Source organism: Pseudophaeobacter flagellatus, assembly GCF_021228235.1.
GTDB lineage: Bacteria > Pseudomonadota > Alphaproteobacteria > Rhodobacterales > Rhodobacteraceae > Pseudophaeobacter > Pseudophaeobacter flagellatus.
The window spans coordinates 1-57,671 of the sequence record NZ_JAJQRG010000014.1 but is presented as its reverse complement, the minus strand read 5'-3'; the positions used below and the strand labels follow the sequence as shown (position 1 = coordinate 57,671).

The 57,671-nt window shown below is 60.1% G+C and carries 42 protein-coding genes and 2 pseudogenes; 18 read left to right on the top strand and 26 right to left on the bottom strand.

Annotation, left to right across the window (positions count from 1 at the left end):
* The first annotated feature begins 99 nt into the window (after positions 1-99).
* A complete protein-coding gene (locus tag LRK71_RS19275) occupies positions 100-2,946 on the top strand; it encodes a DUF2339 domain-containing protein (RefSeq protein ID WP_232405590.1) in 2,847 nt (948 codons plus the stop codon).
* Positions 2,947-3,057: 111 nt separating this feature from the next.
* Here the strand turns inward: LRK71_RS19275 and LRK71_RS19270 are convergent, their stop codons facing one another.
* The 3 genes from LRK71_RS19270 to LRK71_RS19260 all read right to left on the bottom strand — a co-directional run bounded on the left by LRK71_RS19270 (position 3,058) and on the right by LRK71_RS19260 (position 7,343).
* Complete coding sequence (locus LRK71_RS19270) at positions 3,058-5,223, bottom strand: M10 family metallopeptidase (protein ID WP_232405589.1); 2,166 nt, start codon at positions 5,221-5,223, stop codon at positions 3,058-3,060.
* Positions 5,224-5,274: 51 nt separating this feature from the next.
* On the bottom strand, positions 5,275-5,694 hold the full coding sequence (locus tag LRK71_RS19265) for a hypothetical protein (protein WP_232405588.1): 420 nt from the start codon (positions 5,692-5,694) through the stop codon (positions 5,275-5,277).
* A 332-nt stretch (positions 5,695-6,026) separates the two neighbouring features.
* Positions 6,027-7,343 (bottom strand): alpha/beta hydrolase family protein, encoded by a 1,317-nt coding sequence (locus LRK71_RS19260; protein ID WP_232405587.1) that lies wholly within the window; start codon positions 7,341-7,343, stop codon positions 6,027-6,029.
* A gap of 402 nt (positions 7,344-7,745) precedes the next feature.
* On the opposite strand from LRK71_RS19260, the gene pdxR reads away from it, so the two are divergent.
* Entirely contained in the window at positions 7,746-9,167 is a 1,422-nt protein-coding gene (pdxR, locus tag LRK71_RS19255) for a MocR-like pyridoxine biosynthesis transcription factor PdxR (RefSeq protein ID WP_232405586.1), read from the top strand.
* Positions 9,168-9,359: 192 nt separating this feature from the next.
* Positions 9,360-11,267: a methyl-accepting chemotaxis protein gene (locus LRK71_RS19250; RefSeq protein WP_232405585.1), complete on the top strand. Its 1,908-nt coding sequence runs from the start codon at positions 9,360-9,362 to the stop codon at positions 11,265-11,267.
* Between the two features lie 133 nt (positions 11,268-11,400).
* Here the strand turns inward: LRK71_RS19250 and LRK71_RS19245 are convergent, their stop codons facing one another.
* From LRK71_RS19245 to LRK71_RS19225, 5 genes are all read right to left on the bottom strand, one after another.
* Positions 11,401-13,614: an NADP-dependent isocitrate dehydrogenase gene (locus LRK71_RS19245; RefSeq protein ID WP_232405584.1), complete on the bottom strand. Its 2,214-nt coding sequence runs from the start codon at positions 13,612-13,614 to the stop codon at positions 11,401-11,403.
* A 359-nt stretch (positions 13,615-13,973) separates the two neighbouring features.
* Positions 13,974-14,786: an ABC transporter permease gene (locus LRK71_RS19240; RefSeq protein ID WP_232405583.1), complete on the bottom strand. Its 813-nt coding sequence runs from the start codon at positions 14,784-14,786 to the stop codon at positions 13,974-13,976.
* Positions 14,779-15,546, bottom strand: coding sequence for an ABC transporter ATP-binding protein (locus LRK71_RS19235; RefSeq protein WP_232405582.1), 768 nt, complete (start codon positions 15,544-15,546; stop codon positions 14,779-14,781). Before LRK71_RS19235 ends, LRK71_RS19240 begins: the two co-directional genes overlap by 8 nt.
* A gap of 84 nt (positions 15,547-15,630) precedes the next feature.
* On the bottom strand, positions 15,631-16,650 hold the full coding sequence (locus LRK71_RS19230) for an ABC transporter substrate-binding protein (RefSeq protein ID WP_232405581.1): 1,020 nt from the start codon (positions 16,648-16,650) through the stop codon (positions 15,631-15,633).
* 43 nt (positions 16,651-16,693) lie between these two features.
* A complete protein-coding gene (locus LRK71_RS19225) occupies positions 16,694-17,359 on the bottom strand; it encodes a GntR family transcriptional regulator (protein WP_232405580.1) in 666 nt (221 codons plus the stop codon).
* Positions 17,360-17,533: 174 nt separating this feature from the next.
* Between LRK71_RS19225 and LRK71_RS19220 the strand changes: the two genes are divergently transcribed.
* The gene (locus LRK71_RS19220; RefSeq protein ID WP_232405579.1) at positions 17,534-18,682 is read left to right on the top strand and encodes a metallophosphoesterase family protein; all 1,149 of its coding nucleotides are present in this window, start codon (positions 17,534-17,536) and stop codon (positions 18,680-18,682) included.
* Entirely contained in the window at positions 18,679-21,303 is a 2,625-nt protein-coding gene (locus tag LRK71_RS19215; protein WP_232405578.1) for an AAA family ATPase, read from the top strand. The genes LRK71_RS19220 and LRK71_RS19215 overlap by 4 nt, the downstream gene beginning before the upstream one ends.
* 24 nt (positions 21,304-21,327) lie before the next feature.
* On the opposite strand, the gene LRK71_RS19210 is transcribed toward LRK71_RS19215, so the two are convergent.
* A complete protein-coding gene (locus LRK71_RS19210) occupies positions 21,328-21,840 on the bottom strand; it encodes an SH3 domain-containing protein (RefSeq protein WP_269751823.1) in 513 nt (170 codons plus the stop codon).
* A gap of 227 nt (positions 21,841-22,067) precedes the next feature.
* Between LRK71_RS19210 and LRK71_RS19205 the strand changes: the two genes are divergently transcribed.
* The 5 genes from LRK71_RS19205 (at position 22,068) to LRK71_RS19185 (ending at position 29,677) form a co-directional block, all read left to right on the top strand.
* Positions 22,068-23,054, top strand: coding sequence for a 2-hydroxyacid dehydrogenase (locus LRK71_RS19205; protein WP_232405576.1), 987 nt, complete (start codon positions 22,068-22,070; stop codon positions 23,052-23,054).
* A gap of 38 nt (positions 23,055-23,092) precedes the next feature.
* Positions 23,093-24,958, top strand: a complete 1,866-nt coding sequence (gene ggt / locus LRK71_RS19200) for a gamma-glutamyltransferase (protein ID WP_232405575.1) — start codon at positions 23,093-23,095, stop codon at positions 24,956-24,958.
* 172 nt (positions 24,959-25,130) lie between these two features.
* Complete coding sequence (locus tag LRK71_RS19195; protein WP_232405574.1) at positions 25,131-26,540, top strand: FAD-binding oxidoreductase; 1,410 nt, start codon at positions 25,131-25,133, stop codon at positions 26,538-26,540.
* A gap of 115 nt (positions 26,541-26,655) precedes the next feature.
* Positions 26,656-26,988, top strand: coding sequence for a hypothetical protein (locus LRK71_RS19190; protein ID WP_232405573.1), 333 nt, complete (start codon positions 26,656-26,658; stop codon positions 26,986-26,988).
* A 178-nt stretch (positions 26,989-27,166) separates the two neighbouring features.
* Positions 27,167-29,677, top strand: a complete 2,511-nt coding sequence (locus tag LRK71_RS19185) for a GcvT family protein (RefSeq protein ID WP_232405572.1) — start codon at positions 27,167-27,169, stop codon at positions 29,675-29,677.
* Between the two features lie 79 nt (positions 29,678-29,756).
* Here LRK71_RS19185 and LRK71_RS19180 read toward each other — a convergent pair whose 3' ends face one another.
* From LRK71_RS19180 to LRK71_RS19165, 4 genes are all read right to left on the bottom strand, one after another.
* Positions 29,757-30,095, bottom strand: a complete 339-nt coding sequence (locus LRK71_RS19180) for a carboxymuconolactone decarboxylase family protein (protein WP_232405571.1) — start codon at positions 30,093-30,095, stop codon at positions 29,757-29,759.
* A gap of 88 nt (positions 30,096-30,183) precedes the next feature.
* Positions 30,184-30,855 carry a DUF938 domain-containing protein gene (locus tag LRK71_RS19175; RefSeq protein ID WP_232405570.1) on the bottom strand — a complete coding sequence of 224 codons (672 nt, stop codon included), beginning with the start codon at positions 30,853-30,855 and terminating at the stop codon, positions 30,184-30,186.
* The gene (locus LRK71_RS19170) at positions 30,855-31,934 is read right to left on the bottom strand and encodes an NAD(P)/FAD-dependent oxidoreductase (protein ID WP_232405569.1); all 1,080 of its coding nucleotides are present in this window, start codon (positions 31,932-31,934) and stop codon (positions 30,855-30,857) included. The genes LRK71_RS19175 and LRK71_RS19170 overlap by 1 nt, the downstream gene beginning before the upstream one ends.
* Positions 31,931-32,881 (bottom strand): aldo/keto reductase, encoded by a 951-nt coding sequence (locus LRK71_RS19165; protein WP_232405568.1) that lies wholly within the window; start codon positions 32,879-32,881, stop codon positions 31,931-31,933. The genes LRK71_RS19170 and LRK71_RS19165 overlap by 4 nt, the downstream gene beginning before the upstream one ends.
* Between LRK71_RS19165 and LRK71_RS19160 the strand changes: the two genes are divergently transcribed.
* Both LRK71_RS19160 and LRK71_RS19155 read left to right on the top strand, forming a co-directional pair.
* Positions 32,880-33,413, top strand: a complete 534-nt coding sequence (locus LRK71_RS19160; RefSeq protein ID WP_232405567.1) for a hypothetical protein — start codon at positions 32,880-32,882, stop codon at positions 33,411-33,413. The genes LRK71_RS19165 and LRK71_RS19160 overlap by 2 nt on opposite strands.
* 4 nt (positions 33,414-33,417) lie before the next feature.
* Positions 33,418-34,653, top strand: coding sequence for an HlyD family secretion protein (locus LRK71_RS19155; RefSeq protein ID WP_232405566.1), 1,236 nt, complete (start codon positions 33,418-33,420; stop codon positions 34,651-34,653).
* A gap of 109 nt (positions 34,654-34,762) precedes the next feature.
* Here the strand turns inward: LRK71_RS19155 and LRK71_RS19150 are convergent, their stop codons facing one another.
* The 8 genes from LRK71_RS19150 to LRK71_RS19115 all read right to left on the bottom strand — a co-directional run bounded on the left by LRK71_RS19150 (position 34,763) and on the right by LRK71_RS19115 (position 44,635).
* A complete protein-coding gene (locus LRK71_RS19150; RefSeq protein WP_232405565.1) occupies positions 34,763-35,836 on the bottom strand; it encodes a BMP family ABC transporter substrate-binding protein in 1,074 nt (357 codons plus the stop codon).
* Positions 35,837-35,914: 78 nt separating this feature from the next.
* Positions 35,915-36,835 carry an ABC transporter permease gene (locus LRK71_RS19145; protein WP_232405564.1) on the bottom strand — a complete coding sequence of 307 codons (921 nt, stop codon included), beginning with the start codon at positions 36,833-36,835 and terminating at the stop codon, positions 35,915-35,917.
* The gene (locus LRK71_RS19140) at positions 36,835-37,917 is read right to left on the bottom strand and encodes an ABC transporter permease (protein WP_232405563.1); all 1,083 of its coding nucleotides are present in this window, start codon (positions 37,915-37,917) and stop codon (positions 36,835-36,837) included. Before LRK71_RS19140 ends, LRK71_RS19145 begins: the two co-directional genes overlap by 1 nt.
* Positions 37,918-37,983: 66 nt before the next feature.
* A complete protein-coding gene (locus tag LRK71_RS19135; protein WP_232405562.1) occupies positions 37,984-39,501 on the bottom strand; it encodes an ABC transporter ATP-binding protein in 1,518 nt (505 codons plus the stop codon).
* A complete protein-coding gene (gene xdhC, locus LRK71_RS19130; protein ID WP_232405561.1) occupies positions 39,498-40,454 on the bottom strand; it encodes a xanthine dehydrogenase accessory protein XdhC in 957 nt (318 codons plus the stop codon). The genes LRK71_RS19135 and xdhC overlap by 4 nt, the downstream gene beginning before the upstream one ends.
* Complete coding sequence (gene xdhB, locus LRK71_RS19125; protein ID WP_232405560.1) at positions 40,444-42,819, bottom strand: xanthine dehydrogenase molybdopterin binding subunit; 2,376 nt, start codon at positions 42,817-42,819, stop codon at positions 40,444-40,446. Before xdhB ends, xdhC begins: the two co-directional genes overlap by 11 nt.
* Positions 42,816-44,198: a xanthine dehydrogenase small subunit gene (gene xdhA / locus LRK71_RS19120; RefSeq protein ID WP_232405559.1), complete on the bottom strand. Its 1,383-nt coding sequence runs from the start codon at positions 44,196-44,198 to the stop codon at positions 42,816-42,818. Before xdhA ends, xdhB begins: the two co-directional genes overlap by 4 nt.
* 239 nt (positions 44,199-44,437) lie before the next feature.
* Positions 44,438-44,635 (bottom strand): hypothetical protein, encoded by a 198-nt coding sequence (locus LRK71_RS19115; RefSeq protein ID WP_232405558.1) that lies wholly within the window; start codon positions 44,633-44,635, stop codon positions 44,438-44,440.
* Here LRK71_RS19115 and dnaE point away from each other — a divergent pair.
* Positions 44,634-48,146 (top strand): DNA polymerase III subunit alpha, encoded by a 3,513-nt coding sequence (gene dnaE, locus LRK71_RS19110; protein ID WP_232405557.1) that lies wholly within the window; start codon positions 44,634-44,636, stop codon positions 48,144-48,146. The genes LRK71_RS19115 and dnaE overlap by 2 nt on opposite strands.
* Before the next feature lie 59 nt (positions 48,147-48,205).
* Here dnaE and LRK71_RS19105 read toward each other — a convergent pair whose 3' ends face one another.
* Positions 48,206-48,400 (bottom strand): SlyX family protein, encoded by a 195-nt coding sequence (locus LRK71_RS19105; RefSeq protein ID WP_232405556.1) that lies wholly within the window; start codon positions 48,398-48,400, stop codon positions 48,206-48,208.
* A 1-nt stretch (position 48,401) separates the two neighbouring features.
* On the opposite strand from LRK71_RS19105, the gene LRK71_RS19100 reads away from it, so the two are divergent.
* From LRK71_RS19100 to hisG, 4 genes are all read left to right on the top strand, one after another.
* Entirely contained in the window at positions 48,402-49,358 is a 957-nt protein-coding gene (locus tag LRK71_RS19100) for a crotonase/enoyl-CoA hydratase family protein (RefSeq protein ID WP_269751818.1), read from the top strand.
* A gap of 176 nt (positions 49,359-49,534) precedes the next feature.
* A complete protein-coding gene (gene hisS, locus LRK71_RS19095) occupies positions 49,535-51,034 on the top strand; it encodes a histidine--tRNA ligase (RefSeq protein ID WP_232405555.1) in 1,500 nt (499 codons plus the stop codon).
* A gap of 3 nt (positions 51,035-51,037) precedes the next feature.
* A complete protein-coding gene (locus LRK71_RS19090; protein ID WP_232405554.1) occupies positions 51,038-52,126 on the top strand; it encodes an ATP phosphoribosyltransferase regulatory subunit in 1,089 nt (362 codons plus the stop codon).
* Positions 52,123-52,815 (top strand): ATP phosphoribosyltransferase, encoded by a 693-nt coding sequence (gene hisG / locus LRK71_RS19085; RefSeq protein WP_232405553.1) that lies wholly within the window; start codon positions 52,123-52,125, stop codon positions 52,813-52,815. The genes LRK71_RS19090 and hisG overlap by 4 nt, the downstream gene beginning before the upstream one ends.
* 383 nt (positions 52,816-53,198) lie before the next feature.
* Here hisG and LRK71_RS19080 read toward each other — a convergent pair whose 3' ends face one another.
* Positions 53,199-53,630: a DUF1489 family protein gene (locus LRK71_RS19080; RefSeq protein WP_232405552.1), complete on the bottom strand. Its 432-nt coding sequence runs from the start codon at positions 53,628-53,630 to the stop codon at positions 53,199-53,201.
* Between the two features lie 190 nt (positions 53,631-53,820).
* On the opposite strand from LRK71_RS19080, the gene LRK71_RS19075 reads away from it, so the two are divergent.
* The gene (locus LRK71_RS19075) at positions 53,821-56,118 is read left to right on the top strand and encodes an adenosylcobalamin-dependent ribonucleoside-diphosphate reductase (RefSeq protein ID WP_232405551.1); all 2,298 of its coding nucleotides are present in this window, start codon (positions 53,821-53,823) and stop codon (positions 56,116-56,118) included.
* 441 nt (positions 56,119-56,559) lie between these two features.
* Here the strand turns inward: LRK71_RS19075 and LRK71_RS20615 are convergent.
* From LRK71_RS20615 to LRK71_RS20605, 3 genes and pseudogenes are all read right to left on the bottom strand, one after another.
* A pseudogene (locus LRK71_RS20615) lies at positions 56,560-56,709 on the bottom strand (HipA domain-containing protein); the annotation flags it as partial.
* Positions 56,710-56,740: 31 nt separating this feature from the next.
* Positions 56,741-57,031: pseudogene (locus LRK71_RS20610) on the bottom strand (HipA N-terminal domain-containing protein); the annotation flags it as partial.
* Positions 57,031-57,324, bottom strand: a complete 294-nt coding sequence (locus tag LRK71_RS20605; protein ID WP_408636023.1) for a helix-turn-helix domain-containing protein — start codon at positions 57,322-57,324, stop codon at positions 57,031-57,033. The gene LRK71_RS20605 and the pseudogene LRK71_RS20610, both read right to left, overlap by 1 nt.
* Between the last annotated feature and the right edge of the window lie 347 nt (positions 57,325-57,671).

Sequence of the window (57,671 nt, the reverse complement as noted above, 5' to 3'; positions counted from 1 at the left end):
GGCGGCCGGTTGGGCCGCAGAGAGCGATGGGCTTGCTTGCCTGTTCGTGGCCTTTCGCCTAGCTTGCGTGCAATTCTGTCTCATTGAAATGATCCTTAGATGTTAGATTTTGGTCTGGTTCTTTTGGGGTTGCTAAGCCTTATTTTTCTGCTTGGTGTGCCTTATCTGTTAATTTCGCATATGCGGCTAAAGGCGCAGGTGCGCGCCCTGGAGGCCAGGGTCGCAGCGCAAATCGCACCGCCGGGGGCTGTAAATACCGCACCGGATTCCCGGCCTGTTGCTCAGCCTGCTGTCCCACAGGCTGAGCCGGGCGATCAGGCCGCCATCAAAGCGGGACTGCCCTGGGGTGAGCGAAAGTCCATGCCAGAGGCGGACGCGCCAGAGAAACCGTTTGACACATCAAAGTCAGAGATACGACAACCGGATGGGCAGACCCCAGACGAAACAGTGCAGCAGGCGGTGCCGCCGCGGGCCTTTGTGTTGCGGCAGGATCGTCTGGCGCTGTTGGTGCAATGGGTGCGTGACAATTGGGTGCTGGTGGCGGGGGCCACCTCGCTTGCGCTGGCGGGTGTCTTTATGGTGCAATACGGTGTCGAGAACGGTCTGTTGACGCCGTTCTGGCGGGTAATGGCGGCGCTGGGCTTTGGTGTGGCGCTGGTGGTCGGCGGTGAAGTCATCCGGCGTCGCGTCGGGGACGAAACCGAAGGGGCAGCGCAGCATCTGGCCTCGGCCTTGGCTGGCGCGGGCCTAGTCACTCTGTTTGCCGGGGTGCTGTCGGCCCGCATTCTATACGGGTTGGTTGAGCCGGGAATGGGCTTTGCCGCCCTGTGCCTGGTGTCGGTGCTGGCGCTGGTGTTGGGCTGGTTCTACGGCGCGTTTTTGACCGCGCTGGGGATCCTTGGGGCCTGTCTGGCACCGTTTCTGGTGGGGGGGCAATCCGAGGCCCCCTGGATGCTCTACTATTATTTTGCGCTGATTTCCGTGGTCGGGCTTGGGGTGGATACCATTAAGCGATGGGCCTGGATTTCCGGGCTTGCCCTGCTTGCCCCGCTCAGCGCCGCTTGCCTACTGTATCTGGCGGGTGGCGAGGCGCCGCATTTCCTGGCGGGGCTGATGGTGATTGCCGCCGCCGGGGTCATTGTGCCAGAGCGCAGCCTATTTCCGCGTCATGCGGGGCGGGCTGTGGTGCAGATTTTCCAACCCGGTGCGGGTGCGCGGATTTATCCTGAATTTCCCACCCGGATTTCGGCCTGTGTGACTGGCGCGGTGAGCGGCGCGGCGCTTTTGGTGGCGGTTCAGGCGGGTCAAGCGGCAGAGGTGGTTTTTGCGCTGGGTATCTTGGTGCTGCTGCTGCTGGCAACACTGATCTGGATGCGCCAGGCGGTGGCGCTATTTGATCATGCTCTGCTGCCGGGCCTGGCCATTCTGGCGTTGATCCTGAATGAGGGCCTCAATGCAGGCCCGTTGCTGCAAGAGTTTCACGCCGCCCTGCAGCGCCCGCCGGAAACAGCGCCACCGCAAACCATCTGGGTATTGATTGCAATTGGCGCGCTGGGCTCTGCCCTGGCCTATCTGCGGATGCAGTGGAGCCTGCGACCCGAGGGGGAGGCAGAGGTCGACCGGGCGATCTATTGGGCCGTTTGCGCGGCGGTTTTTGCGCCGGCCCTGATGTTGGTGGTGGAATTCACCTGGGCCCCGGTACTGATCCATGGCACCTATACCTGGGCGCTTGCGGCGCTGCTGCTTGCGGCGGGAATGACCTTTGGCGCAGAGCGTTGCGCACGGGGGCCGCAGGTGGCAAAGCCTGCACTGCGGGTGGCGCTGTTTGCTATCGCCGCGCTTACCCTTATCGCCTTTGCCCTGTTCCTTATCCTGTCAAAATCGGCGCTGACATTGGCGCTGGCGGTCATGGTGGTGCTGGTGGTTGTGATCGATCGAAAATACGACCTGCCGACCCTGGCGGTCTTTGTGCAGTTGGGGGTCGCGGTGATCACCTATCGGCTGGTGCTGGACCCCGGCGTGTTCTGGGCGCTTGACCGCGACTATATCGACCAGGACTGGCGCTATGTAACGCCTCTGTGGCAGATCTTGCTGGCCTATCTGGGCAGCCTTGGCCTATTGGGCCTTGGCTGGCGGCTGGCGGGGGGACGCCGGGAAAAGACCGCGCTGGTGCTGGAAAGCGCTGCTGTGACCCTTGCCGCAGTTTTCCTGAGCGTGCTGATCCTGCGTCTGCTGCCGGAAGAGATGCGACATGGCCATGCTGGCGTGGGGCTCTTGGCGACGGTCTGGACTGCCTGCCTGATGAACCAGATCTACCGGATCTCCTTGAGCAGTCGGGTGTCGGCAGTGCTGCGCGGACTATTGGCGCTAGGCTACGGACTGGCTGCCCTGGGCAGCATTCTGGCGCTGTTTGTCTTTGCCAATCCGCTGTTCTCTTATGCAGAGATCACCTCAGGCCCCTTGATCTTTGACAGCCTTGCAGCGGCTTATTTGCCGCTGGCTGCCGTCTTCGCCGGTGCTGCCCTGCGGTTGCCGACGAGGTGGAGCTGGCTGCGCCGGGCCTGCGCGGTTCTGGCCAGTGGCCTGGGTGCCTATTATATCAGCCTAGAGATCCGTCGGTTCTGGCAGGGCGACGACCTGAGCCTGCCGGGTGTCAGCGATCCAGAGCTGTATTCTTACACCGTCGCGCTGTTGCTGGCCTCGGCCGACGGGCTGATCCTGGCTTTCTGGCGGCGCTCTGATCTGCTGCGCAAGCTGGCCATGGCAGGTGTGGTGCTGACCATCGCCAAGGTGTTCCTGGTGGATATGAGCGGGCTGTCCGGGCTGACGCGAGTGTTTTCCTTCATGGGGCTTGGGCTGGCATTGGTGGGGCTTGCCTGGTTGAACCGGGTGATGAACGCCCAGTGGCAAAAGGGAATGAAAGGCAGCGCAGACCCTGACGATTAGGCTGGGGTATTCCTTGCAAAAGGCGGGCCATATTGGCCCGCCTTTTGTGTGTTCGGTGTAAAAAATGTCCGCCGATGGTGACGCCTTGGGTGGGGAAGAGCCCACTAGGGGCTAGAACAGGAAGTCATCGGCCGAGAGGTCGGCCATTCCGACACCAGTGAGCGTCACGCTATTGCCTGCTCCATCGCTGATGACCGCATCGCCGCCCACTTCACTGAGGTGATTGTTCACCAGGTCATCGTAGGTGCTGATGCTGTTGACGCCCGCCAATGAAATGATCTCGCCGGTTTCGGTGGTGTCAAAATCGGTGATGGTATCGGTGCCAAACCCTCCGGAAAAGACAAAGACATCGGCCCCACTGCCGCCGGTCAGCACCTCATTGCCACCATCGTCATTCAGGGTGTCGTTGCCCGCGCCGCCAATCAGCGTGTCATCGCCCCAGGCGCCGTTCAGCAGGTTGTTGCCGCTGTTGCCGGTGATCAGGTTTGCGCCGCCATTGCCGGTGCCATCAATGTCTGCACTGCCGGAAAGGGTCAGGCTTTCCAGGTTTTGGCTAAGGTCACGCAGTTCAATGCTGACCGACGAAATCACATGATCGCTGCCATTGCCCTTCGTTTCGACAATCTGGTCACCAAGGCTGTCGACATAGTAGGTATCGTTGCCGCTGCCGCCAACCATACGGTCCTGCCCGTGGTCATCCTGGAAGGTATCGTTGCCTGCGCCGCCAAGCAGCCTGTCGTTGCCCCAGGCACCGTTCAGCAGGTTGTTGCCGCTGTTGCCCGCGATCACGTTATTGCGGCCATTGCCGGTGCCGTCGATGTTGTTGGTGCCAGTCAGGGTCAGGTTCTCTACATGATTGCTAAGGTCGCGCAGTGCAACTGACATACCCGCCTTTATCAGATCGGTGCCTTCGCCTTGCTGTTCGCGCACCTGATCCAAGGCATGATCAACATAATAGGTGTCATTGCCGCTGCCGCCGATCATCCGGTCTTTGCCCGCGCCATCTTTGAAGGTGTCGTTGCCAGCGCCGCCAATCAGCGTGTCATTGCCCCAGGCGCCGTTCAGCAGGTTGTCGCCGCTATTGCCGGTAATGGTGTTCTTGCGCCCATTCCCGATGCCCGAAAAATCACCCGTCCCGGTCAGGGTCAGCGTTTCGATGTTGTTGCTGCTGTTGCGAAGCGCAAAGCTGGCAGAGGCTTCGACGTGATCCTGGCCTTCGCCACTGTTTTCTACAATCCGGTCCGTGCTGGCATCGACATAGTAGAGGTCATCGCCGCTGCCGCCCACCAGGGTATCACTGCCAGCGCCGCCGATCAGCGTATCGTTGCCGCTACCGCTTTGCAGATAGTTGTCTGCCGCATTGCCGGTGATGGTATCATTCCCAGACCCGGTGATGGCGTTTTCAATCACCGTGCCGCGGCCAATGGCAAAGTTTCCGACCTTGCCGTTCAGATCGGAAAAGCTGTCGACCACCAGGCTAAGGTTCTGGTTGTACCCGCGCGAGCCCAGATCAATGGTGTCGATGCCGCCGCTGTCAACAATGGTCGAGGCATAGGCGTGGTCCAGATCCATGATGCTGCGGCCAGTGGTATTGCCATCGCCATAGGTGGTATTGCCGGTTTCGACTGTGGTGGGCACGCCGTAGAGATCCTGAATGGCGGCAATATCCGCGATCTGCGGCGTGGCGACATAGGCAAAATCTGCATTGACCGCCGTGGCTTCGTCCTGGGCAAAATAGGACATGATGCTCATCTGCCAGCTGTCATTGGCAAAGGCGGCGTCGTACTCATAGGTGGCGTTGCCATTGTAATTTCCGGAATGGCCCAGCCCCAGCGCATGGCCAATTTCGTGAATGAAGGTCTGCAGGTAGTACTCGCCATAGACAGCCCAGGATGTGGGAATATTGATATCTGAGCTTAAGATGGTCGTGCCCGAGACAGATGAACTGGCATAGGCTCCGCGGGTATCGGCGTCGTCAAAGGTGATATCGGCGCTAAGGTTGGTTTCGACAATGTCGAGCCCGCTTACGGCCTCCCAGCTGTCCAGCGCGGTGCGGGCCACCTCGCGGGCGCTTGCGGTCAGCCCGGTCAGATTGACGCTGATTTCCCGCCCGACACCGGTGATGAAAGATCGGGTTGAACCGCCCCAGTATCCGGCCGTCAAAAAGTCTGCGATCTGGTCTACGGAATAGGTTGGCTTGGCGGCGTATTGAACACCCTCTGCCGCGGACCCGTCATCTGAAGCTGAATGGTCATGGGGCTGAATGCTGGCAGGCATGAAAAAAATCCTTGTGTACTTAGAACTAGGTGAGGGGCAGGCCGTCTGCCGCTACAATGGCAGATCGGAGGCTTTTATCAGGGCATGTGCATAGGGGGCCAGATTGGCGGTCTCAAGGTTGCGGTCCATCACGGTAAATTCCAGGACAGGCCCTTGCGTTTGCTGTCCTGTCTGGTCTTGCCAGACGAGATGCCCGGACAGCCGGGCGTCATCGCGGGTCTTTTCGAGATAGCGAATGGTCACCTGTCCTTTGGTCGGTGCCGCAAAGGGGGCTGTGGCTTCGACGTGCATCAACGCAAGGTTTGGTGATTTTTCCCGCAGGGCATCTGCCAATGCGGCGCAGATCACCGGTTGGTCTGAGGTGTCACACTGAAACAGGATGGAAGAGGGATTTTGGCTGGACACTTGGAACCCCGCGGTAAGGAAAAAGGCAATGGTGAGGGGGCGCAGAACAGGTTTCAATTGGAACATGTGAATTCACCCAAGCCTTGTCCCCATTCGGTCTTCGTTACATTACAAAGTGCTTATCAGATAGTTCAATCATTGGGCAGGAATACAGGGAAATTTCGGCAAGATTATGGCTTGGTCCAGACTTCTGCCCGCCAGGAATGCATAAATCGACCCATAGGCGCACATCCAGGGTTAAGACACGCGGCCATCAGCAACAGCCATGAAGCCTGGGCACTGGCACATCCCCTGCGACGGTGAATGTGCCAGCCCCATTTGTCTGCGCGCACTTGCCCCTGACAAACGCGCGCAGAGCCAGACCGCAAGCATTGCGCGGGGCGCAGGGTCCCTGCCAGTTATTCGCTGGCTGTCAGTGTTTCAAAGCGAAGACCAGCTGCCGTGCGCGGGGCAAAGCCCTTCCAATAGGTGTGATCCTCCTGCTCCTTGCCGGTGTCATCCTTGGAGACAACTCCGTCAGCGGCATTTGATACCAGCTCCAGATAGCTGGCCTTGTCGTCCTCTGCCTTGAGGTGCAGCCCCATGAAGGCGGTGGCAAAATGCTGGGTGATATTGTTCATCCGGTTGGTATCCCACACAGCATCGGCGTAGTGTTCGAAGGGGATAAAATCCAGATGGTCCACCGGTTCCCAGCTTTCGATCGGGGCAGGCATGGGGGCGGCGGCGTTGTGGTTTGCATTTTCAAAGGTCAGCAGATGGCGGCTGGTATTGACCGCGCCTTTAAAGATCTGGCGCATGGCCGCATAGACCGAAACATCGTCGACACTGCCGGCCATCATCAATAGCGGCTTGTTGATGCCAGCTAGGCCAGTGGCATCCCAAAATCCGGTGTTCATGCCCCAGGGGCCAATCGCAATCACGGCTTTCACCCGCGGATCAATCAGCGCCGCATGGCTGTCAGACCCAGCCTCGTGGCGGGCCAGCAATCCGGCGGGGGTGCCCCAGCTATACTGGGTTGAGGCTTCGGTCACACCAGCCCCTGCAAAGACCAGGGCGCCATAGCCGCCCATGGAATAGCCGATCACCCCGGTCTGGTCGGTATTGATAATGGCACCCAGCGGCCCCTCCAGTGCTGCCATCTGATCAATGACAAACCGTTGGTCCAGTGGACGGTTCAGCAGGGTAGAGCCAAAGGCAGCTTTATCCGAATAGGTGCTGTCGCGGTGATCAATCGAGACGGTGACATAGCCCTTGGTGGCAAGGTTTTCCCCCAGATGGGACAGCAGATAGCGATTGCCAGGATAGCCATGCGAAATCACCACCATGGGAAAGCTCTCTCCGCTTGCCGGGGTGGCATCTCGGGAGGCACGGCCTTTTAGCGTCACTTCGGTTTTTCCATCCCGCAGAATGGCCTGATAGCTGCCGCCTGCCTCGGTACCGGCTGCGGCAGGGTACCAGACTTCAACGGTGAGGTCGCGGTCATACAGCGGCTGCGCCTCGTCGGTGGTATTTAGGATGTCATGCTGCCCCGGATTGGTGAATTCCAGGGTCTGCACCCCGATGGGATAGGCGCCAAAGGCGGCCAGTTCAGGTGCATCGGGGCGAATACGGTCAATGCGGTTTTCCGCCAGTGCCAGGGATGGCAGGCAAGTTGCGGCCAGTGCACCCGTGGCCAGGGCCAGGCCAATTCCTGCGGCGCGGTTTTTGTTAGACATGTTTTTCTCCCAATTTTGTTTTTAGTCGAACACCCCAATGCGCTCCAGCTCACGGACCCGAGGGGGACAGGCGTCAGCAGTAGGGCCGCAATGTAACAGGTTCACCATTGGGGCGACGTATGACAGCCATGGTAGATGACGAGCCAGCAAGGGTTTGGGTCAAGAGTTCGCGGGCGTAGCTGCGGCAAAAACGCAGCGTCATTGCCGAGCGGTGTCTTTGGCCGCAAAGTCCGGGCAAAACAGGTGGAGAGGGGCTGGTGATGCCCCGTCTCTGGCTGGGGCAGTCCTGAAACCGACTGAGCCGGTCTCGGCGGCATCCGTGCCGATTACCCTTGTTTTGGGCGGGGCATGTTGGCAGAAATGACCTGATTTAAACCTACCAATCCTGAAGGCAGCCTGCTGATGACGCAAACACCCTGGCTGGGGTTCTCCATTGATCGGTCATCGGGCACGCCGGTGTTTGAACAGATCTGCAGTGCCATTCGCGCGCGCGCGGCCTCTGGTGCCATGGGGTTGGGTAGCAAATTACCTCCAACGCGGGTCTTCGCAACAGAGCTTGGGGTGTCGCGCTCTACCATTGTCACCGCCTATGAACAGCTGGTGGCCGAGGGCTATTTGAGCAGCCAGCAAGGGTCGGGCTATCGTCTGTGTGCGGTGGGCGAGGTGGAACTGCCCCAGCAAAACAGCGTCAGCGGTGGCCAGGACCTTGCCCCCCCGCAAGAGATGTCGACGCCGCGCCCGTTTCGTGCGGGCACACCGGATATGCGGCTGTTTCCCTATCGGCAATGGGGCAAGACGGTGGCGCGGATTTGCCGCGCAGATCCGCAGGCGATGTTTCATGGCACCGGTGGCTTTGGTGCCTGGCCGCTGCGGCAAGCGATTTGCGACCATGTTGCGGAATGGCGCGGGATTTCCGCCCGACCGGAACAGGTGATTGTCACCGCCGGCGCCACCGATGCCTTGTCGATCTGCCTGCATGCGCTGGCGGCGGCGGGCGACAGGGTGGCGTTGGAGGATCCCGGCTATCCGCCGTTGTCGCATTTTGTCACGGCCCAGAATCTGCAGGCAGACTATCTGCGGGTGGACGATAGCGGTGCGGTTTTGCCCAGTCGATCTGTTGCCGCGCGCCTGGCCATTCTGACTCCCTCGCATCAATTTCCGCTGGGCGGCGCGATGTCGCCTGCGCGCCGGGTGGAGTTCCTTCAATGGGCCCGCGAAACGGATGCCTGGATCATAGAGGATGACTACGACAGCGAGTTTCGCTATGCGGGCCGTCCCATCCCCGCGATGGCGGGGTTTGATCGGTTGCAGCGCAGCCTCTACATCGGCAGCTTTTCCAAGATATTTTCCAATGCGCTGCGCCTTGGCTATCTGATCCTGCCGGAATCGCTGGTGCAGATGTTTCAACACAGCATTCAGCGCTTTGGCCCCTTGGCCAGCAGTATGCCGCAGCAGCCGCTGGCAGATTTTATCGCCAACGGAGAGTTCTACCGCCACCTGCGCCGGGTGCGCCGGGTCTATGCAGAGCGCCGTCGCTATCTGTTGTCTCGGCTGGCGCAGGATTTTGGTGCCTATGGGTTTTGCCATGATCACCAGGCGGGCATGCAGGTGGTGTTCCATCTAACCTGCAACCGGCGCGATCAGGACATCTGTGCCGCCGCCGCCGCACAGGGGCTGACACTTGAGGCGCTCTCGGGATTTGCGCAGCGTCAGACCGAGGCATCGAAGGCCCATAACGGGCTTTTATTGGGGTTTTGCGGGTACAACGAAGCTGAGCTTGAGCAGGGGCTGCTGATCCTGCAACAGTTGTTTGATCGGGGTTAGCGGGGAGGCGCGCTTTGCCAGCAGCCGTTCACAGCCCAATGCAGAGGGCCCTCCAGCGTGGGTGAAGGTGTGCTTGGTATAATTTAATCTATTCGTGTCGCCGAGATGGTCTTTCAGAAAGTGGAAATAATGAAATCTTAGGAATCCGGGCATAAGCAGGACAGAAGTAAAAGATTTAGAGGACGTTCCAAAATGCCACAGATCCTGTTCCGACTGCCGACACGGATATACGCCTTGGCGGCCCTAGCCGTTAGCTTGGCCGCTGTTTTGACCTTTGTATTGCTGGCTCGCTCGGTAGAGCAAGCCTACGATATGCGCGAAAACGAGCTTGCCAGCGTGACTGATGCGATGATCAGCATTCTTGCGGATCTGGATGCGCAGGTTCAGGCGGGTGAGCTGACGCTTGACGAAGCCCAGGAACGGGGTAAGGCTCAGGTTGAACTGTTGCGGTTTGGCACGGCCGGATATTTTTTCGCCTTTGACGATAGCAACGTGATGCGTGCCCATGCGGTGGCAAAACAGCTGATCGGTGAAGACCAGAGCAATTTCGAAGATGTGAATGGGCTTTTGATTTTTCAAGAGTTCGCCAAGGTTGTCGAAGCCGATGGTGCAGGGTCGGTCATTTACCATTTCAACAAACCGAATTCCGAAATCCCAGAAGCAAAAATGGGCTATGTGAAGCTCTTTAGTCCCTGGGGTTGGATCATCGGAACCGGCGCCTACGTATCTGATATCGAAGCCGAACTGAGTGCCATGCGCTGGGCGGCGATGACCGCGTTGGCGATCAGCCTTGCGATCCTGGCGATTGGTGCCACCGTGATCACCCGCAGTGTGACAAAGCCGGTGAACGCCCTGAAAGAGCGGATGCATAGCATGGCGGATGGCGACACGGACACCGATATTCCTGGAACTGGCAACAAGAGCGAAATTGGCGATATGGCGCGCCGCCTGGAAGTGTTCCGGCAGTCTCTGATCCGTCAAAAAGAGCTGGAGCAGGAACGAACAGACCGCGAAGCAGAGCAGTCAGATGTTGTCTCAACTCTGAGCCGTAGCCTGGCTGCGTTGTCGCAGGGCGATCTGACGGTGAAAATCGGTCAGGCCTTCCCAGCGGATTATGCCCAGCTGCGCACCGACTTCAACCAGACAATCGAAACCCTGAGCGGCACAATGGCCAAAATGGTCGAGGCGACCAATTCCATTCGCAATGGCGCGACTGAAATTAGCCAGGCTTCGGATGATCTGTCGCATCGTACCGAAAGCCAGGCGGCCACGCTGGAAGAGACCGCCGCCGCGATGGACGAGCTGACCGCAAGCGTCAAATCCGCCGCCGAGGGGGCGCGCAGCGTCGAGGCGACGATGGAAGCGGCCAAGAAAGAGGCCGAGATCAGCGGCGAGGTGGTGCAGAGCGCGGTTTCGGCGATGACCGAGATTGAGCAAAGCTCGAACCACATCGGTCAGATCATCTCGGTGATTGACGATATTGCTTTCCAAACCAACCTCTTGGCACTGAACGCCGGGGTCGAGGCGGCCCGGGCTGGCGAGGCTGGCAAAGGCTTTGCGGTTGTGGCCTCCGAAGTGCGCGCCCTGGCGCAGCGGTCTTCGGATGCGGCGATGGAAATCAAGACGTTGATCGGTGACAGCTCGAAACAGGTGGCGCGTGGCGTTGATCTGGTGGGCAAGGCGGGCGAAGCGCTGGAAAGCATCGTTGGCCAGGTCAGCCATATTTCGAAACTGGTGTCCGGCATCGCCGAGGGCGCGGTGGAGCAATCCACGGGCCTGAACGAGATCAACACCGGGGTGACCCAGCTGGATCAGGTGACCCAGCAAAACGCCGCCATGGTGGAACAGGCAACCGCCGCCGGGCATCTTTTGAATACAGATTCTTCCAAACTGGCTGAGCTGATCGCGATCTTCAAAGTGGATGGCAGTGCATCCGTTACCGCCATGCCGCGTCCGGCTGCCGCGGTTGCGCCAGCAGCCCCTGTGACACCATCGGCCCATGGCGATGATGACTGGGATCTGGAGGCTGCCCCCGCCCCAAGCATTGTCAACGTCAGTACAGATGGTAATGCGGCCAGGGATATGTGGCAGGATTTCTGACCCTTCGGTCACAGACCTGTCGTTGAATGATAAAAACGCCCGGCGAAACCGCCGGGCGTTTTTTGTTTTGTCTGTCTCAGCATCAATAGGCTGGTCTCTGCCCCGGCGGATTACGCGCCGGGGCGCCGGGGGGTCAGCCGATGATGGCGTTCAGCGTTGCGCTTGGGCGCATCACGGCAGCCTTTTGAGCCGCATTCGGATGGTAGTAGCCGCCGATATCGGCAGCAGGGCCCTGGGCGGCGGCCAGTTCGGTCAGGATCTGGGTTTCACCCTCTTGCAGGGCGGTCGCGATCAAGGCGAAATGTTCGGCGATTTCGGCATCGTCACTCTGGGCTGCCAGGGCTTCGGCCCAGTAGCGGGCAAACCAATAGTGACTATCGCGGTTGTCGGGTTCACCAACCTTGCGCGATGGCGACTTATTGTTGTCCAGAATGCCTTGGGTCGCTACTTCGGCGGCCGCGCCCAGCACACCGGCCTTGGCATTGCCTTTGCTATCCGCCAGGAAGTTCAGGCTTTCACCCAGGGCGCAGAATTCGCCCATCGAGTCCCAGCGTAGGTGGTTTTGTTCAACCAGCTGTTGCACGTGTTTGGGCGCAGAACCACCGGCACCGGTTTCAAACAATCCGCCACCTTTCATCAGTTTCACAATCGACAGCATCTTGGCCGAGGTGCCCAGTTCCAGGATCGGGAACAGATCGGTCAGGTAGTCGCGCAGCACGTTGCCGGTGATGGCGATGCTGTCCTTGCCTGCGGTGATGGTTTCCAGCGACTGGCGGGTTGCCTCGCGCGGGGCCATGATCTGGAACTTATCCGCCACGCCGGCCGCTTCCAGCGCGGGCTTGACGTATTTGATCAGCTCGGCGTCATGGGCGCGGTTTTCATCCAGCCAGAAGATCGACTCGGATCCGGTCAGACGCTGGCGATCCAGCGCCAGTTCGATCCAGTTTTCAATAGGCGCCTGTTTGGCGGTGCAGGCGCGCCAGATATCGCCAGCCTCTACGTCGTGACTGTGCAGTGTCTCACCATTGGCCAGAACCACCCGGATGGTGCCATCCGCAGGCGCCTCGAATGTGGTTGGGTGGCTGCCGTATTCCTCGGCCTTTTGCGCCATTAGGCCGACGTTGGCGACAGAACCTGCGGTGGTGACGTCAAGCGCGCCATTGGCTTTGAAGAAATTGATCGCCTCGTCATAGACGGTGGCATAGCAGCGATCGGGGATGACGCAGTTGGTGTCGCCCTTGTTGCCCGCCGCGTCCCAGCCTTTGCCGCCAGCGCGGATCACTGCGGGCATCGAGGCATCGATGATCACATCCGATGGCACATGCAGGTTGGTGATGCCTTTGTCGCTATCGACCATATACATGGCAGGGCGATCGGCAGTTGCGGTCTCGATTGCGGCCATGATGTCGGCGTTGCCGGACACGCGATCCAACAGATCACCGAGGCCGGAATTGGCATTCACCCCCAGCGCGTCCAGTTCAGCGCCGAATTTGTCAAACACGGGCGCCAGCCAGGCCTTGACCGCGTGGCCAAAGATGATCGGGTCAGAGACCTTCATCATGGTGGCCTTCAGGTGCAGCGAAAACATGGTGCCGTCTGCCTTGGTGTCGGCAATGGCATCCGCCAGGAAGGACCCTAGCGCAGCGGCAGACATAAAGGTGGCATCGGCAATGGTGCCTGCCTCCAGCGCCCAGCCGTCTTTCAGCACGGTGACCGCGCCATCCTTGGCGACAAACTTGATCTTGGCATTGCCAGCCTGGGCTGCGGTGATGGTGGCCGCTTTTTCATTGGCATAGAAATCATTGCCTGGCATCGACGACACCTTGGTCTTGCTGTCTGTGGACCAGGTCCCCATCGAATGCGGATTGTTTTGAGCGTAGTTCTTGACGGCGCGGGCGGCGCGACGGTCGGAATTGCCCTCGCGCAGAACCGGGTTTACAGCAGAACCTTTCAGCCCATCATAGCGGACGCGGGTTTCTTTTTCGGCGTCGCTCTTGGGGTCTTCGGGGTAGTTGGGGATGTCATAGCCTTGCGATTGCAGTTCTTCGATCGCGGCAAGCAGCTGCGGCACAGAGGCCGAGATATTGGGCAGCTTGATGACATTTGCACCGGGGGTTTTGACCAGTTCGCCCAGCTCGGCTAGGTCATCGGTCTGGCGCTGCTCGGCGGTCAAGCCTTCGGGGAAGGTGGCAATGATACGACCCGCCAGCGAAATATCCTTGGTGCCAACACTGACATCTGCGGCGGCCGCAAACTTGCGGATGATCGGCAAAAAGGACGCCGAGGCCAGCTCGGGGGCTTCGTCTACGATGGTATACAGAATGTCGGGGTTTGAATTTTCTGTCATGTTTCTCAACCTTTCAGCGATAGCGGAAGCTTTGTTGACTTAGCGTAGCAGCGCTACGTCTCTTGCATAAGAGAGAACGGACCCGGCGCCGATCTGGTGTTTGGGCAGAGGCCATTTAAGGCCCCATGTAGAGCAGGAAAGCGGTCGGTGCAATCACTAGGATGCGGATTTGCGCTGGCAGATTGACGCGGCGCAGCAGTTTTTACTGCTTGCCGGGGGCTGCGCAGCGAGGCAACGGCATTTTTCCCGGTCGCGGTGCTGACGCGCAGACAAGGCAAGGATGCGGAGGCACGGACGTTGGCTACTGGCGCGTCACCCTCGCGCGCCAGTAGCCTGTGCCTTTGGATTTATGTGCCGTGCTACTGGCGCCAGCTCAGCACCCGGCGTTCAATCTGGCCGATGATTGTGCTCATGGTGATGCCCAGCAGTGATAGGATGGTCACCCCTGCAAACAGCCGCTCCAGATCATAAAGCGACCCGGCCTCAAGGATATAGGCACCGATGCCATATTCCGCGCCCAGCATTTCGGCGGCGACCAGCAGGATGATGGCAATCGCGAGGCTGATACGCAGGCCGGACAGGATGCCGGGCATCGCACCGGGCAGCACGATTTTGCGCACGATGGAAAACCACGACAGGTTAAAGCTCTGGCCCATGCGGATCAGGCTGCGGTCGACATTATCCACCGCGCCATAGGTGGCCACCACCGTTGGGGTAAAGGTGCCAAAGGCGATCAGCGCGTATTTGGAGCCTTCGTCAATGCCAAACCAGATGACAAACAGCGGCAGCAGGGCGATCTTGGGGATCGGAAACAGCGCCGCTGTCAGCGGCACCAATCCTGCGCGCACATAGGAGAACAGCCCAATCAAAACGCCGGTGGCCACGCCCAGACTGGCCCCGAGGGCAGCACCAACCAAAAGGCGGGTCAGCGACACGCTGAGATGTGCCCACAACAGACCAGAGGCATAGAGTTCCTGGAAGGTGAGCAGCACATCGCTGGGGCGGGGCAGGGTCAGCGGTGAAATCCAGCCCTGACGGGTGCCCAGCTCGGCCAGGCTCAGCAGCACGACAAAAACTGCGACGCCAATCCAGCGCGGGCTGGACGGGGCAAAGCCGCCGCCGCGAAAGGTGACCTGCCGGGCGGCGGTGGAGGGAGAGTGTAAATCAGACATGGACCAGCTCCGCATCTGCGGCGCGGGCTTCTTCGCGCATCAGCTGCCATAGGTATTTTTGTTTTTCTTCCAGATCAGGGTCGCCATGCTGGCGCTGATCCAGCGGCTTATCCAGATGCACCACTTCGCGGATCTCTCCGGGGCGGCGTGACATTACCACTATGGAATGTCCCAGGCGCACGGCCTCTGCCAGGTTGTGGGTGACATAGACGGCGGTAAAGGGCGTGCGGGTCCAGAGGTTGACCAGATCATCCATAAGCAATTCGCGGGTCTGGCTGTCCAGCGCCGACAGGGGTTCATCCATCAGCATCACTGCCGGGTTCACCGCCAAGGCGCGGGCAATGGCCACCCGCTGCTTCATCCCGCCCGACAGCTGCTTGGGCAGGGCCTTGGCAAAATCGCTCAGCTTGGTGCGGGCCAGGACATCGGCAATGATACCATCTGCGCGGGCGCCGCGAATACCGTGGTCTTCCAGCACGAGTGAAATATTGCCTCGCACAGATCGCCAAGGCAGCAGGGCAAAGTCCTGAAAGATATAAGTCAGTGGGTTCAGGCAATCGCTGGGCGGCGCACCGATCTGCAGCACCTCGCCACGGCTGGGTTTTTCCAACCCGCCAAGAAACCGCAGCAGGGTGGATTTGCCACAGCCTGAAGGGCCGACGATGCAGACGATCCGTCCCGAGGGGATCTCGAGCGAGATATCGCGGAGCACCTCAAAGTTATCGTAGGAATGGCTGACGCCAGAGAGGCGAATATCCATGTGGGGCTCCAATGAATGTTGGGTTCAGGTGTGGAGAGGGGGCGCGGCCAAAGCCCCGCCCCCGATGGTGTGATGGTGGCTGGCTTAGCCCAGGGTCTGCACGTAGCTTGGGTCAATTACGGTTTCCAGGCTGATGCTCTTGTCCACCAGGCCCTCTGCCTGGAACCAGTTTAGCTGATCCTGCAGCGAGGCGGTGTTCATCGCTGCGCCCTCGTTCAGGCGCATGGTGCCATTGATGATGGATTTGGCGGCCTTTTCGCGTGGGCGATCCGCATAGACATACTTGTGGATCAAATCGACCAGCGCCTGCACGCCTTCGTCGCCCTGGGCCTTGTCGATCATGGTGGCGTTGTATTCGGCGACACCTTCGGAATAGCCGGCCAGGAAATCGCGGGTCATCTGCTGCTCTGCGCTGGCATTCTTGGCCGAGGTAAAGACAGTGGTGACCTGATAGTCGGGCAGGTAGTCAGACACATTGCCGATGATATGCACCTTGCCCGATCCCGCCAGCGGCTTGGCCAGATGTGGAACGATGGACCAGGCATCGATCTGGCCGGATTTCAGCGCGCCGATGATGGCCCCAACTTTTTGCAAGGGCTTGAATTTCAGGTCAATCCCTTCGGCGGCGGCCATCTTTGACCCCATGTAATGGAAAGAGGACCCGGCCGTGGTGATGCCATAGCTTTTGCCTGCCAGCTGTGCCGGGGTGGTGATGCCTGCCTGATAGGCTGCGTCCGAGACCAGATATTTCTGGCCGTCGATGCCTGCCTCCTCTGACAATGCGCCGCCGATTATCTTGACCGCGCCTTTGTCGGCCAGCGAGACCAGTCCGCCGGACATGGCGGTCACGGCATAATCGACATCGCCCGACGCAATCGCAACCGCCATCGGTGTTGCTGCCTGGAAGAACTTGAACTCGACATCCAGACCCGCATCGGCAAAATAGCCGCGTTCAAACCCGATGAAGCTGCCGGAGTGGCTGGTGAAACGCAGCGCGCCCACGGTGATTTTGCGCCCCGATGCCAGGGCTGGGCTTGCCAGTCCAACGGCGGCGGCGCTGCTGCCCAGTAGGGCCAATGCCTTGCGGCGGGTAAATTCAGTCATGGTCTTCCTCCCTAGTGTATGTCGTCTGTGTGGCGTTGCTGGCTCAGGCCTTCAACTCCGTTGTTATCACGGCCTCCAGTAGGCCAAGCGCGGTGCCTGTGTCGCGCGCCAAAGCCGCCTCTAGCAGGGCATGGTGCTGGGCCGCACGTTGGGCAAAATCCAGCCGTCCTTCGCGTAGTGCAGCCAGGCGAAAGCGGCGGGACTGGTCGTAGTATTTCTGCTGGGTGTCCAGCAGGCGCGGCGAGGCCGAGGCGTCGCACAGGCTGTAGAAAAAGCCGCGGCAGGCATTGTCCCATTCCAGGGCAGCCAGATCGCTCAGATCCTCTTGCACCAGGGTTTCGCGGTGACGCATGGCATGATGCGCGGCCAGAATGCGCCCCTCCCAGGCGACATCGCCCAGTCTCAGCGCCCTCTCCAGTGCCATCTTTTCGATCTGCACCCGCATGAACAGGATGTCCTGCTGGTCTTGCGGTGTGGCCGAGGTGACGCGAAAGCCGCGCTGGGCGGTCGCAGCCACCAGGCCTTCAGCGCTAAGCAGCCGCAGAGTTTCGCGCATCGAATGGTTCGAGCCGCCATAGCGCTGCCGCAGGGCGTTCAGCTTTAGCTTTTCATCTGGTCGGAGCAGGCCGAACGAGATGTCGCGACGCAGCGCGGAGGCCAGCATGGCCACCACCGTTTCATCCTCATCCTGTTTTGAACCAAAGAGCATTTGAACCCGATTTTGCAAAATGTTGGACATTTTTGGCGTAGAGCCTGTCCGCTGTCAATCATCCCTGCGGTTTTACCGCTCTGGGCAAAGTCACGTTGACCCCTGCCGACGCCTCTGCCACTCATACCACCCAAGGCGCGCGCCGTGCCGCTGTGATCATTTGTCGGAGCCTTGATGACCCCATTTCGCTTTCTCCACACCTCGGATCTGCACCTAGGTAAACGCTTTGGTCAAATGCCGGAAGAGACGCGGGCCGATCTGCAGCAGGCCCGCCAGCAAAGCGTTGTCGGGCTGGCCAGGGTGGCGCAGGCGCAGAGGGCCGGACATGTGCTGATCGCGGGCGATTTGTTTGATAGTGAAACCCCATCAGACCGGGTGCTGCGTCAGGCGCTTGCCGGCATGGCGGCAGCAACCGATTTGCAGTGGTGGATCATTCCCGGCAATCATGACAGTGCCGCTGCCGAAACGCTTTGGACGGCGATGGCAGAGCATGCGGGGGAGAATACCCATCTTTTGATGCAGCCTGACCCTGTGCAGATGGCGCCGGGGGTGCAGCTGCTGCCGGCGCCCTGCCGCCATCGCTTTGCCGGTCAGGACCTGACCGCCTGGATGGATGGGCAGGCCACGCCAGAAGGCGATTTGCGGATCGGTCTGGCCCATGGTGGGGTGCTTGAATTTGGCAGCGAAGAGGCGGGCGGCGAGGTGATCTCGGCGCAGCGGGCCAGCAGTGCCCGGTTGGACTACCTGGCGCTGGGGGATTGGCACGGTACCTTTACCCTGAACGCCCGCAGCCGGTACAGCGGCACCCCCGAAGCGGATCGCTTCAAACATGCAGGGGCCGGGCAGTGCCTGCTGGTAGAGCTGACGACGCCGGGCGCTGAACCAAAGGTCACGTTCATTGAAACCGGGACCTACCACTGGCAAGAACAGCCGCTGGTGCTGACCCCGGCGGCGGATATCGCGGCAGAGATGCGCGCGCTGCTGCCAGAGCCACGCGCAGACTGGCACCACCACCTGCTGCGGCTGCGGGCCGAAGGCTGGGTGACGCCGCCGCAACTCTTGGCGCTGCGCCGAGCGGTGGCAGAGGTGGCGCCGGAGTTCTGCTATTTCCAGCTGGACGAGGCCGGGCTGCGCAGTCAGCACCAGGTTTCTGATCTGGACCTGATTGCCAGCAATGGGGCTCTGCGCGCTGCCGCCGAAGAGCTGATGCAGGCGGCCCAGGACGGAACCCTGGCACAGGCCGAGCGAGACACTGCCTCGGCGGCGCTGAACCGGTTGTTTGCCTATACGCAGGACGCGGCCACGGCGGAGGACCCCCGATGATAATTCGTGCCATCCGGCTGGAAAACGTACGCCGTTTCACCGATCCGGTCGAAATTACCGGTATGGGGCCGGGGCTGAATGTCCTTGCTGCGCCGAATGAGCGGGGGAAGTCGACCATCTTTGACGCCCTGCATGCGGTGTTCTTCAAGGATGCAAAATCCTGGGACAAAGATATTCGTGCCCTTGCGCCGCGTGTTGGTGGCGAACCCTGGATCGAGGTGGAAATTGAACTGGAGGACCAGGTGTTTCGGCTGGCCAAACAGTTCCGCAAGGCCTCGGGCAAGGGCGCGCTGCGGATCTGGCAGGGCGATAGCCTGTACCTGCAATCGGACGCGGGTGAGGCCTGGCTGCAGGCGCTGATCAAATCGCCCAAGGATGGGGGGCCGGCCGGGCTGCTCTGGGTGCGTCAGGGGTTGACTGATTTTGCCGATGCCAAAGAAACCCTGGCGGCGCGGCAGGACTTGATGTCCTCTGTCGCGGGCGAGGTGGACAGTATCACTGGTGGGCAGCGCATGGATGCGATCCGCCGCGATGTGCGCCAGTCCCTGGATCGGCTGGTGACCCTGCGCGGGGCGAAAAAGGGCGGCGCGCTGGAACAGGCGATGACCGCTCTGGCCGATTATGAAACCCGCGAGCAGGCCTTGGCTGCCCAGGTGCAAGAACTGCGCCACCAGTTGGATCAGCGTCAGGACCTGCGCCGTGCGCTGGCTGATCTGCAAGACCCGCAGATGCAGCAAGAGCAGGAGACCCGCCTGCGACAAAGCCAGAAGGATCTTGCCGCAGCGCAGCAGCATCAGGAAAAGTTGCAGGTGGCGCGACAGGGGATGCAAAATGCTGAATTGCTGCTGGACAGTCACCTGCGCGCGCTGGCGCAGTTTCAGGCCCAGCAACAGGATTGCAGCGAGGCCGAAACAGCCTGTCAGACCGCGGCCGAGACACGCGCCCGCATTGCCGCAGATCTGGATCCGGTCCGGCAGCGGCTGGCGCAGGCAGAGGCGGCGCATCGTGAGGCCGAGCAGGCGTCCCGCGTGGCCGAAACCCGGCTGGCAGCGCTACAACGGGCCGAGAGGCACGCCCAGGCCGCAGGCCAGCGCCGGGCGCTGCAACAGACCCTGGCCCAGGCGCGTAGCGCCATGCAGCAGATTACCCGGCAAAATCATCTGGCGACGACAGGCCCGGATGCCGATGCTCTGGCCGAGATAGAGACCACCCGCGAGGCCTTGGCGCTGGCGCAACAGGCGCAGCAATTGGCGGCCCCGGCCATTACGGTAACCTATGAACAGGGGCTGGATGGTTTGCTGTTGCTGGAGGGCGCGCCACTGGTTGGCGGGCAGCGCCTGTCGCTGCCGACAGGCGGGCGTCTTACGGTGCCCGGTTTGGCGCAGATTGATCTGCACCCCGGCGCGGACGGCGGGCAGGTGCAACTGGATCAGGCAGAGCGCGCCCTGCGCGCGGCACTGGAACAGGCAGGCTGCTCGGATGTCGAACAGGCGCGCCAGGCCCATCGTGCCCGTCAAGAGGCCGCCATTCGCCTGCAAGAGGCCAAGCAGCAGCTTGCCGCGCTGGCCCCGGATGGCATTCTGGCCCTGATGCAGCAGCTGGATGCATTGCCGACGGTGGCAGAACCGGAGGCTGGCGAAACACCGCCTGTCCAAGGCTCTGCGCAAGAGATTGATACGGCAGAGGCGGATCTGCTCTCCTGTCGCGGCGCGTTGGAGCGCAGCGCGGCCGAGCGTGAGGCGGCGCGCAGCCAAGAGGGTGAGCTGCGCCGTGCGCTGGAAGGTGCCCAGGCGCATCATCAGGCCGCGCAGCAACGGTTGCAGCGCGCCGAGGCAGCCCTGGCAGGACAGGGCGATATGGCCCTGCGGCTGGTCAGTCTGCAGCAACACCAGGCAGAGCTGGAGCAGGGGCTGGCGACCCGCAAGGTGCAGTATCAGCTGCTGAAACAGCAAGCTCCGAATCTGGAGCAGGCGCAGGCCCGCGCCGCCCGCGCCAAATCCGAGCAGGCTTCAACCCGCGAAGCGGTGCAGAGCCATCTGCGAGATCTGGCAGTATTGGACAGCCGCATTGCCACCAGCGCCGGGGCAGCGGTGGAGGAAGATCTGGCAGAGCTGCGTGACCAGGTGATTGGGGCACGCAAACGGCTGGAGGGGATCGAGTTCGAAGTTGCGGTTCTGCGCCGCCTTGAACTGGCGCTGGAGCGCGCCCGCAGTGCCGCACAAGAGGCCTATATCGGGCCGGTGCTGAAAGAACTGCAGCCATTGCTGCGGCTGCTCTGGCCTGAAGCGCGCCTGGCGCTGGATGCGGGGCAGGTGCTGCCGGATCAATTGCAGCGTGCCGGGCAAGAGGAAGCCTTCGACAGTCTGTCTGGTGGCACCCGGGAACAGGTTGCCCTGCTGGTGCGTTTGGCCTTTGCTCGGCTATTGGCGCGGCGGGGACAGCCTGCGCCGATCATTCTGGATGATGCCATCGTCTATACCGATGACGCTCGTATCGAGAAAATATTTGATGCGCTGACGCTGCAGGCGAATGAGATGCAGATCCTGGTGTTCACCTGCCGCCAAAAGAGCTTTCGCGCCCTTGGTGGCACCCAGCTGAGCATTCGCCGGGTGACGCGTTAGGCCCTCAGGCAGTGCGGGGTGGTGTCACTCGCGGATTTCGTCCGGCATCACTCCCCAGAGTTTTTCCTTGGGGGCCCAGCCGTCAAAGCCGCCGGCAGAGATATTGCACCAGGTCAGGGAACAGTTGCCCAGGCGCGCCACCACCCCGTATTCAAGCGCGGCTGTCACCGCGGTGCGTTCATCTGGTTGTGCGTGCAGGGTCAGCATGTCTTCTTGTACCAGCACTGTGCGCACCCCTGACAGCAGGGCATAATGCACCCAGCCGCCTGCTCCATCCTGATCGCGCACCCGGCGCCAGTGGCCAAACTCGGCGGTGATCTGCAGTGGCATGCCACGTCGTTTGAACACCCAGTCGATGCGATGCGTCAGAGAGGGGCCGCGCCGAACATTGCCTTCAGAGGCCTTCATCGAGACATAGCGCGGCAGAGGCAGGTTGGTCACTGGCCCGCGCTCTTGGCTGGCTGGTTGGCTGCTGTCCTGGGCTGCGGCGATGGACCCTGCAGGCGTGACGCCAAAACCAACGCAGAGCGCCAGCATCAGACCGCGCCATCCTGTGGGAAATTTAATCACTGCCTGCTCACTTTTGCTTAGGGTTCAGCCTACCCAATATGTGTCGCAAAATCCTGCGGGCAATCTGACCTGGAAAAGAGGCAAAAAGCCGCGCCAACTGCTTTGGTTCTGGTGGATCGGTTCTTGTGCCCGGTTCCGTCCTGCGCCACCATGTCATGAAGGCAAGTGACTTGCAAAGCCAGGGGAGAGCAAAAGTGGCCAGAGAACGTCTGAGTGTTGTTGTTACGCGACGGTTGCCAGAGCCAGTCGAGACACGGTTGAGCGAGCTGTTCGATGTGCGTCTGCGCAGCGAAGACGCACCGATGAGCCGCCAGGAACTGGCTGCCGCAATGAAAGAGGCCGATGTGCTGGTGCCGACGGTAACCGATACCATTGATGCGGCGCTTTTGGGGCAGGCCGGGGAAAAGCTGAAACTGATCGCAAACTATGGCGCCGGGGTCGATCACATTGATGTGGCAACCGCCCGGCAACGCGGCATTCTGGTGTCCAATACGCCAGGGGTTCTGACCGATGATACCGCCGATATGGCGATGGCGTTGATCATGGCGGTGGTGCGCCGTATCCCCGAGGGGCTGGCCGTGATGCAGAAAGGTGACTGGCAGGGCTGGGCACCCACTGCGATGCTGGGCGGGCGATTGGCCGGGCGTCGCCTTGGGATCCTTGGCATGGGTCAGATTGGCCAGGCTGTGGCCCGCCGGGCTAGCGCCTTTGGCATGCAGATCCACTATCACAACCGACGCCGCCTGCGCCCCGAAATAGAGGCCACACTGGAGGCCACCTACTGGGAAAGCCTGGATCAGATGGTGGCGCGCATGGATGTGATCTCGGTCAATTGTCCCTCGACGCCCTCGACCTTTCATCTGCTGAATGCCCGGCGGCTGAAGCTGATGAAACCCTCGGCAGTGGTGGTCAATACCTCACGCGGCGAGGTGATCGACGAACTGGCCCTGACGCGGATGCTGCGCAGCGATGAAATTGCGGGGGCCGGCCTGGATGTCTATGAAAAGGGCACCGATATCAATCCAAGGTTGCGCCAATTGCCGAATGTGGTACTTCTTCCTCATATGGGGTCTGCAACCCTTGAGGGCCGGATCGAGATGGGTGAAAAAGTCCTGTTGAACATCAAGACCTTCGAGGATGGGCATCGGCCGCCTGATCAGGTGGTCCCAGCCATGTTGTAGCGCCCTGCCAGCATCTTTTGCGTATGTGAGGGCATTCCATGAAATCTGTTTTTCTGACCTGTTTGACTGTATCTGCACGGGCGATTCCGTCGCTGATGCAGCCGGTCTTTTCGCTGTCTGTCTTGACCTTGCCAATCCTGGTTCTGTCTGGAGGTGGCCTGCAGGCAAAGGAGGCCGCTGATGCGGTTGCGCCCGAAGGCGCTAGCCTGGGCGGCATTGCGGCAGTCTCCGATGCCTCTGCGGCGGCACTGGCAGCCAAGCAGGCCGGGCAGCCGGTAGAGGCGCAGGACTGGATGATCGCTGCCGCGAACCCACATGCGGTTGAGGCTGGCGCGGCGGTTCTGCGCCAAGGCGGCACGGCGGCAGACGCGATGATTGCGGCCCAGGTGGTGCTGGGGCTGGTAGAGCCACAGTCTTCGGGCCTGGGGGGGGGTGCCTTTCTGGTTTGGTATGACGCCAAGACAGGGGCTGTCACCACCCTGGATGCCCGTGAAACCGCGCCCCTGGCGGCGACGCCGCAGTTGTTTCAGGACGAAAGTGGCGCGCCGCTAAAGTTCTTTGACGCCGTTGTTGGCGGGCGCTCTGTCGGCACCCCTGGCACGCCTGCCTTGCTGGAGATGGCGCATCGCAAATGGGGGCAGGCCAACTGGGCCTCGTTGTTTGAGACCGGGATTTCCCTGGCACAGGATGGTTTTGAGGTCTCGCCGCGGATGGCCGGTGCGATTGCGCGCGATGCAGATCGTCTGGGCCGCTTCCCGGCAACTGCCCGCTATTTTCTGCCGGGTGGCACGCCGCTGGCCGCAGGCGATCGTCTGACCAATGTGGCCTATGCCGATGTCCTGCAGGTGCTGGCCGAACAGGGCGCCGAAGGGTTTTACACCGGGCCGATCGCCGCAGACATCGTGCACAATGTGCAGCAGGCCGAGGGCAACCCCGGTGTGCTGTCGATGATGGATCTCGCGCTTTATCGGGTGAAAGAGCGCGATGCGAGCTGCGCCAGCTATCGCGCCTTTGAGGTCTGCGGCATGGGGCCGCCTTCTTCCGGGGCGCTGACGGTGGGACAGATCCTGGGCATGCTGGGGGGCTACGATCTGGCGGCCCTGGGCGCGGAAAATCCCGAATCCTGGCGCTTGATTGGCGATGCCTCCCGGCTCGCCTTTGCCGACCGGGGCCGCTATATGGCCGATAGCGATTTTGTGCCGGTCCCGGCCAAGGGGCTGGTCGATCCTGATTATCTGGCCCAGCGTGGCCAGTTGCTGGCGGGGCCGGAAGCCCTGGCCGAGGTGGCACCGGGTCAGCCCGAGTTTGATCACGCCGCTCTGGCACCGCTCTGGGCCGATGATGTTTCGATTGAATTTCCGTCGACCTCGCATCTGACGATTGTCGACCAATATGGCAACGTCCTGTCGATGACGACGACCATTGAAAACGGCTTTGGCTCGCGGGTGATGAGCAATGGCTTTCTGCTCAATAATGAGCTGACCGATTTTTCCTTTCGCAGCCATCGCGATGGGGTGCCGATTGCCAACCGGATAGAGCCGGGCAAACGGCCGCGTTCCTCTATGGCGCCAACTATTGTGCTGCGTGACGGGGCACCGGTTCTGGCCATTGGCTCGCCTGGCGGTAGCCGGATCATCGGCTATGTGGCCACGGCGATTGTGGCCTGGGCAGACTGGGGGCTGGATGTACAACAGGCGCTGGCCTTGCCCCATGCGGTGAACCGCTTTGGCACCTATGATCTTGAGGCCGACACCGCCGCCACAGAGCTGGAAGCGCCGCTGGTCGAAATGGGCTATAAGGTCAATATCCGCGATCTCAATTCGGGGCTGCACGCGATTGAGATTGGCGAGACCCTGAAAGGCGGGGCGGATCCGCGCCGTGAGGGCATTGCGCTGGGCCAATAGTGGGATGTAACCTACCCCAAGGGCTGGGCCAATATGCAGAGAATAAGGGGTGCGGCAATGTCTTGTCTGTACCCCTTTTTTACATCATAAGAGGTGCGTGTGTTGTCATGACAACACGAGGGCGAGGACAGTGGCGGCATCACACCGCCGGGGATAGGAAGAGGGTCACACCATGGTGCAAGCAACAGCATTGCCACGTAATGAAGCCGGGATCGAGGCTGCCATCAGCGTCTTGAAACAGCAGTTCGGCGAGCAGCTGCAAACCGGCCAAGCGATCCGCGAGCAACATGGCCATACCACCACCTGGATCACCAATCAGGCCCCCGATGCGGTGGTCTTCCCGACTTCGACCGAAGAGGTCGCAAGCATTGTCAAAACCTGCGCCGAATATGGCGTGCCGGTGATCCCCTTTGGCACCGGCACCTCACTTGAGGGGCATGTGAATGCGCCGGCGGGTGGCGTTTGCATCGATATGATGCGGATGGACAAGATCCTTGCGGTGCATGCCGAAGATCTGGACGTTGTGGTACAGCCTGGCGTCACCCGTGAACAGCTGAATACCTTCCTGCGCGATCAGGGGCTGTTCTTTCCCATTGACCCCGGTGCCAATGCTTCGCTGGGTGGGATGGCGGCAACGCGCGCCTCGGGCACCAATGCGGTGCGCTATGGCACCATGAAAGACAACGTGATGGCGCTTGAGGTGGTGATGGCCGATGGAGAGGTGATCCGAACCGCGCAGCGGGCCAAAAAATCCTCGGCGGGTTATGACCTGACCCGCCTTATGGTCGGCTCTGAGGGGACGTTGGGTCTGATGACCGAACTCACCCTGCGTCTGCAGGGCATCCCCGAGGCCATCCGCTCGGCGCGCTGTTCGTTCCGTTCGGTGGATGATGCCTGCCGCGCGGTGATGATGACCATCCAATACGGTGTGCCTGTCGCCCGGATGGAGCTGCTGGACGAGATGAGCGTCGGCGCCGCCAATGCCTATTCCAAGCTGTCGTTGCCCCAGACGCCACTGCTGCTGCTGGAATTCCACGGCTCTGACGCCAGCGTGCTGGAGCAGAGCGAGACCTTTGCCGCCATTGCAGAAGAGTTTGGTGGCTTTGATTATGAGGCCACTTCAACCGCAGAAGAGCGCAACAAACTGTGGCAGGCACGGCATGATATGTATTGGGCCAGCCTGCAGATCCGCCCCGGTGCCAAGGGGATCTCTACCGATGTCTGCGTGCCGATCTCGCAGCTGGCTGCCTGCGTCGGTGCTGCCCGGCAAAAAGCCGAGGACATGGGGCTGATCGCGCCTATCGTGGGCCATGTGGGCGACGGGAATTTCCATGCGCTGCTGCTGATTGATATGGAGAGCAGCGAAGAACGGCAAAAGGCGGATGACTATATCGGCTGGCTCAACGATATGGCGATCTCGATGGATGGCACCTGCACCGGTGAACATGGCATCGGCCAGGGCAAGCGGCCATATCTGCTCAAGGAGCTGGGGGCTGCCACCCGCTATATGGCGGCGATCAAAATGGCGCTGGATCCTGACAATATCCTCAACCCTGGCAAGGTGCTTAGCGATAAGGACTGACGGGTGGGGCAGGGCGAATTGGTGACACTGATCCGGGGTCAGCCCTGCCATAATTTTGTACGGATTGCCCTGTACCCCTGTCTTGTGGCCATGGGGGCCGCGTGCAGGAGGTAGGATGAGCATCAAGAAAAGTCTTGGGATACTTGTGTTTTGCACCCAGGCCGTTGTTGTTGTGGACTATAACATGCAAAGCCAGGCTGCCGGGCTCGCCCCAGGGGAGCTGAGCATGAAAGACTATGCGGCCATCGTGCAAAAGCGATACGACAAGGTCCCGGCGCAGGCCGTTGCTGGTGGGGCTGGCAGGCCCGCGATCAGCCACGATGCAGACCGCGCGCCAGGTGATGCGCAACTGGCAGAGCTTGCGGCGGACAGGCAGGAGACCTCTGCCCAGGCTGACGCGCCAGCCGCTGTCTGCATTCGGCGCGGCACCACTGTAAGCTGCCAATAATCCTGTTGTGACGCCGCATTGAGGCGCGCCTTGGCAATCTGCGCTCGGCAAAGCAGTGCCGGAGGATGAAAAGGTCGGTTTTGACTTTTTTTGGGTCGGATGGATTTAGCCTGGTTTGATGCGCGTTGGGCATAAGCAATGCACAACCCCCGAGTCACTTGTTCCGGAGAACGGCCTCATGAAAACTCAAGTCAAAGCATTGGTCGTCGGCGGCGGCGCTGTTGGCACCTCAATTGCCTATCACCTCGCCAAAGCTGGCTGGGACGATGTTATGCTGGTAGAGCGTGACGAACTGACCTCGGGGTCGACCTGGCATGCTGCCGGGCTTCTGCCGCTGTTCAACATGTCCTATGCGACAACCCATATCCACAAATACTCGGTCGATTTTTATAAGTCGCTTGAGGCCGAAACCGGCCTGAACGCGGGCTTTGCCGTGGTTGGCAATTTGCGTATGGCGCAGACCGAAGAGCGCATGGATGAATATAAGCTCTATGCCTCGACCGCGGAAACCTGTGATGTGGACTATGAGTGGCTCACCCCTGACCAGATCAAGGAACGCTGGCCGCTGATCCGTACCGATGATCTGAAAGGCGCGATCTACCACACCGAAGACGGCTATATTAACCCCGCCGATGTGACCCAGGCGATGGCCAAGGGCGCGCGCCAGCGTGGGGTTGAGATCGTGCGCAAGATGCAGGCCGATTCCTTCCACTGGACTGGCACCCACTGGGAAGTCACCTGCACCAAAATGGTTGAACAGGGCGGCAATCTGGTGCCCTCGGATGAGCAGGTCGTCATCACCGCTGAACATGTTGTGACCGCATCGGGCAACCACGCACAGCGCACCGCCAAGATGCTGGGCATCAAGATGCCTGCCGTGCCCGTGGAACATACCTTCATCGTCATGGACAAAGACCCAGAGCTGGTCAAATGGCGCGAAGCGGGCAACCCTGAACACCCCGTTGTGCGGGACGCCGATTCTGAATCCTACGCTCGCGAGGAACGCGGTGGCTGGATCCTGGGGATCTATGAGCACGGTGCACCAGCGCGTTTTGAACACGGTGTGCCCGACAGCTTCCGCGCCGATCTGTTCCCGCTGGATCTGGATCGGATCGCCGAACAGTATATGGCGATGACGGAACGTGTGCCTTCCTGCGCTGAATCCGGTCTCAAGGATGATTTCAACGGCCCGATCTGCTATACTCCCGATGGCAACCCGCTGGTTGGCCCGGCCCCTGGCCTGCGCAACATGTGGCTGGCCGAAGGTTTCTCCTTCGGGATCACCGCCGCGGGCGGCACCGGCTACTATCTGGCTCAGATGATGGTCGATGGCGAAGCCGAAATCGACATGGCAAGCCTGGACCCCAAGCGCTATAGCCAGAACTGGATGACCACCGAATTTGCCGCGCGCAAAAACGAAGAATGCTACGAGCATGTCTACATCCTGCACCACCCTGATGAGGAACGCCCCGCCGCGCGTCCCTTGCGCACCTCTCCGGCGTTTGAGCGCCAGAAAGAACGAGGCGCGCAGTTTGGCTGGGTCAATGGCTGGGAACGGCCCAACTACTATGGCCCCAAAGATGCGCCCGAGAATTTTGACCACGACGCACGCTCTTTCCGCCGTGGCGGCTGGTGGCAATATGCCGTGGACGAAGCCAAGGCGATCCGCGAAGGCGTCGGTCTGGTCGATGCCACCGCCTTTACCAAGCATGTCGTCAAGGGCCCAGGTGCCACCCAGTTCCTGGATTGGTTCACCTGCAATAAACTGCCAAAAATTGGCCGCATCAACCTGACCTATGCGCTGACCTCGGCCGGAACCACCCGGACCGAATACACCATCGTGCGCAATGGCGAGAACAGTTACTATCTGGTCTCCGCCGGTGCGTTGACCGAATATGACGCCGACTTCCTGCGCAAGGCGGCCGAAGACAAGATGGAAGAGTTCGGCTATATCGAGATCCAGGATGTCACCACCCAGTGGGGCGTCTTTGCCATCGCCGGCCCCAAGTCGCGCGATGTGCTGAAAGAGATCATTGTCGACGGTGATCCTGACACTGCCCTGTCGAACAAGCGCTTCCCTTGGCTGTCGGCGCGTCAGATCGAACTGGGCATGTGCCCTGTCAATGCGATCCGTGTGGCCTACACCGGAGAGCTGGGCTGGGAATTGCATCACCCGATCGAGATGCAAAACTATCTGTTCGATCTGCTGGAAAAGGCGGGTGAAAAGCACGGTATGAAGCTGGTCGGTGCGCGCGCCCAGAACTGGCTGCGGATGGAGAAAAGCTATCGCGCCTTTGGCACCGAGCTAGGCCGCGATGCCACCCCAGCCGAGGCCGATCTGCCGCGCTTTATCGACCTGGAGAAAGAGTTCCACGGTAAAGAGGCCATGATTGAGACAGGCGTGCGGTTCAAGTGTTGCACCCTGCTGATTGACGGACCAGAAGATGCCGATCCCTGGGGCCGTGAGGCGCTGTATACCGAAGATGGAGGAACCCGTGTCGGGCGTCTGACTTCGGGCGGCTATTCAGTGGCATTCGAGAAGAGCATCGGCATGGGCTATGTGCCACCGGAACTGGCGGTGGAAGGCACCAAGCTGAAGGTGAAACTGCAGGATAAGCTTTGGGATGCAACTGTCACTTGTGACAGCCCCTACGATCCGACAAACGCCACCATTCGCCAGAACGGCTAGGTTCTTGTAGGGTATTAAGACACAAAAGCTCCGGTCATAGGACCGGAGCTTTTGGCATTTCTGGGCCGAATTTCAACGGTCAGCTGCTGGTCAATTCGTCAAAGCAGGTGAGCGCCTTGGCGGCATACATCATGGCAGGACCACCGCCCATCTGGATCGACATCGCCAAGACGTCAGAGACTTCTTCGCGGCTTGCGCCTGCCCGGACAAGGGTTTCCACATGCAGTCCGATGCAATCCTCACAGCGGACAGCAACCGCGATCCCGAGGGCGACAAACTCTTTTTGTTTGAAGTCCAGCACACCGCCCTGTTTGACGGATTTCCCAAGCGCACCAAAGGCCTGTGCCGTGTCGGGAATAGCCCTGTTCAGATTGCGCAGCCCCTGACGGGTTGTTTCCACCTTTGTGTTCCAGTCCATTGGATGTCCTTCAATTGATATTCCATTTATTGAAGGTGTATTCTGTGCCGAGACTGTGAACCTTGATCTAGGTCATGTCCTAAACGGTCTAGCCGTCAGGCTGCGATCCCTCCTTGCAAAAGACCAGCGCTAGATTATTGGCGGGCATCTCTACAACCTGGGTGGTGCGCAACCCGGCTGCCTCGCCCCAGTCTAGGACGTCAAAGTCATCCTTGTAACCGGTTTCGGGGTCATGCGCGGTCAGTGCGCTGTGAAATGACCTGTCGCCGGGGCTGGTCAATTCTCCACCGCGCGAGAATGGTCCATAGATCACCAGACGCCCCTGGGGGGCGAGCGCCACCGCCGCCTCTTGGATCAGGCACTGTGCTTCGGCGCTGCTGATCAGGTGCAACAGGTTTGACAGGACAATCAGATCCTGAGGGTGCTGTGCTGCGCCCCAGCCGGTTGCGGTGGCATCCAGCGGCATGGCGGGGCGGATGTTGGTCAGGTCTGTCGCGGCAATATAGGCGTTGATGCTGTCCAGCCGCGCCGGGTCTGCCTCGCTGGGTTGCCAGCTGAAATCGGGCAGGCGGCTGGCATAGCCAATCACATGCTGGCCGGTGCCACTTGCCAGTTCTAGCGCGCGGTGCCCCAGCGGTGGGGCGACCTGTTGCAGGAGATCACACAGTGGGGCGAGGTTGCGGGCTGCGGATTCGGCAAAAAGCTTGCCGTCTTTGGGGCTGGCAACCGATGCGAGGCTGGGAACAGAGCGCACAGCCATCAGCGCAGCCTTTCGGGCGAGAGTGCGGCGCGTATCGGCGCGTCGAGCTCGGAGGGGCGTCCGCCAACCAGATCGGCCAACAGGCGCGCGGCGGCAGGGGCGGTCTGAAAACCATAGCCCCCCTGGGCGGCACACCAGATGAAATCGGCCTTCGCCGGGTCTGGTCCCAGCACCAGCGACCCGTCTGGGGCAAAGCTGCGCAGCCCAGCCCAGTTGCTTTCGACCCGGGTGACCGGGGTGGTGACCCGTTCTTCATAGCGCGCCAGCCCCTCGGCCAGAATCATGTCGTCGGCATAGGCATCATGTGGCTGCACCAGATCTTCATCCGCCGGAGAAACCAGCAGCTTGCCAGCGTCGGGTTTGGCATACCAGGTTTCGCCAACCCCCATCAACATCGGCCACTGGGTCACGTCATGGCCACCCGGCGCCGGCAGTTGCGCCATGGAACGGCGGCGCGGCTGGATGCCGATCGGGGCAACCCCGGCCAGGGCGGCGATTTCATCCACCCAGGCACCTGCCGCATTGACCAGCTGCGCCCCCTGATAGGTTTGGCCGCCCGCCTCGACCCGCCAGCCGTGATCCGTGTGGTGGATGGCAGTGACGCGGGCGCGGGTCACAATGCTGCCACCGGCGGCGCGCGCGACCTTGGCAAAATCCTGAATCATCCGATCGGTATCCAGATCCTGCGCCAGCATATGCAGTCCTGCATGGGTCACGGTTTTGGGGTTCAGGATCGGCACCAGGTCCTGGGCTTCGCGAAAAGTGATCTCATCCAGCTGCAGTTCCTTGAGGTGGGTGACAAAATGCTGTTCCTGACCGGGTCCTGAAACCAGCATCAGCCCGCGCGGTGTCAGATAGCCGCCATTGGCGCTGTGATGGTGATCTGCACTAGCACGGTTCAAGGCAACTACAGAGGGTGGGCCATAGTTTTCTTCGAACATCGCTGCAGATCTGCCCGAGGCATGGTAGCCAAGGGCCTGTTCCATCTCCAGCAGCACCACGGTTCCCAGCTCTGACAGGTGGGCGGCAGCACTGGCACCGGCAATACCGCCGCCGATAATGATGAAATCAAAAGTCATCCGCCCGCCTCCTGCTCTTCAAGGCGGTCCGTCGCGGGGGCCGGGCGCGGGCTGAGCGCTGTAATCTGATTATAGAGCGCCGCATCCATCTGGAAATCCAGCGCTGCAAGCGAGGGGGCCACCTGTGCGGCGGTGCGGCCGGAAATGATGGGCATCGGTGCGGCAGCATGGGCCGCTACCCAGGCCACGGCGAGGGTGGCCGGTTCCACGCCCCGCTCTGCGGCCAGAAGGCTTAGCTGGCGGGCGGTCTCATGCATCCAGTCCTGGCCATAGCGGCTGTTGTAGCGGGCATCTTCGTTCAATCGCCCAGCGACATTGGTCGTGGTGTATTTGCCGGTCAGCAGCCCACCACCCAGGGGGGAGTAGGGCGCAATGGCGATGTTTTGGTCGCTGCACATGGGCAGGATTTCAACCTCGGCCTGGCGTTTCACCAGCGAATACATTGGTTGCAGAATATCCGTGGCAAGACCAAACTCGGCACCCAGCATCTGTGCCTTCATCACCTGCCATGCGGCAAAATTGGACAGACCCATATAGGAAATCTCGCCCGCGGCTTTGCGCGCGGCAAGCCACGCCAGGGTTTCGCGCAGATCTGTCTGTTCATCAAAGCGATGCAGGTAGAGGATATCAAGACTGTCGAGCCCAAGACGGCGGCGGCTGGTGTCAAACTGTGCTTGCATATTGGCAGCCCCGGCGCCGCCCGAATAGCCAACCTTGCTGGCAATGATCAGCTGTTCGCGCTCATCCTTGATGAGGTCACCTAGGATCTCTTCGCTCTGGCCATTGGTATAAACCCAGGCCGTATCAAAATGATTGACGCCGACCGCGCGGCAGGCGGCATAGATCTCGGCAGATTGTGCTGCATCAGCACGGCCGCCAAACTGCATGGTGCCAAAGGCAAAGCGGCTGGCAGGGGTTCCATCGGGGCTTTTGAGGGGCTGTGTCATGGGCAGAGAGTTGCACGGGTGTTGGCTGGGGAAAAGCGTGTTTTTTGCAAGGCGCAGGCAGGCGCGGTTGCAGACCTGTGCAGGTGCAGCGCTTCGAAACGCTTCCTGCGTTTGGCGGGCCCATGCTATGGTTGCGCAACAGTTTTGTTATAATATCTTTGGAGGAAAAATAGTGACCACCCCAAACATTCATGCACTCTCAAACGGTCATGTGCCGGGCTATATTACTGGCCCTGATGGCAGTGATCCCTTGTTCACGGGCATGGCCATCTTCACCATCGTTTTGATCATTGCCATTGGTGGGCTGTATTTCACGCTGCATGCCTTGCCGGAAAAGATGGCGCATTCAGATAATCACGCGCAGTTTCAGCTGATTAGCATTCTGGCTGTTCTGGCGCTTTTTACGCATAACAACATCTTTTGGGTGGCCGCCCTGATGCTTGCGGCCTTTCGGATGCCTGATTTCCTGTCGCCGCTGCAGTCAATCGCCAACTCTTTGGTCGAGCTGAGCCAACGTAAGAATAAGGAGTAAGCCTGTGCTGGAACTGTTTATCTGTTCTTTGTTGACGGTCTTTCCCGACTTTCTTTATCGCCGCTTTGTTCAAGGGAAAAGGCTGGGCCAGGAAATCAATTTCTTTTCTGTCTGGTATGAACTGCGCTGGGGGATCACGATGTGCATCGTGCTGACGGTCTCTCTCATTACGGTGATCTTTTATTTTCACCCGGCAACCCGCCAGGTTGGATCCTATTTTCGTACCATGACCATTCTCTCTGAAAGAGGCGGCAGGGTGGCCGAGGTGCATGTGAAAAACAACCAACACGTTGAAGCCGGGGATATCTTGTTCCGGTTGGATGACAGCAGTCAGAAAGCGGCGGTTGAAACCGCCCGGACCAAGGTGGCCGAAATCGAAGCCTCGCTCAGATTGGCAGCCGCAGACCTTAAGGCCGCCGAGGCAGGCATTGTTCAGGCTCAGGCTGTTTTGACCCAGGCGACTGAAGATCTGGATCGCAATCTGGAATTGCGGCGGCGCGGTTCTTCTGCGGTGCGTGAAACCGAAATTGAGCGGCTGGAAAATCTGGTGGCTCGTCGCCAGGGAGAGCTGGAAGCAGCCCAGGCACGCGAAAGTTCGGTTCGTGAAAACATCGCTGTTTATATCCCGGCGCAGCGCGCCAGTGCCGAAGCTGCCTTACATCAGGCAAAGGTGGAGCTTGCCAAAAGCACAGTGGTGGCAGGTGTCTCTGGGCGGGTTGAACAGTTCGGCCTGCAGGTGGGGGATATCGTCAATCCGATTCTGCGCCCTGCGGGCATTTTGGTGCCTGATACCTTTGTTGATCAAGAACGCTTTGTCGCGGGGTTTGGCCAGATCACCGCCAATGTCATCAAGCCGGGTATGTATGCCGAGATTGGCTGCCTCAGCAAACCCTTCACTATCATTCCGATGATTGTCGTTGAAGTGCAGGATGTCATCCCCGCGGGGCAGATCCGTCCCACCGACGTGCTGCGTGATCCGCAGGACAACGCCCGCCCTGGGACCCTGACCGTATTTCTGGAACCGCTGTATGAAGGGCAGGCCGATGACATCCCGCCGGGCAGCAGTTGCCTTGCCAATGCCTATACCAACAACCACGACCGTCTGTCTGATCCCGATCTGGGCCTTGGCACCTGGATTGCGCTGCATGTGGTGGATACGGTTGGCTTGGTGCATGCGCTGTTGCTGCGTTTGCAGATGTTGCTGATGCCAGTGCAGACCCTGGTCTTTACGGGGCACTAAAGCATCAGGCCAGTCGCCGCATGTGATCTAACGTGAAAAGGCCCGCCATCTGGCGGGCCTTTTCTATCCGATCTGCCCGGTGCCTTGGTACCGGTGCTGCAGGGGATGCTTACTGTGGGATATCGCCTTCAATGCCTTCAACATAGAAGTTCATGCCAGCCAGGGTGCCATCATCGGCGGTTTCGCCTTCGGCCAACCAGGCAGAGCCGTCCTGCTTGTTGAGCGGACCAGTGAAGGCGTGGTAGGAGCCATCCGCCAGCGCGGCCTTGATCGCCAGGGCGGCTTCTTTTACGTCGGCTGGAACCGCATCAGAGATTTCGCCGATGCCAACCATGCCTGCGCCGATACCATCCCAGGTGCTTTTGCTTTCCCAGGTGCCGTCCATAACCGCCTGGGTGCGGGCGATATAATAGGGCGCCCAGTTGTCGATGATCGAGGATACACGCGGTGCAGGGGCGTATTCCGCCATATCCGAAGCCTGACCAAAGGTGATCACGTTGCCTGCCGCCTGGGCTGCTGCCTGTGGCGCGGTGGAATCGGTGTGCTGCAGAATGACGTCAGCACCCTGTTCGATCAGAACCTTGGCCGCGTCTGCTTCCTTGGCGGGGTCAAACCAGGTGAAGGCCCAGACGATTTTGAATTCGACGTCGGGGTTTACTTTCTTGGCGTGAATATAGGCAGAATTGATGCCGCGGATCACTTCGGGGATTGGATAGGAACCGATGTAGCCCACCACGTTGCTCTTGGTCATGTGGCCAGCGATGGTGCCCTGAACGGCGCGGCCTTCATAGAAACGTGCTGAATAGGTCGAGACGTTGTCGGCGTTTTTATAGCCAGTGGCATGTTCGAATTTCACATCGGGGAATTTGGCCGCAACGTTGATGGTTGGGTCCATATAACCAAAAGAGGTGGTGAAGATCAGGTCCGCACCCTGCAGTGCCATCTGGGTGATTACACGCTCGGCATCGGGGCCTTCTGCAACGCTTTCGACATAGACGGTTTCAACCTTGTCGCCAAATTCTTCCACAACGGCCTTGCGGGCCTGGTCGTGTTCATAGGTCCAGCCGCCATCGCCTACGGGGCCAACGTAGACAAAGCCAACCTTGGTTGGGTCGTCAGCCAGAGCAGCGGTTGCAAGGCCCAGGGCCACAGCGGCGCTGGTCATGAGGTTTGTCAGTTTCATCAAAGGGATCCCCCGTTTTGATTTTGGTTGTGCCGAGGGCTAGGGCCCCCGAACAAGTTTTGTGCCATCTGCCGTAATTTAGCGGGCAGCGTGGAAGTTGCGGCCTAGGGCAGCAGGCGCGCTGCTTTTATCAGCCGATAGAATGACGAGCACCAGAATGGTGATCAGATAGGGCGACATTGCCAGATACTCTACCGGGATGGCAACGCCAGCTGCCTGAAGATTAAGCTGAACAACGGTCACACCGCCAAAAAGATAGGCGCCCAGCAGCACGCGCCAGGGTTTCCAGCTGGCAAAGACCACTAGCGCAAGGGCGATCCAGCCGATTCCCGCTGTCATGCCTTCGGTCCATTGTGGCACCCGGATCAGACTGATGTAGGCGCCACCAAGCCCTGCGCAGGCACCGCCAAACAGGATCGCCATGATGCGAATGCGCACCACCTTATATCCCAGCGCATGGGCCGCGTCGTGGTTTTCGCCCACCGCCCGCAGCACCAGACCAATGCGGGTAAACTTGATCACCGCCCAGACCGCTGCGATCACTGCGATTGCCACATAAAGCATCAGATCATGGCCAAACAGGATCGGGCCGACGACGGGCAGGTCGCTCAGGAGAGGCAGGTCGATTTTCAGCATCTGAGGCGGTTTTATCCCCACATAAGACTGCCCCAACAGCGCCGACATCCCAAGGCCAAACAGCGTTAGCGACAGACCCGAGGCCACCTGATTGGCCTGGGCATATTGCGTTAGGATCGCAAAGAGTACCGAGAGAGCAGCACCAGCCCCCGCAGCCGCCACAAAGCCCAACATTGGCGAGCCGGTTTCCACTGCCGTGGCAAAACCAGCCACAGCGCCAATGATCATCATCCCCTCAACGCCGAGGTTCAGCACCCCGGATTTTTCCACGACCAGTTCCCCAATGGCGGCAAACAACAGCGGCGTGGCCGCGACCATCAGCGAGGCAATGAGCAGGACGGGATTGATTGCAGAAAGATCCATCAGGAGACCTCCGGTTTGCCAAGCGAGATGCGGAAATTGGTCAGAAGGTCAAAGGCTAAGAGGAAGAACAAGAGCATCCCCTGGAAGACCTGAATCGCCGCCGAGGGCAGTTGTAGGTTCGACTGGGCAATATCGCCGCCAATGTAGGTCAGCGCCATCAAACCGCCTGCCAGCAGGATGCCAACCGGATGCAACCGGCCAAGAAAGGCGACGATAATGGCGGTGAACCCGTAGCCGACGTTAAAATCAATGCTGACCTGACCTGATGGCCCGGAAACCTCAAACATCCCGGCAAGACCTGCCAGCATGCCAGAGGTACCAAGGCAGAACAGGATCAGCCGGGTTGGATTGACGCCGGCAAACCGCGCCGCGCGCGGCGCCTCACCGGTCAGCCGGATGTGGTAGCCGACCATATGACGGTTCAGTAGCACATAGGCAAAGATCACCGCGATCAGGGCCGCAACTACGCCCCAGTGCATGCCACTGCCCGCAATCAGCTCAGCGTTATGGGCGCTGTCATATTGCTGCAGGTTGCGCGATCCGGGAAAGCCGCGGCCTTCTGGATTTTTTAGTAAACCCAGTGACATAGAGGCTAGAAACTGTTCGGCCACATAGACCAGCATAAGGGATACAAGAATTTCATTGGTGCCAAAACGCACCTTCAGAAAGGCGGGGATCATCGCCCAGATCCAGCCGCCAAAACCACCTGCGATGACCATCAGCGGAAAAATATACCAGGCCTCAAACGGGTAAAAGGCAAGACCAACCCCTGCGCCAAACAGCGCGCCCATGATATACTGCCCCTCGGCGCCGATGTTCCAGATCCCCGCCTTAAAGCCCAGCGACAGGCCAATGGCGATCAGTACCAAAGGCGCGCCTTTGACCAAAAGCTGCGGGCGGTAATAAAAGGAAAACTCGCCAAACAGCGGCTCCCAGAAAATGGTGCGAATGGCTTCAACCGGGTCTTTGCCAAGTGCGGCAAAGAGCAGCCCCCCTGCAATCATGGTGGCCAGCACCGCCAATAGTGGCGTGGCCAATGACCAGGCGCGCGACGGCTGCGGTCGTTTCTCTAGCCGGATCATTGAGCGGCTCCCTGTTTCATCTTTCCCCAAATCTTCTCGCCAAAGGCGAAATCACTGCGTGCGGCGTCAGACATGGGCAACCTCCATGCCGTGCGCACCACCCATCATCAGGCCGATCTCTTCTACTGTCAGGCCGACCGCAGGGCGCGGCGCTGACAGGCGGCCCTCATTCAGGGCGGCAAAGCTGTCAGAGATCTCCATCAGTTCATCCAGATCCTGGCTGATGCAGATCACCGCCGCACCGCCCGCAGCCAGATCCAGCAGCGATTGGCGAATGGCAGCCGCCGCCGAGGCATCAACCCCCCAGGTTGGCTGGTTCACCACCAGAACCTCGGGGCGTTGCAACACCTCGCGGCCAATGACAAATTTTTGCAGATTACCGCCAGACAGCGAGCGCGCGGCGTTTTCCGGCCCCGGTGTGCGCACGTCAAAGTCCTTGATCACCCGCTCGGCAAATTCTTTTGCGGCGGCCCATTTGAGAAAACCGTTCTTCACCAACCCTTCGCGGGTGGCCCCGGTGAGCATGGCATTTTCAGTCAGGCTCATATCCGGCGCTGCGGCATGGCCCAGACGTTCTTCGGGGGCGGTCAACAGGCCAAGCGCGCGCCGCGCAACCGGCCCAAGCTGCCCAATGGGGGCGGTGCCCAGTTTGACCGCATCCGCCTCAGTCTGGACCTCGCCAGAGAGCACTGACAGCAGCTCATCCTGGCCATTGCCAGCCACGCCACCAATGCCAAGGATCTCACCACGGCGCACCGTCAGATGGACATTGCGCAGTGCGGTGCCAAAGGCCGTAGGCGATGGCACCGAGAGCCCGGAGATGTCCAGCGCCAAAGCACCAAAATCGCGATTTCCGCGCTCTGGCGGGGTCAGCGCCGTTCCCACCATCAGTTCTGCCATTTCACTGGCCGAGGTCTCGGAGGGAATGCATTCGCCGACATTTTTGCCAAGCCGCAGAATAGTTGCGTGATCACAGAGCGTTCGGATCTCTTCCAGCTTGTGACTGATATAAAGAATAGAGGTCCCCTCGGCGCGCAGTTTTTCCAGGGTCTGGAACAGGATTTCGACCTCCTGCGGGGTCAGCACCGAGGTGGGTTCATCCATGATCAGCAGCTTGGGATCCTGCAACAGGCAGCGAATGATCTCGACCCGCTGGCGTTCGCCAGCCGAGAGATCGCCAACGGTACGATAGGGATCCAGCGGCAGGCCGTAGGTTTCCGAAACATCGCGAATGCGCGAGGCCAGATCGCGCATCTTGGGTGGGTTTTCCATACCAAGGGCAATGTTTTCCGCCACATTCAGCGCATCAAACAGGGAAAAATGCTGAAACACCATGGCAATGCCATCGGCACGGGCCTGGCGCGGTTCGCCCGGTGCAAAGGGGGTGCCGCGCAGCACCATTTCGCCGCTGTCCGGTTTCACCAACCCGTAGATCATCTTGACCAGGGTGGATTTGCCCGCTCCATTCTCCCCCAAGAGCGCATGCACCTCACCGATGCCAATATCAAAGGAAACGGAATCATTGGCCACAACACCGGGGTAGGCCTTGGTCAGGCCCTTCAGGCTCAATAGTACCTCTGTCACGCGCGCCGTTCCTTCTCTAACTTCTTCTCATTGCTGCTGGACAAGGCCAACAGTTCAGCTGCCACGCCAACCGCAATCATCTGCGGGTGTTTGCCCAGGGCAGGGGCGCCGATTGGGCAGGTGATGCGGGAAATCTCGGCCGGGCTATGGCCCAGGCCTGCCAATCGGCTGCGAAACCGCGCCCATTTGGTGGCCGATCCAATAAGCCCCGCAAAGGAAAACCCATGCGATAACAACCCGTGGCATAGCGCCAGATCCAGCTCATGGGAATAGGTGAGAACCAGATGTTGTGCATTTACCGGCGCATGACGCAGCAAGAGCGGCGGTGTCGCGGCGGGCAGTTGGGTCACTCCGGGTGGGATATGTGCCGGATAGCGTGCGGTACTGGTGTCGATCCAGGTGATTGCCAGATCAGGCAGCGGCGAGAGCACATCGACCAGGGCGCGCCCGACATGGCCCGCGCCCCAGATCCACAGATCGGTCTGCGGTTTGTGCACCGGCTCCAGCATCCAGCCCTCGATCAGCTGCGGCGCCGGGCGTTGCCCCTGGCCGCGTCCCTGCGCCACAAGACGTTTCACCGCCAAAGGCACCTCGGCCTGTGATGTGGGGGGCACCGGGCGGGCAATGACATCACCCGCCTGCTCCAGCTGTGCCAGATCCGCCTTGGTGTAGACCTCGCTCACCAAAGTGACAGAGCCGCCACAGCACTGGCCAAGATCCGGTCCAAGCGCATGGGTGCTCAGACGCGAAGATACCTCCTGCCTGCGGGCCGCCGCCGCCGCTTCATATTCCAGCGCGCCGCCGCCGATCGTCCCGCTTTGACCGCTGTCCCAAACCAGCATCGCCGCGCCCACCTCGCGGGGCGAAGACCCCCGAATAGAGGCAATAACGACACGCACCACCCGGCCATGCCGGGTCAGGTGTTGGCGTAGATCGTTCAGATCAAACCCCATCTGCCTGCCTCCGCACACAGCGCCAGATCTCTTCGGCTGTAGCCGGGGCATTCAGGGCCGGATACCCCGTGCCAAACTGCGCCACGGCATCGCTCAGCGCCAGCCAGGCGGAAATGCCCAACATGAAGGGCGGCTCGCCAACCGCCTTCGAGCGGTAAATACTGTCTTCGCGGTTTTCCTCGGTAAACAGCGCCACATTGAACACATCGGGCCGATCAGAGCAGGCCGGGATTTTATAGGTTGACGGCGCATGGGTGCGCAGCGCCCCGCTGTCATCCCAGATCAACTCTTCCGTGGTCAGCCAGCCAGCGCCCTGCACATAGCCGCCTTCCACCTGGCCGATATCGAGATCAGGATTCAACGAGACCCCGGCGTCATGCAGAATATCGGCGCGCAGGATACGGTTCTCACCAGACCGGCGATCCAGCACAACCTCGGTAATCGCGGCGCCATAGGCAAAGTAGAAAAACGGCCGCCCCTGTCCTTTGATGCGGTCCCATTGCAGGTGCGGCGTCTTGTAAAATCCGGTTGCCGACAGGCTCACACGTCCCTCGTAACACTGCTTGGCGGCCTCCTTGAAAGAGATCTCATCCCCGCCAATACGCACCCGGTCGCCCGCAAAGACGACAGCAGCGGCTTGCGTCTGATATCGCTCTGCCAGATGGGCGGCCATGCGGTCGCGCAGGGTATCACAGGCGGCCTTGACCGCCATCCCGTTCAGATCAGATCCGGAAGAGGCCGCGGTGGCCGATGTATTGGGTACTTTGGCGGTATCGGTGGCAGTGATCTTCACCCTGTCCAGCGAAATGCCAAAGCGGCTGGCTGCCACCTGCGCTACCTTCTGAAACAACCCCTGGCCCATTTCCGTGCCGCCATGGTTCAGATGCACCGACCCATCCTGATACACATGCACCAATGCCCCGGCCTGGTTCAAATGCGTCAGGGTGAAGGAAATACCAAATTTCACCGGCGAAAAGGCCAGCCCGCGCTTCAAATCCGGCTGATCCGCGTTCCAGACGGCGATCTCGGCCTTGCGGGCCGCATAATCGGCGCTCTTCAGCAGCTGGTCTGTCAGCGCATGCAGCTCAAAATCGCGTACCTCCATGCCATAGGGCGTGGTGTTGTCCCGCAGCTTCATCTTGCCTGAAATACCTCGGGGGGAGGTCGCAGACCGGGGGGCAGCGCCCCCCTCTGACGCAACATCAGGGGCGTCATAATAATTGCGTTGCCGCAGCTCGACCGGATCTAGCCCAAGCTCATGGGCGATGTGGTCCATCACCCGTTCAATGCCAACCATGCCCTGCGGGCCGCCAAATCCGCGATAGGCGGTGGCGCTTTGCAGATTGGTCTTCAGACGGTGGCTCTCGATGCGGATGGCGGGGATGGCATAGGCATTGTCGCTGTGCAGCATGGCGCGATCAGCCACCGGCAGCGATAGGTCCTGGGCCCAACCACAATTGACCAGATGGGTGAAGGAAACGCCCTCCAGCCGCCCGTCTCTGTCAAAGCCCGCCCGGTATGCAATCCGAAAGGCATGTCTTTTACCGGTGATCACCATGTCATCATCGCGGTCATACCGCATCTTGCAGGGTCTGCCGGTTTTGGCGGCCGCGACGGCACAGGCCACGGCAAGGGCGTTGCCCTGGCTTTCCTTGCCACCAAAGCCGCCGCCCATGCGCCGGGTTTCAACCCGGACGGCATGCATCGGCAGGCCGATGGCCTCGGCCACCTTGTGCTGGATCTCGGTTGGGTGCTGGGTCGATGAATTCACCAACATGCCGCCATCCTCCTGGGGCAGGGCCAGTGCGGCCTGGCCTTCCAGGTAGAAATGCTCTTGCCCGCCCAGTTCAAATTCTCCGGCGACCTGATGCGCGGCGGCCCCGATCGCGGCCTCGGCATCGCCTTTTTGATAGATGCGGGGGCCGTCTTCGAAGCGGCTGTTGGCGGCCAGGGCATCTTCCAACGTCAGCAGGGCGGGTTCCTTTCTATAGCTGACGTCTCCCCTGCGCGCGGCGATCCGCGCGGCGCGGTGGGTTTTGGCCACCACCAGAAACAGCGGCTGACCAAAGTAATGCACGCTGCCATCGGATAGTAGCGGTTCGTCATGGATCGAGGGCGAGACATCATTGCTGAAGGGCAGGTCCGCAGCGGTTAGCACTGCCACCACATCTGGGCTGGATTGGACCTGGGCCAGGTCCATGGCGGTGATCCGGCCCTTGGCGATGCTGGACAGACCAAAAGCCAGGTGCAGCGCGTTGCGCGGCAGGGGCGTGTCATCGACATAGCGCGCTTTGCCGGTCACATGCAGCTTGGCGGCGTCATGCGGCAGGGGCTTGCCGACGGGTTGGGCGTTTTCAAGGCTCATAGCTGTACCTCCAGAACCGATTGGCTGACGCCTGAGGCATCAGACAGATCGGTGAAATAGCGGCTTAGCATGGTGCGTGCAGTTTCCAGCCGGTATTCGGCCGAGGCCCGCATATCGCTGAGTGGGGTGAAATCGCGATCCAGCGCCGGGGCTGCTGCGGCAATGGTCGCGGTGCTCCAGCTCTGGCCCATCAAGGTGGCTTCCAGATGGGCAGCGCGTTTGGGCGTGCCCGCCAACCCGCCAAAGGCGATGCGGGCCGCTGTTACTTGGCCATCCTCGACCGTGATGTTAAAGGCCCCAAGCACGGCGGAAATATCCTGATCAAAGCGTTTGGACAGCTTGTAGACGCGCAGGCGGTCTGGTTGGCGCGGCAGGCTGACGGCTTCGACAAATTCGCCGGGGCGGCGATCCTGCTTGCCGTAGTCGATGAAAAAATCCTCGATTGCCATGGTGCGGCGGCTGTCGCCCTGGCGCAGATGCAGCTGTGCCCCCAGCGCGATCAGCGCCGGCGGGTTATCCCCAATCGGAGAGCCATTGGCGATATTGCCGCCAATCGTCGCCGCAGCCCGCACCTGCTGGCTGGCAAAGCGACGGATCATTTCACCATAAGAGGGGTGCAGCGGCGTCAGGGTGTCGCGGACCCGGTTCATATCGACCATGGCACCAAAGCGAATTTCGCTGTCACTTATCTCGATCTGTTTCAGATCATCGCAGCCGTCCAGAAAGATCATCTGCCCCAGTTCGCGCAGCCCCTTGGTGACCCAAAGCCCAAGATCGGTGGCACCTGCCACCAGTCGCGCATCGGGATTGGCGAGATACAGCGCGGCCAGCGCATCCGCGCTGTGCGGCAGCAAATCGGTGGGGGCGGCAGCAGCCTCTGCGGCGGGCAGGGGATCTGACGCGATCCATTGTGGTACGGGGGCGGTGGCGGCGGCCTCGGCGGCGCGAATGATCGGCGCATAGCCGGTGCAGCGACACAGGTTGCCTGCCAATTGCACATCATGGTCACTGGCACCGTTCTTATGGGCCGTGACCATCGACATCACAAAACCGGGGGTGCAAAATCCGCACTGGCTGCCGTGGTGGCTGATCATCGCCTCTTGAACGGGGTGCAGCGTGCCGTCGGCGTCACTTGCGCCTTCAACCGTGCGGATGGATTTCCCGTTTAGCTGTGGCAGAAACAGAATGCAGGAATTCAAAGGCTTGGAACCGGTCTTATCGGTCACCATCACGGTGCAGGCACCGCAATCGCCCTCATTACAGCCTTCTTTTGTTCCCGTCAGCTCGCGCTCTTCGCGCAGAAAATCAAGCAGTGTTGCCGCAGGATCAAAATCCTTGAGCACTACCTCTTCACCGTTCAGATGAAAGGTGATTGTCATCGTGTGAAACCCGTCGCCTTACGTGAACCACCCTTGATGCCATGCTTTCGATGCGACGTAGAAAGATTGGCGGGCCTTGCATATGCTTGCTGGACATAGCCTACGAAGCAGTCTCTTGTTCTGGCAAGAAAAAGTGACTCTGCCCTGCAGCATTCCATGACGAAATTTTATTGCCGTATACAGGGGCATGCCGTTATTTTTAAAGCACTTCCTTTGTGGCGCCCTTAGAAAAACCTATATCAGCCCGCAGGACTTTCAAACCATATTTGATAATGACGAGAGGTTTTCTGCCTCAATTCGCTGAAAACGGCAGCCTTGGGGCGTGTTGTTGCTGCTTTTTGGGGCAGGGTGCAGAGATCGCGCACCCGGTAAATGCTGTGCTGACAGGCAAGATCGGCACTTATCCTTGCGCGGGGGATGGGATAGCTTGTGAGCATGACAAATTCTCCGCGATTCATCCACCTGCGCACCCATACCGAATATTCGTTGCTGGAAGGCGCCCTGCGCCTGAAAAAGCTGCCGGATCTGTGCAAAGCTAACGATATGCCCGCCATTGCTGTGACCGACAGTAATAACCTGTTTTCTGCGCTGGAGTTCTCTGTTTCGGCCAGTGGGGCGGGGGTCCAGCCGATCATTGGCTGCCAGATGGATCTGCGCTTTGTCGAGCCCGCGCCGGGCGAGCGGCCCCAGCCACCGGCACCGCTGGTTCTGCTCGCTCAGAGCGAGACCGGCTATGAATGCCTGATGAAGCTGAACTCTTGTCTCTATCTGCGCCAGGGGAGCGAACTGCCCTATGTGACGCTGGAGGATCTGGCGCAGAATTCAACAGATGTGATCTGCCTGACCGGTGGCCCAGACGGGCCAGTTGGGCGGCTCTTGCGTCAGGGGCAACGCCCCGCCGCCGAAGAACTGATGCAGCGGCTGAAGGCGATTTTTCCCAACCGGCTTTATGTGGAACTGCAGCGCCACCCCGGCGAAGATGGCCAGCCCGAAGCGGAAAAGCTGACCGAACGCGGCCATGTTGAAATGGCCTATGCGATGGAGCTGCCGCTGGTGGCGACCAATGATGTCTATTTCCCCAAGACGGAAATGTATGAGGCACATGATGCGATGATCTGTATCGCCGAGGGTGCCTATGTTGACCAATCCGAGCCGCGCCGCCGTCTGACCGCGCAGCACTATTTCAAAAGCCAGCAGGAAATGGTCACGCTATTTGCGGACCTTCCAGAGGCAATTGAAAATACAGTTGAAATTGCAAAACGCTGTGCGTTCAAGGCATATCTGCGTGACCCCATCCTGCCAAAGTTTGCCGATGACGAGGTGGCGGAGCTGCGCCGCATCGCCAATGAGGGGCTGCAGCAGCGCCTTGCGGTGATCCCCCACGCGGATACCGTTGAAAAATATCAGGAACGTCTTGATTTTGAACTGGGCATCATCGAAGGCATGGGCTTTCCCGGCTATTTTTTGATTGTTGCCGATTTCATCCAATGGGCCAAGGACAACAATATTCCGGTCGGACCGGGGCGGGGCTCTGGTGCGGGCTCCTTGGTGGCCTATGCGCTGACAATTACCGACCTTGACCCGCTGCGCTATTCGCTGCTGTTTGAGCGGTTCTTGAACCCGGAACGGGTGTCGATGCCCGACTTCGACATCGACTTTTGCATGGATCGCCGCGAAGAGGTGATCAAATACGTGCAAGAAAAATATGGCCGCGACAAGGTTGGCCAGATCATCACCTTTGGCGCGCTCCTGTCCAAGGCGGCGGTGCGCGACATGGGCCGGGTCTTGCAGATGCCCTATGGCCAGGTTGACCGACTGTCCAAGCTGATCCCGGTTGAAGGCGTCAAGCCGATGTCCATTGTGGATAGCTTGAAAGAAGAACCGCGCCTGCAGGAAGAAGCCAAGAATGAACCGGTGGTGGACCGGCTCTTGAAATATGGCATGCAGGTTGAGGGGCTGCTGCGTTCGGCTGGGACACATGCTGCCGGGGTGGTGATCGGGGATCGCCCCTTGGATGCGCTGGTGCCGCTTTACCGTGATCCGCGTTCGGATATGCCAGCCACTCAGTTCAACATGAAATGGGTGGAACAGGCTGGGTTGGTCAAGTTTGACTTTTTGGGCCTGAAAACCCTGACGGTTATCCAAAACGCGGTCGATCTGATCAAGCAGTCGGGGCGCGATCTGCACACTGCGGCCGATGGCACTCAGCTTTATGAACCACCCGCTGGTGCGGTGAATGAGATCAACGCCATCCCGCTGGATGACGAGCCAACCTATAAACTCTACTCGGCGGCGAAAACCGTGGCGGTGTTCCAGGTGGAATCCACTGGCATGATGGATGCGCTGAAGCGGATGAAACCCACCTGCATCGAGGATATCGTCGCCCTGGTGGCGCTGTATCGTCCGGGGCCGATGGAAAACATCCCCACCTATTGCGAAGTCAAGAACGGCCTGAAGAAAATCGAGTCGGTGCATCCGCTGATTGACTATATCCTTGAGGAAACCCAAGGCATCATCGTTTATCAGGAACAGGTGATGCAGATTGCCCAGGTGATGGCGAATTACACGCTGGGCGGTGCCGACCTGCTGCGCCGGGCCATGGGTAAAAAGATCAAAGAGGCGATGGATGCCGAGCGTCCCAAATTCGAAAAGGGCGCGGCAGAGAATGGCGTGCCTGCCAAAAAGGCGTCGGAGGTCTTTGACCTTCTGGAGAAATTCGCCAACTACGGCTTCAACAAATCCCACGCGGCGGCCTATGCGGTGGTCTCGTATCAGACGGGCTGGCTGAAAGCGAACCACCCGGTTGAATTCATGGCCGGGGTGATGAACTGCGATATCCATCTGACGGATAAGCTCGCCATCTACTTTGAGGAGGTCAAGAAGGGCCTTGGGCTGCCCTATGTGCCGCCCTGTGTGAACCGCTCGCTGGCGACGTTCAATGTGGTGAACGGAGAGCTGGTCTATGCGCTGGGCGCGCTGAAAAACGTTGGCATGGATGTGATGCGGCTGGTGGCGGATGCGCGCCGCGAAGATGGCCATGAACGCCCCTTTGTCAATTTGTTTGATTTCGCCCGCCGGGTGAACCTCAAGAAGATCGGCAAGCGCCCGCTTGAGATGCTGACCCGCGCCGGTGCCTTTGATCAGCTGGACCGCAACCGCCGCCGCGTCTTTGACAGCCTGGAAGGGCTGGTGGGCTATTCTACCGCGATCCATGAACAAAAGAATTCCAACCAGGTGTCGCTGTTTGGCGAGGCCGGCGATGACCTGCCCGAACCGCGTCTGGCGGGCACCCCGGATTGGCTGCCGGCAGAGCGGCTGTCTGAGGAATTCAAGGCAATCGGCTTCTACCTGTCGGGCCATCCGCTGGACGACTATATGCCTGCCTTGAAACGCAAGGATGTGATGACCTTGGATGAGGTCATGGCCAAGGCCGAGCGCGGTCCCTTCATGGCAAAGATGGCGGGGGTTGTCGCCGGGCGGCAGGAACGTAAATCGGCGCGCGGCAATCGCTTTGCCTTTGCGCAGCTCTCGGATACCACCGGTGGCTTTGAGGTGACGATCTTCTCCGATGTGCTGGAAAAAACGCGGGAGTTTCTTGAAACCGGAGCCAAGGTGGTGATCACCGCCGAGGCCACGATGGAAAGCGACCAGCTGAAACTGCTCATGCGTTCTGCCGGGCCGGTGGATGCGGCAATTGCCGATGCCGGGCGGTCTTCGCTACGGATCTATCTGGATGATGTGGCGGCGATTGGCACAGTGGCCAAGGTGCTGGAAGATGCCAAGACGGCCGCCCGCAACGCCAACCCCGGTGCCATTTACCTATATCTGCAGGATCCCGGCCTGCCGGGGGATGTTGAAATGGATCTGGGCCAGCCCTTCCCGATCAACCCGCAGATCAAAGGCGCGATCAAATCTCTGGAAGGCGTGATGGAGGTTGAAGAGATTTAAGGCGCGGGCTTGCGCCTGGTTGATTTTTCTGCCGATGGTGTGACCTCTGCGCCGCGCCCCTAGTAATGGGGCGGGCGTTCGTCACCAAACACATGCGCGCCGCCGCTGCCCTGTTCGCGGGTGGCTTCGCGTTGCATCAGCATCCGCACCCGTTTCGACAGGCGGTCGATCTCGTTCTGTTGCGCGGCCACCACGTCGCTCATCTCTTCGACGGTGCGGGTGAGATGGGCAATCTGTTCTTCTAATGCCTGCATCATGTCCTCCTGTACTGATCTGTTGAGCGGGGCTGCGCAACGTCATAGGGCGGTTCCCCTTGCCGGTCCATGCCCAAGACACGCAGGCTGGCCGGGTCAAAGCGAATTATTCCAGAAAAGAGCGTCGCAATGCCCCAGAGAGAGACCTGCCCCCCCCTCGGTTGCCAGTCATACCGAGGCGGGTATTACCACCATCACCCTGTGCCGACCCGCGCTGCGCAACGCGGTGGACCCAGCCACGGCACGCGCGCTTTATGCCGCATTTATGGATTTTGCGGCGGATTCGGCGGCGCAGGTTGCGGTGTTGACCGGGGCTGGGGGCGCTTTTTGTGCCGGGTTCGACCTGAAATCTGCTGGCGCCGGAGAGGCCGATGCCTGGCTCGCCAGCCTGGATATTCCTGAAGACTGGCGCGATCCGATGGCCGATCCGCGCCCCGGTCCCATGGGGCCCAGCCGCTTGATGCTGACAAAGCCGGTGATCGCCGCAATCGAAGGCCCGGCCGTGGCGGGCGGCATGGAACTGGCCGCCTGGTGCGATCTGCGGGTGATGGCCCAAGATGCGGTTGCCGGGGTCTACTGCCGCCGCTGGGGGGTGCCGTTGATCGATGGCGGCACCCTGCGCCTGCCGCAGATTCTGGGCCAGGGCCGGGCCAATGATCTGATCCTCACCGGCCGCCCCTTTGACGCGCCAGAGGCCTATCAGGCTGGGTTCGCCAATCGGCTCTGTGCTCCGGGTGCGGCGCTGGCTGCGGCGCAGGATCTGGCGCGTGACCTTGCGGGCTATCCGCAGGCCTGTATGCAGGCAGACCATCTGTCGGCCCGCCAGGATCCGGCGGTGCTGGCTGCGGGGTTGCGTCGGGAATGGCGCTCTGCTGCGGCCTTTCTGGCCGAAGGGCGGGCCGGGGCGCAGCGGTTTGCGGCGGGGCTGGGACGCGGCGGGGATTTCACCGAGATTTGACGCCGCCTGGCCTTTGCATTTGTCGCAGGGATGTCATGGTTGATTGCTAGGCAGCGCCGGATTTCCCCCGTTGGATATACGGGCGGTTTGACTCTGTTGCCTTGCTCACAGGGGCGGCTTGGGCTAGACCGCGCGGCGAGTAAATGACCTAAACCCACCCGTGAGGAGGCCTTTTCATGGCCAAGATCAAGAAACAGCCCCGTCCCAAGGCGGCAACGCCCAAGGGATTTCGTGACTATTTCGGCGAAGAGGTGACACAGCGTTCTGAAATGCTGCGCACCATCGCGGGTGTGTACCATCATTACGGGTTTGAAGCGCTGGAGAGCGCGGCGGTGGAAACCGTCGAAGCGCTGGGCAAGTTCCTGCCCGATGTTGATCGCCCCAACGCTGGCGTCTTTGCCTGGCAAGAGGTCGACGAGAACGATCCCGACAGCAACAAGGGCGACTGGATGGCGCTGCGTTATGACCTCACTGCGCCGCTGGCGCGGGTCTATGCCCAGCACCGCAACGACCTGCCCGCCCCCTATCGGCGCTATGCGATGGGGCCGGTCTGGCGCAATGAAAAGCCTGGACCAGGGCGCTATCGTCAGTTCTACCAATGTGACGCCGATACTGTTGGCACCGCCTCGATGGCGGCGGATGCGGAAATCTGCGCCATGCTGTCGGATACGCTGGAAACCGTCGGCATTCCGCGCGGGGATTACCTGGTGCGGGTCAACAACCGCAAGGTTATGAATGGCGTGCTGGAAGTCATGGGGCTGGGCGATGATCAGCTGGCCCGCGACAACGTCCTACGCACCATCGACAAGTTCGACAAGGTCGGTGAAGCCGGCGTGCGTGAACTGCTGACCAAGGGGCGGCTGGATGCGTCCGGTGCCTATATCGATGGCGTTGGTCTCAGCGAGGATCAGGCAGAGCCGGTGCTGGCGTTTTTGACCTCCAAGGCCGCTGATGTGGCCAAGACCTTTGAAAACCTGCGCGCCGCTGTTGGCGGCTCTCAGGTGGGGCTGGAGGGTATTGGTGAGTTGGAGCAGATCGGCGATTTGCTGGCCGCCGGCGGGTATGGCAGTGATCGCATCGAAATTGATCCCTCTATCGTGCGCGGCCTTGGCTATTACACCGGCCCGGTATTTGAGGCCGAGCTGACCTTTGACATTCTGGACGAAAAGGGCCGCAAGCGGCAGTTCGGTTCTGTAGCGGGGGGCGGGCGCTATGATGATCTGGTCAAGCGCTTTACCGGTCAGGAGGTACCGGCGACGGGCGTGTCCATCGGTGTTGATCGCCTGCTTGCTGCCCTGCGCGAGAAGGGTCGTTTGACCGCCACGCCAAAGGGGCCGGTCGTGGTCACGGTGATGGATCGCGCCCGTATGGCCGACTATCAGGCCATGGTGGCAGAGCTGCGCAATGCAGGCATTCGCGCCGAGGTCTACCTGGGCAACCCAAAGAACTTTGGCAACCAGCTGAAATATGCGGATAAACGCAATTCACCGGTGGCCGTGATCGAGGGCGGCGATGAAAAGGCCAAAGGGGTCATTCAGATCAAAGATCTGATCCTAGGCGCCAAGATCGCTGAAAGCGCCACTCTGGAAGAGTGGAAAGAACGTCCCAGCCAGTTTGAAGTCCCGCGCGGCGATCTGATCGCCAAGGTACGTGAAATTCTTGAAAGTCAGGGCTAAGCCATGCCGGATCGCTCTTCTACATTGGCGTTGGCCGCACGGCTGCGCATGACCTTTGAGGCTGCAGGGGCCCAGGTGGTGGACCCGCCGCTGCTGCAGCCTGCCGGCACCCTGCTGGATCTTTACGGTGAAGATATCCGGGCGCGGGCCTATGTGACCTCGGATGCGGTGCGCGGCGAGCAGATGCTGCGCCCAGATTTCACCCTGCCTGTGGTGCAGATGCACATGCGCGAGGGGGCGGAACCGGCCCGCTATACCTATTCTGGCGAGGTCTTTCGCCGCCAGGAACAGGACCCGGATCGCGCTAGCGAATATCTGCAGGTCGGCTATGAGGTCTTTGAACGCGATGACCCGGCCGGTGCCGATGCCGAGGTCTTTGCGCTGATAGCACTGCAACTGCGTGGTCTGCCCCTGCGGGCGGCGACCGGTGATATTGGCATCCTGATGGCTGCGGTTCAGGGGCTGGAGACCACCGAGGTGCGCAAGGCGGCCCTGATGCGCCATATCTGGCGACCCCGGCGGTTTCGCGCCTTGCTGGATCGCTATGCCGGGCGCAGCCCGGTGCCCGAGGCGCGCCTGAAGCTGCTGTCTTCTGAGGGGGTGCTGACTGGATCCGCCCCGGCGCTTGGCAAACGCAGCGAGGCAGAGGTGGATGCGCGGATCGAGCTGTTGCGGGCGGATGCTGCTGCGCCGCCGCTGGCCGAAAATGAGCTGCTGGCGCTGGAAGCGCTGATGGCGGTGCGTGAAACCGTGCCCTTTGCCCTGGAACAGATGCGCGATATCGCGGTGGATCTGCCTGCCATCACCCCGGCGCTGGATCGTCTGGATACTCGCGTGGCGGCGCTCAAGGCGCGCGGCATTGATATTGATAGCCTGGATTTCGAAGCCTCCTACGGGAGAACCTCGATGGAATATTACGATGGGTTTGTCTTTGGCTTTTATGCCGCTGCGCGCCCTGATCTGCCGCCGATTGCCAGTGGCGGACGCTATGATGCGCTGACTCGGCAGCTGGGGCAGGGCAGTGATATTCCCGCCGTAGGGGGCGTTTTGCGCCCGGATCTGATGCTGATGCTCGAGGAGGGTCAGTCATGAGCCTGAAATTGGGAGTGCCGTCCAAGGGGCGGCTGATGGAAAAGACCTTTGATTGGTTTGCCAAGCGGGGCCTGACCCTGTCGCGCACCGGGTCAGAGCGCGAATATGCCGGCGCCATCGAAGGTGTGCCGGGCATGGAACTGGTTTTGCTGTCCGCTGGTGAAATCCCGCGCGAGCTGGCGGCGGGGCGGATCCATCTGGGGGTCACGGGCACCGATCTGGTGCAGGAAAAGCTGCCGCTATGGGAACAGCAACTGCAAGAGTTGCAGCCGCTGGGCTTTGGCCATGCGGATCTGATCCTGGCGGTGCCGCAATGCTGGATCGATGTGGATACGCTGGGGGATCTGGATGCGGTTGCGGCGTCGTTCCGGCGCCTGCATGGGCATCGGTTGCGGATTGCCACCAAATACCATCGGCTGGTGCGGGAATTCCTGACCGAAGCTGGCGTGGCCGATTACCAACTGGTGGATAGCCAGGGCGCTACCGAAGGTACGGTAAAGAACGAGACCGCTGAAATGGTGGCCGATATCACCTCTACCGGGGAAACCCTGCGCGCCAATCACCTGAAGCTATTGTCGGATGGTCTGGTGCTGCAAAGTCAGGCAACCCTATGGCGCAGCCGCACAGCGGTTTATGAGCCTCAGGAACGGCAGGCGCTGAAGGCCCTCAACGATTTGATCCTCGGCTAGGGTGTGCCTGTTAGAGGGGGCCTGTGCTGGACGCGTGATCAGCGTGCTGCACCAAAAGGGGAAGGCTCCCGCCCGTCGCCCCTGCAATGAATGGCAGGGGCTCCCGTTGGGCCCGGCGCCGCGCTTACGCGCGGCGCTTTCCATTGCTGAGAAGCACTTTGGGCCAGTTCTGCCCCAAAGGCGCCAGATCAAGTGTGATTGGACCCTCTGCCGCCTCAAGGGTAAACCCTGCTGCGCAGGGCCGCGATGCGGCCCTTGACCCGCCTGAGGGAGAAGCGCCCTTGGGCGCCTGATGCACTCCCTGATGATGCACTGGTCCTGATCCTGCCCCCAGAGCAAATGGGGGCGGAGAAAAGGCGGTATTGGCGTAGGGGGCTGCTGGTTCAGATGACGCCGATTTCCGCCAGCGCCTGCGAGAGTTCCAGGGGCAGGGGTTCTTCTGCTGTGCGTTCTGTTTGCAGATCCGCCGGGCTGTCCTGCGGGGGCAGGTAGCGCCAGCCCTGGAAGGGGCGTTTGGTTGCGGTATGGGTGCGCATAAGATCTGGATCCAGCACAATGGCGCAGCGGCGCACACCGTCGTCACCGATGAGTTCATCCAGGCGCAGGATGCGTTGGCGGCATTGAATTTGGCCCTTGATGACCCAATATATTGATCCGCCAGCCAGAATTTCGGCCGCACGTTTGGGCCACATCCGGGTGACATGGCGGGGCAGGCCTTCGGGCAGGGTATGGCGGGTTGCGTCTTGCCAGTCTTGCAGGCCCTCAACGCTTTCAGTGCCAACCGAGAGTTTCACCAGATTGATGTAGTTATCCACAGTTTCCCCACAGAGTCGTCCAGAGCGGAACCTTTATATAGTGCGTAGCCGCTTTATGCTAGCAAGATATTGTGGTACACTCGGTAATTATTTATCAAGGTTCCGTGTTTTCGACGTTGAGGATCGGCGCCTGCCTGTAGTATCGAAGCCGCCACTTACCTTCCGATGCTGATCAATAGGGAATCACTATATGAGCCGCTTTGCTGCCCCCATCGCCGCACAAATCTGGGATATGAAGTACCGTTTCAAGGAAGCGGATGGGACCCCTATTGACGTGACTGTCGAGGACAGCTGGCGCCGTATTGCCCGCGATCTCGCCCGTGCCGAAGACAAGCCGGATGTCTGGGAAGCGAAATTCTATGAGGCGCTGGAAGATTTCAAATATCTGCCCGCAGGCCGCATCACAGCAGGGGCCGGTACGGCGCGTCAGGTGACCCTGTTCAACTGTTTTGTGATGGGCACGGTGCCGGATAGCATGTCGGGGATCTTTGATATGCTGAAAGAAGCGGCGCTGACCATGCAGCAGGGCGGCGGTATCGGCTATGATTTCTCGACCATTCGGCCCCGCGGCGCCGATGTGAAAGGCGTGGCGGCAGATGCCTCAGGGCCGCTGTCCTTCATGGATGTTTGGGATGCCATGTGCCGCACCATCATGTCTGCCGGGTCGCGGCGTGGCGCGATGATGGCGACCATGCGCTGCGATCACCCGGATATTGAGGCCTTCATCACCGCAAAATCTGATTCCGCGCGGCTGCGCATGTTCAATATGTCGGTGCTGATCAGCGATGACTTCATGGAAGCGGTGAAGGCCGATGGCCCCTGGGAGCTGCAGTTCGATGGCAAGATCTACCACACGGTGCAGGCGCGCGATCTGTGGAACAAGATCATGCAGGCCACCTATGAGTATGCTGAACCAGGCGTGATTTTCATCGATCGGATCAACAAGGCCAACAACCTGTCTTACGTGGAAGAGATCTGCGCCACGAACCCCTGTGGCGAGCAGCCGCTGCCGCCCTATGGTGCTTGCCTTTTGGGGTCAATCAATATGGCACGGCTGGTGTCCAACCCGTTTGAAACCAATGCAGAGCTGAACCAGGCGGCGATGCAGGAACTGGTCGCCACTGCGGTGCGCATGATGGACAATGTGGTGGATGTGTCCAAGTTCCCGCTGGAAGCCCAGGCGGCCGAAGCGCAGGCGAAGCGCCGTATTGGCCTTGGTGTGACCGGTCTGGCCGACGCGCTGCTGATGCTGGGTCTGGAATATGGCACCGACGAAGCGGCGCGTCAGACCGATCGCTGGCTGCACGCGATTGCCCGCGCCGCCTATCTGGCCTCGGTGGATTTGGCCAAGGAGAAGGGCGCCTTCCCGCTGTTCGACGCTGACGCCTACCTGGCTTCGGGCAATATGATGAACATGGATGATGACGTGCGCGATGCCATCCGCGAACATGGGATCCGCAACGCTCTGCTGACCTCTATTGCACCCACTGGCACCATCAGCCTTTATGCGGGCAATGTCTCGTCGGGGATCGAGCCGGTCTTTGCCTATGCCTATACCCGCAAGGTGTTGCAGAAAGACGGCAGCCGGACTGAGGAAGAGGTGGTTGATTATGCGGTGCAGATGTACCGCGATAAATTTGGCACCGATGCCAAACTGCCCAGCTATTTTGTCAACGCGCAGACCCTGTCGCCTTCGGCCCATGTCAAAATGCAGGCGGCGGCGCAGAAATGGATCGACAGCTCCATCTCCAAGACCATCAATTGCCCGGAAGACATTAGCTTTGATGATTTCAAGGACGTCTACATGCAGGCCTGGGATCAGGGGTGCAAAGGCTGTACCACCTACCGTCCCAACGATGTGACGGGCTCGGTTCTGTCGGTCTCTGAGAGCGCCGATACCGCGCCCGGTGAGAGTGCCGATGCGCCGCAGGGGAGCGATGTGGATGCCAATGGCGCGGAAGTGGTCTACATGTCCGAGCCGCTGGACCGTCCGCAAAGCCTGGAGGGGCACACCTACAAGTTGAAATGGCCGGATTCGGAACATGCGATCTATCTGACCATTAATGACATTATCATCAGCGATCACCGGCGTCCCTTTGAAGTCTTCATTAATTCCAAGAACATGGAGCACTACGCCTGGACGCTGGCGCTGACCCGAATGATTTCGGCTGTGTTCCGCCGTGGCGGTGATGTCTCCTTTGTGGTGGAAGAGCTGAAGGCGGTCTTTGATCCGCGTGGCGGGGCTTGGGTGCAGGGGAAATACATCCCCTCGATCTTGGCGGCCATCGGGGGCGTGATCGAGACCCATCTGGTCAAGACGGGTTTCCTGGAAGGCGAAGGAATGGGGCTGAAATCCGACCCACAGGCAGAGGTGGTGAGCCTGAACGCCCCACGCGGCAAGCCTTGCCCAAGCTGTGGCCAGTTCGACCTTCAAATGGTGGAAGGCTGCATGACCTGCCGCAGCTGTGGCCATTCCAAATGTGGCTAGTCGCTTAGACTGTTGGTTGTTTTGTGAAACCATGCAATTGAGGCCCAATTGAGCTGGTTTTGGGCCCAAATACACGGACATTGACGCCCAAAGTTTCAAAGGCCCTTGTTTTACAGGAGAATAGGCGACGCCAGCCCAATTAGGATTGGCGCCGTTCTCTACGCTGTGCCACAGAGGATTGCCGAAGCCCTGCACGATTTTGGCAAGGCTCTCCCATGAAGGCCACAAAAGGATTGTCAGGGCGTGCCGTCTTTGAGTGCGACTGCTATGAAGGGCCTTTCGGTCAATTTTGGTAGGCGCACGAGAAGGTGGCGACTCTACTGAGTGATGCGTGGCGCTATACCTTCTCAGTTCACAATCGCAGGTTGGTTTAAGCGTCAAATTGGCGATCTTCTGGGCGTGGTATTGGTTCACATGCTTCCAGAGCAATGTGGAGGAGGCATCATACAGCGGAGCGATCCTGCGCCCAGAACTCAGGATCATCGAATAGTTCTTTGCATGCGCGTCTGTATTGGCAATGAGAATATTGAAAATCACTTGATCCAGCAACTGTAGGGCTTCTCCTGGCGGCAGATGAGTAACGCCAATCATCTCTGATGCTCGGAAGCCCGATTGAAAAGGCGCCGGCGGTATCCCCTCCAATTGCCTTCAAAATCGCCAAGACATCCGAGGTGGAGAGGCCAAGGGCCCGAGATATCCCGATCAGGTTTGGCCCCTCAGGTAGCAGGTTTGCCAGCCAAGTGAGCAGAGCGGATCCCTCATAGGTTCTCGATGCAAGAGGAAGGGTCACCGATAATGGAAAACTGCCGTTTGTCGCCAACCATCGAGGGTCGTAGGTAAGCTTGGCATCAAGTGTGATACGGCCGACAAGGAACCCCTCATAGTAGACAGGAGTTTCGTCTATATAGGCCATCAAGCGTCATCCAAATCATAGCCAACTGGGGTGCCTTCCGATTGTAGATCGTCATTTGGCTTACTGACTTCATTGAAAAGCTCAGGAAGCTCGATCCTGAGGGCCCCGGCCAGAGAGACAAGCGTGGACAGTTTCACATCTCTTGTTCCTCTCTCAAGGTGTGACAGGGTTGGTACTGTAGAGCCTGAAATTCGTGATAGTTCTTCGAGGCTCAGCCCGCAGCTCTTGCGGTGCTCTCTCAGTTTCCGGCCTATGATTTCAGCCCAGTGGAGGGTGTGAGTACGGTCCGGCACGGAAACTCCTTATCATGCAGAGGAAGAACGCAGGTCTGATCACTATCACAGCATCAATTTATCACACAGGATAAATTTGGTAACCTCTGGCTTTAGGGTTGGTGATTTTACCGCGCATGGTAAATTTCCTGTTCGGGTCGGTCCCACCAAAGAACGAGACGGGGAAATCGCTCACAAAAACTGGAAGCACACTGACCAGTGCTCCGCAGCCTCAATGGCTGTTCCCAGCCCAAAGCGGAGGTGTTTTGCCTCACGCAGGAAGTCGGCTATCATTGAAATCAAACCAACGGGTGCGCTTCCCCATCACCTTCCAGTCACTTCTCCCCATTCAAGATCAAACCTTGAAA

Excerpts from the sequence above, each read along its gene's own strand:
- LRK71_RS19275 (WP_232405590.1), top strand. The coding sequence starts at position 100 with ATGTTAGATTTTGGTCTGGTTCTTTTGGGGTTGCTAAGCCTTATTTTT.
- LRK71_RS19100 (WP_269751818.1), top strand. The coding sequence starts at position 48,402 with ATGTCCTCCTGTACTGATCTGTTGAGCGGGGCTGCGCAACGTCATAGG.
- LRK71_RS19245 (WP_232405584.1), bottom strand. The coding sequence starts at position 13,614 with ATGACAGAAAATTCAAACCCCGACATTCTGTATACCATCGTAGACGAA.
- LRK71_RS19175 (WP_232405570.1), bottom strand. The coding sequence starts at position 30,855 with ATGGCTGTGCGCTCTGTTCCCAGCCTCGCATCGGTTGCCAGCCCCAAA.
- LRK71_RS19105 (WP_232405556.1), bottom strand. The coding sequence starts at position 48,400 with ATGCAGGCATTAGAAGAACAGATTGCCCATCTCACCCGCACCGTCGAA.
- LRK71_RS19240 (WP_232405583.1), bottom strand. The coding sequence starts at position 14,786 with ATGTCTGATTTACACTCTCCCTCCACCGCCGCCCGGCAGGTCACCTTT.
- LRK71_RS19150 (WP_232405565.1), bottom strand. The coding sequence starts at position 35,836 with ATGAAACTGACAAACCTCATGACCAGCGCCGCTGTGGCCCTGGGCCTT.
- LRK71_RS19220 (WP_232405579.1), top strand. The coding sequence starts at position 17,534 with ATGACCCCATTTCGCTTTCTCCACACCTCGGATCTGCACCTAGGTAAA.
- LRK71_RS19260 (WP_232405587.1), bottom strand. The coding sequence starts at position 7,343 with ATGTCTAACAAAAACCGCGCCGCAGGAATTGGCCTGGCCCTGGCCACG.
- LRK71_RS19270 (WP_232405589.1), bottom strand. The coding sequence starts at position 5,223 with ATGCCTGCCAGCATTCAGCCCCATGACCATTCAGCTTCAGATGACGGG.
- LRK71_RS19195 (WP_232405574.1), top strand. The coding sequence starts at position 25,131 with ATGGTGCAAGCAACAGCATTGCCACGTAATGAAGCCGGGATCGAGGCT.
- LRK71_RS19160 (WP_232405567.1), top strand. The coding sequence starts at position 32,880 with ATGGGCAGAGAGTTGCACGGGTGTTGGCTGGGGAAAAGCGTGTTTTTT.
- xdhC (WP_232405561.1), bottom strand. The coding sequence starts at position 40,454 with ATGGGGTTTGATCTGAACGATCTACGCCAACACCTGACCCGGCATGGC.
- xdhA (WP_232405559.1), bottom strand. The coding sequence starts at position 44,198 with ATGACAATCACCTTTCATCTGAACGGTGAAGAGGTAGTGCTCAAGGAT.
- LRK71_RS19250 (WP_232405585.1), top strand. The coding sequence starts at position 9,360 with ATGCCACAGATCCTGTTCCGACTGCCGACACGGATATACGCCTTGGCG.
- LRK71_RS19235 (WP_232405582.1), bottom strand. The coding sequence starts at position 15,546 with ATGGATATTCGCCTCTCTGGCGTCAGCCATTCCTACGATAACTTTGAG.
- LRK71_RS19190 (WP_232405573.1), top strand. The coding sequence starts at position 26,656 with ATGAGCATCAAGAAAAGTCTTGGGATACTTGTGTTTTGCACCCAGGCC.
- LRK71_RS19165 (WP_232405568.1), bottom strand. The coding sequence starts at position 32,881 with ATGACACAGCCCCTCAAAAGCCCCGATGGAACCCCTGCCAGCCGCTTT.
- ggt (WP_232405575.1), top strand. The coding sequence starts at position 23,093 with ATGAAATCTGTTTTTCTGACCTGTTTGACTGTATCTGCACGGGCGATT.
- LRK71_RS19075 (WP_232405551.1), top strand. The coding sequence starts at position 53,821 with ATGAGCCGCTTTGCTGCCCCCATCGCCGCACAAATCTGGGATATGAAG.
- hisG (WP_232405553.1), top strand. The coding sequence starts at position 52,123 with ATGAGCCTGAAATTGGGAGTGCCGTCCAAGGGGCGGCTGATGGAAAAG.
- LRK71_RS19225 (WP_232405580.1), bottom strand. The coding sequence starts at position 17,359 with ATGCTCTTTGGTTCAAAACAGGATGAGGATGAAACGGTGGTGGCCATG.
- pdxR (WP_232405586.1), top strand. The coding sequence starts at position 7,746 with ATGACGCAAACACCCTGGCTGGGGTTCTCCATTGATCGGTCATCGGGC.
- LRK71_RS19185 (WP_232405572.1), top strand. The coding sequence starts at position 27,167 with ATGAAAACTCAAGTCAAAGCATTGGTCGTCGGCGGCGGCGCTGTTGGC.
- LRK71_RS19265 (WP_232405588.1), bottom strand. The coding sequence starts at position 5,694 with ATGTTCCAATTGAAACCTGTTCTGCGCCCCCTCACCATTGCCTTTTTC.
- LRK71_RS19215 (WP_232405578.1), top strand. The coding sequence starts at position 18,679 with ATGATAATTCGTGCCATCCGGCTGGAAAACGTACGCCGTTTCACCGAT.
- hisS (WP_232405555.1), top strand. The coding sequence starts at position 49,535 with ATGGCCAAGATCAAGAAACAGCCCCGTCCCAAGGCGGCAACGCCCAAG.
- LRK71_RS19180 (WP_232405571.1), bottom strand. The coding sequence starts at position 30,095 with ATGGACTGGAACACAAAGGTGGAAACAACCCGTCAGGGGCTGCGCAAT.
- LRK71_RS19145 (WP_232405564.1), bottom strand. The coding sequence starts at position 36,835 with ATGGATCTTTCTGCAATCAATCCCGTCCTGCTCATTGCCTCGCTGATG.
- dnaE (WP_232405557.1), top strand. The coding sequence starts at position 44,634 with ATGACAAATTCTCCGCGATTCATCCACCTGCGCACCCATACCGAATAT.
- LRK71_RS19140 (WP_232405563.1), bottom strand. The coding sequence starts at position 37,917 with ATGATCCGGCTAGAGAAACGACCGCAGCCGTCGCGCGCCTGGTCATTG.
- LRK71_RS19090 (WP_232405554.1), top strand. The coding sequence starts at position 51,038 with ATGCCGGATCGCTCTTCTACATTGGCGTTGGCCGCACGGCTGCGCATG.
- LRK71_RS19115 (WP_232405558.1), bottom strand. The coding sequence starts at position 44,635 with ATGCTCACAAGCTATCCCATCCCCCGCGCAAGGATAAGTGCCGATCTT.
- LRK71_RS19230 (WP_232405581.1), bottom strand. The coding sequence starts at position 16,650 with ATGACTGAATTTACCCGCCGCAAGGCATTGGCCCTACTGGGCAGCAGC.
- LRK71_RS19210 (WP_269751823.1), bottom strand. The coding sequence starts at position 21,840 with ATGCTGGCGCTCTGCGTTGGTTTTGGCGTCACGCCTGCAGGGTCCATC.
- LRK71_RS19170 (WP_232405569.1), bottom strand. The coding sequence starts at position 31,934 with ATGACTTTTGATTTCATCATTATCGGCGGCGGTATTGCCGGTGCCAGT.
- xdhB (WP_232405560.1), bottom strand. The coding sequence starts at position 42,819 with ATGAGCCTTGAAAACGCCCAACCCGTCGGCAAGCCCCTGCCGCATGAC.